The sequence below is a fragment of the Paenibacillus cremeus genome, from assembly GCF_007786445.1.
Taxonomy (GTDB): Bacteria; Bacillota; Bacilli; order Paenibacillales; family NBRC-103111; genus Paenibacillus_G; species Paenibacillus_G cremeus.
On sequence record NZ_VNJI01000021.1, the window covers coordinates 57320 to 114088 of the forward strand.

Consider the following 56769-nt stretch of genomic DNA (forward strand, 5'->3'; position numbering starts at 1 on the left):
TATGAATGGCTAGCCATTAAGTCAGGATACTTCTACCACCATCAATGGAAGCTTTGGCATTCGGCGATCGTCTATCCGTTCTTATTTTTAACCCTTCTGATGATTTTGAGCTTGGTTCGAGGCATGGTTAAAAAGTCAGTGCGTTAAGAGTAAAAAAGGATATACCGCATATATAATTCCCTTTTTTTGGATAAAATAGTTAAACAGAAAATTTGGGAGATGCTACATGGTCATTATCATATTCACGCTCAGCTTTCTAACGGTATTCCTCCTAACAAAATCATACCGGTACTTTCCTATTTACTACTCGACCATTCAGTATGTGTCCATGGTAGCTTTTGTCTATCCCTTAATTTGCCGAGGTTATATGGTATGGTCTTTTCCTGCTTGGGGACTATTTACAGATAAGGCCAATGAGCTGCTTCAAGCGACCGTGCTTTTTCCATCCACAACCGTGCTTTTCTTTCGGTATCTTCCGCACAGACTTTGGACTCGAGCTCTGTATTTCCTTGGATTCGTCGGATTATACGCGGGCATGGAGTGTCTTTTGATTACACGTAAAGAAATTCTTTATCAGCATGGATGGAGATTTGGGTGGTCGGTGTTTATTGATTTTTGCCTGTTCGCTTTGATGTGGATTCATGCGAAAAGCTGGAAGGTGGCCTATCCTATATCCCTGTGCATCTTAATTTTCCTCGTGGTCTTATTCCAAGTACCTATTGATGGTTAAGTGCTAATGAAGCATCATCATTAGATCCATTTAGCAGTACCTACGCAAAAACACCTCCAAGTGTGTCCATATCTTACGACATGGCCGCGTTCACTTGAAGGTGTTTTGTTTTATTTGGATTCAGACGGAGACTGTCGAAAAGGGCTGAGAAACGACTTGGGGATGTCAGATTCAAAACGCATGAGCTGACCCGTTGCAGGGTGTATGAAAGCTAACACTCGAGCGTGAAGACCCAGTCGTTTAATCGCATTTGATTTCGATCCATATTTTTTGTCCCCGACAATGGGATGGCCAATGTCTTGCATGTGGACGCGGATTTGGTTTTTCCGCCCGGTTTCGAGCTGGACCTCCAATAAGGAAAAGCTGCTGGCGGCTTGAATTGTCTTGTAATGCGTCACCGCGTGCTGACCGTCATTAGGACGATGGCTGGAGTACATTTTTAGCGTGCTGCTTTCTTTGAGCCAAGACGAAATCGTACCTTCCGGTTTCTTAATCTTTCCTTCCACCAAGGCCACGTAGATACGCTCCTTGACGGTGTCCTGCCAGGAGTTCTGAAGCAGCTGCTGAACCCTCTCGCTCTTGGCGAACATCATCACACCGGAGGTATCTCGATCCAGACGATGAACGACAAAAATGCGGCTTCCAGGATCCTTGGCCCGAACATGCGCCATGAGCTGCCGATAGGCCGTCATTTCGGTTTCTTGGGGAGAAGCGATGGACAGCAAGCCGGCCTGCTTCTGAATGACGATGATATCCTCGTCTTCATGCAAGATCGTCAGCCCGACGAACTGCGGTTCTTCAACAGCTCTATCCTTTCGAATGGTAACGGTTTGTCCAGGCTCAAGAGGGCGATTATACTCCGTCACGACCCGATCGTTGACCGATACTTGTCCGCGAGCTAGTAAGGCTTTAACGGAATTCCGGCCGAGATTGGATAGTTTATGCAGTAAAAAAAGCAGCAGCTCTGTCGGTTCTTTGACGGTAAATTGGCTGATATTGGGACGGTTCGGTTTCGAGTGGTTTGGATTCGGTTTGTTCTTACGCATGTTTGGATCTCCCGCTTCAATGATTAGTGTCAAAACCATTATACGGTCCACGCCGTAGATGTACAAATCAAGAGAAAAACAACACTTAAACATAAAATAAAAAAACTCCCTGGCAGGCCTTTGGAAGCCTGAGGGAGCTTGTACTTATTTTAAGCCCATTACTTCGGAAAGCGATGGAATCGCATTTTGCGCCCCCAGTCGGGTAACGGTGATGGAAGCCGCCAGCTGGGCGATCTCCACCGCCTCATCCATGCTTTTGCCAGACGTGATCATCGCCGCCAGCGCACCGGAGAACGTATCCCCTGCGGCTGTAGTATCGACGGCCTGGACTTTTCGTCCTTCCTTATACACGTTGTCGGAGCCGTTGTAATAGACGACGCCCTTTTCGCCAAGCGTGATGAGCGGATAGCGAATGCCTTTTGCCCGTAAGGCATTTAGTGCCACGAAAGCATCCTCAATATTCCGCACATCCACACCGGTATATAGACGGCACTCGATTTCATTCGGTGTAAAATAGTCCACGCCCTGCAAAATCGCATCCTCGATCGGTACGGCCGGCGCCGGATTGAGGAAAATAGGCACCTTCCCCTTCACTAGCTCAATAGCCGTATGAACAGATTCCATCGGAATTTCCAGCTGCAGCATGACCGCGGCGGCCGAAAGCAGCTCATCCTTGTACCCGGCGATATATTCGGGGGTAACCTTGTCGTTGGCGCCACTATCTAAAATAATGCTATTATCGCCCTCGCATACCGTGATCGCGGCAACCCCCGTCGTAACGCCAGCTTCAGCCGTCATGTAATCCGTACGAACACCGAAGCCGGAAAGGCTGTCCATCAAAGAGTGACCGAAAAGATCATCCCCGACTTTAGCCATCATCCAGGTCTCCGCGCCCAGCTTAGCGCAAGCTACAGCTTGATTGGCCCCTTTGCCGCCGGGCGATAGGAAAAATCCGCCGCCATGAATCGTCTCGCCGACACTCGGGATCCGATCCGTCTGCATCACCAAATCCATATTGGCGCTGCCAATGACAATAATCCTCATTCAGGCACCTCCCTCGATTCAGCCGATGCTTATTTATCCGAAACCAGCAGGCTGACTACCTTGCCTTTATTCACATCAATCAAGCCGAAATCCGTGATCTTCAGCGCCGGGCTGACCGGCAAGGAATGGGTGCTGATGGACATGATCGGATTATAGTGATTGTAGCCGAGCGAACGCATCGCATCGGTCAGACGCTGCACTTCCTCAGCCGCCTGCTCCAGCGGCGCTTCCGTCAAGATTCCGCCTACCGGAAGCTGGAGATTCGCCAGTACCTGCCCCTGATGTACGACAGCAAAGCCCCCTTGATTCCGGATGACCAGATTGGCAGCCAGCTGCATATCAGCCGGATCATGCCCCACGACAAGCAGGTTATGATTATCGTGCGAGTAGGTCGTAGCGATGGCGCCGCGCTGAATCGTATCGCCGCCGATCAGGCCATAGGCGCGGCTGCCGCCTTTGCCGTAACGCTCGAAGGTGGCGATCAGTCCGAAGCCGCTCTCCTGCCACTGAAGCTGTCCGTCCTTGACCTCCGCTTTCCCGATATGCTCCTCGGTAAACGTCGAGCCGTTCTTTACCAGCATCACACGGCAGCTGTGAGTTCCGTCAACAGCCTCTACAGGAACGTTGAAATCCTTCATCTCCAGCTCGTTCAGCTGCACGCTGCGGTAAAAGTGCGCAGGGAACGTATATGAACAGTCAGTTGCATTGTAGGGCTCGCCCGCCGTATAGACGCCTGTTCCGTTCTTGTATACTTGCTCGATCGTCAGCTGCTCCAAATCCGACAGCAGCACGAAATCCGCAACCTTGCCCGGTGCGATGGCTCCGCGGTCATACATTCGCATCCGGCGAGAAGGAGTGAACGTGGCGGCGTAGATCGCTTTTTCCGGCGTCATCCCCATTCCGATTGCTTTGCGGACAATATGGTTCAAATGCCCCCGGCGCTGGAAGGAATCCGGCATGACGTCGTCGGTCACAAAGCAGAAATGCTCCGCTACATCCTGATGGATCAAATACTGCATGACTTCATCCGTCATCGACTTTTCCTGAATTTCAAGGAACATCCCGGCGGCGATCCGCGCCTCCATGCCTTCGACCGTTTGATGCGTATGGTCCGAATCGACCCCGCTGTAGATCACGCGATGCAGATCAAGGTCCAGAAGCTTCGGAACATGCCCCTCAATGATCAGCTGCGGATAGTGCTCGCGCATGTGGTTCAAGATCCGGTTCGTTTTGCAGTCGGGATCGGTGATAACGTCCACATAGTTCATAATCTCGCCCAAGCAAATAATGCGCTCGGTCCGCAGCAGCTCGTCCATATCCTCGATCTCGATTGCTCCGCCCGTCGTTTCCATGGAGGTCGCCGGGACGGAGCTCGGCAGCGCGTAGAACATGTCGGCCACGCACTCCTTGCTCGCCGCGATCATTTCCTTGATGCCCTCGAGGCCAAAAACGTTCGCCATTTCGTGCGGCTCGGGAACGATGGTGGTCACCCCGTTCTTGATTAAGCCGTTAGAGAATGCATGCGGAGTCACCATGGTGCTCTCGATGTGCAGATGAATATCGACCAGCCCTGGGATCATGTAGCGTCCTTGGCCATCCAGCCGCTCAGCCGCTTCGAAGCTGTCAGCCCCCTTGGGACCGATGTAAAGGAACCGGCCGTCCAGAACCGCCGCATTCCCGGGAACGAATTTTTTAAAATAGCTGTTAAAAATGTTTATATTCTCAATAAGCAAATCCACTTTCATGATGTCGTACCTCCCCGTTGCACTACTCCACCAATACCAGCTTCTCGCTAGGCAGCACCAGACGAACTGGCTGTCCGCTGGCATAAGGGAGCTCCATTTCTTTATTGACGGTAAAATCGCCGAGCGGCGTCTCCACCACATATTGATAGCTGCGTCCAAGGTAGGTGCTGACCTTCACTCGTCCGCTCAGCTGATTGGCTTCCGCCGCAAGCTCCTGCTCGGTGCCCATCAGCACGTCATCGGGGCGAATAGCCCCCTTCATGCCTTTAGACTTGACCTGACCTGGCGCGATCTGCGACGAGAAAGTATAATCCTTCACCCGAAGCAGGATGGCCCCGATGTTGGAGCCTTCCTCCCGGCTTTCGAAAGTGATAAAGTTCGTAAAGCCGATAAAGCGGGCGACAAATTCAGTCCGCGGGTACTTGAAGGCAACGGATGGCTTATCCAATTGCTCGATAATCCCTTTATTCATGATGGCCACCTGGTCCGAGATGGAGAAGCATTCCTCCTGATCATGGGACACGTAGACCGTAGTAATGCCGAGCTCCTGCTGGATGCGCCGAATCTCCACCCGCATGTTCACGCGCAAATTCGCATCCAGATTGCTGAGCGGCTCGTCAAACAGCAGCAGATCGGGCTCGATAACGAGCGCCCGCGCGATGGCCACCCGCTGACGCTGTCCACCGGACAGCTCCTTCGGGAACCGCTTCTCGAAGCCGGACAGGCTAACCGTCTCCAGGATTCGGCTCACTCGCCGCTCCACCTCGGCCCCGCTCACCTTGCGCAGTCGAAGCCCGAAGGCGACGTTATCGAACACGTTCAGGTGCGGAAAGAGCGCATAGCTCTGAAAAACAAAGCCGAAGTTACGTTTGTTCACAGGCACTCGCGTATAATCTTTGCCATTCAGCATAAACTTCCCCTGCTGCGCTTCCAGAAAGCCCGCGATCAGTCGCAGCGTCGTCGTCTTGCCGCAGCCGCTTGGACCGAGAAGCGAAATGAGGCTCCCTTTTTCCACGCTCAGGTTAAAGTCTTTCAATATATATTGTTGATCGTAGGCGACCGACACGTTTTCCAAGGTTAGCAATGCCATGGACGAAAGCCTCCATTATCGTTTGGTAAAATAAGACAGACCCATGAGCCGTTCGATCAAAAACATCACAACAGCCGTAAACACCATAAGCAGCACGGAAATCGCGGCGATGGTCGGATCGAAATGGTTCTCCACGTAGGTTAGCATTTGAATCGGCAGCGTGCTCACACCCGGTCCGGTCATAAATACCGAAATGTCCACATTATTGAACGATTCCAGAAAAGCAATCAGCACCGCGGCGATAATGCCCGATTTGATATTCGGCAGCACCACCTTGAAGAAGGTGGCAAGTCGGCCGGCTCCAAGACTTAAAGCCGCTTCCTCCACGGCGAAATCAAAGTTGGATAAGCTGGAGGCGATCACCCGGATTATAAAAGGAAGCATGATCACCGTATGCCCGAACAGCAGCGCCGAATAGATCGGCAGATGATAGGCCGAGACTAAATATTTCAGCATGGTGAAGCCCAGAACAATGCCCGGGATCAGCACCGGCGAAATAAATACCGCATTCAGCGCTTCCTTGCCCTTGAAGGAGAATCGGCTCAGCGCATAAGCGGCCGGCAGTCCAAGCAGCAATGCGAGCACGTTGCCCGCCAGCGACACCAGTATGGAGGTGTAGAACGTTTTGACAAACATGGTTACTTCCAAAATATTGTGGTACCACTTGAGCGAAAAGCCCGTCGGCGGAAACTTCAGCACGCTGGTCGGTTCAAACGAAGCAACCGCAATAATAAGCAGCGGCCCCAGCAAAAAAATATAGACAAGTAGAGTAAACAGGCCGAGCCCTCGATTGTTCTCTCGCATCCGACTACCCCTTTGGATTCACTTTATTAGCGAGTTTGTTCATTAGCGCGATCACGATAAACGTAATGGCCATCATTATCGTGGCCACGACGGAGGCCAAGTACCAGTCGTTCAAGGTGATGGCGTTCTGGTACAGGAAGGTGGAAATGACGCGCTGCTTGCCCCCGAGCAAGGCCGGAGTCGTATAAGCAGTCAAGCTGCCGACGAACACCAGGATGCTCCCGATGATGAGGCCCGGAACGCTTAACGGAACGATCACCCGGACGAACGCCTTCAGCCGGCTGGCGCCAAGACTCTCCGCCGCCTTGAGCAGATCGGGATCGATATTCTCCATGACGCCGACCAAGGTGATAATGATGAGCGGGAGAAACAGATGCACTAGGCCGATCATCATCGCCGTTGGCGTATAAAGGATATCCAGCGGCTCCTTCACGATGCCTAAGGCCACTAGCGTATTGTTGAGCAGCCCTTTTTTGCCGAGAATGATCATCCAGCTGAACGAACGGACGACGGAGCTGGTCAGCAGGGGAAAAATCGCCAGCCCCAGCAGCACCGCTTTCTGTCTCGGATTTCGGCGGGAAATATAATAGGACACCGGGAAGCCAATTAATACGCATAAGATGGTCGTGACCAAGCTGACCCTTAAGGTGGTCCATAAAATTTTCAAAAAGTACGGGTCTCCAAAAAAGTGCCAATACCCGCCGAACGACAGCTCCCCCTTATCGAAAAAGGTGGAGCCGACGGTCAGCAGAATGGGAATCAGCATAAATGCCGCCAGAAAGACGAAGCCCGGCAGCAGCAGTAGCATGATGTACGATCTCTTCATTGACTGCATTCTCCTATTCCCTTTGGTTCGCTAGGCGTCCAGCACGCGAAGAAACATGTCCAGGAATGCCTCCGCATCCACTTCGGTGCATACTTGAACGTTCGGCTCACGCTGCAGCCGATTCTGAAAGTCGCAAACCGTTTGGCCGTCGCAGAGCTCGCTCCTCGTCTCTACGTCGACATAATACGATTTCATCGTGACCACGGAGCGATCGAGTGCGACTCCGACCGCCAGCGGGTCATGCATGGCGCAGGCCCGGACCCCATTGCGCTCGAAATAGCGGTTCAAATAATCTCGGGTGCTTTCACGAACATATTCCCGGATACTCTCGTTGCTTAGGCCGTTAATGTGCTCTTCCGTCAGCAGCGCCTTGCGCGTCACATCCAGCCCAACGAGAATCAAAGACGGGAATCCGGCCTGGAAGACGAGTCTCGCCGCTTCCGGATCCACATACATGTTGTACTCGGCGGTAGGCGTCACATTGCCGAAGCTCGACACGACGCCGCCCATGACAATGACTTCCTTCACATCGCGCACAAGCTCCGGATACTTGCTGAGCGCGGCGGCCAGATTCGTCAGCGGCGCCGTCATGATCAGCGTCACCTCTCCGGGGAAACGGCGTACTTGGTCGACAATAAAGTCCGCCGCATAGCCATCGGATGGATGCTTATGCAGCGGCATCCCGCGCAGGGCTCCTCCGAGTCCGTCCTTGCCATGCACCCGATGCTCAAAATGCTCGGGGCGAAACAGCGGCTTGCTCGCGCCGCGCACCACCGGAATATGCTCGGCTCCGATGAGCTGCAAGATTTTGCAAGTATTCTCCGTAGCCTGCGCCAGCGATACATTGCCGCTTACGGTGGTGATGCCCAGAAGATCGAACTCCCCGCTTTTGACCGCGAGCAAAATGCCCAGCGCGTCATCCACACCCGTATCTACGTCCAAAATGACCTTTTTGCCCATCATGACGTTCCCTCCTCCCGCAAAAAAACAAGGGTACATGCCCTATTGCCATATACCCTTGTCAATTTTGGCTAATCTTATTGCGTCTTATTGTGCAACCTGCTTGTTAAACCGGTCGATCCACGCCTTCAAGTTCTGATTGACGAGCTTCATATCCAATTTGATCAATTTATTAACGGTGTCCGCACCGTAAGTAATCCCTTGCGTATCCGCACCTGTCAGCTGGAGCTTCGTATTGACCGGCGAATCGACCTTCGCCTTCGCTACCTTCTCCTGCACTTCTTTGCTCAAGTGGTAGTTGATGAAATCTTCAGCGAGCTGCTTGTTCTTGCTGCCCTTCACGATGTTCACCGTGTTCATGATGGCATAGCCGCCTTCTGTCGGAGTAATGAACTTCGTCTCTGGAACGGCTGCCTTCAGATCCTTCACATACATTTCCATGATCGGTCCAGCGGCGATTTCACCTTGAGCGAACATGTTGACGAACTCGGACGTTTGGCCGTAGTACTTCACTACGCTCTTGTTCAGATCCTTCAGCTTCGCAAACGCTTGATCTTCGTTAAATTGCGTGCTGCCTGCTACTCGGGATGCCGCATCCAAAATCATTGGACCGGTCGTGCCCGTAATGTTCGGCATGGTCAGCTTCTTCGCCAGCTCAGGGCTCCACAGATCGCTCCACGACTTCAGCTCTTTGCCGCCGGTCGCTTTCGGATTATAGGCGATCCCCAGCTGAGCGATCGTGTAGGCAGGCCCGTAGTCTTGACCCAACGGCGCCTTCGCCATGTCATAAATGTCATTCAAATTCGGAATCCGGCTGCGGTCGATTTTCTCAAACACGCCTGCATCGATGCCTTGCTGCGCATAATAGTCGGACAAGTAGATCAGGTCTACATTGGAAGTGCCTTGGCGCACCTTATTCAAACGGTCGGCATTGTTGCCCGTATCGAGCACGATCTTCACATTATGTTCCTTTTCGAATGGCGCGTAGATTTCCTTTTTGAAAAAGTCGTCGGAAAATCCCCACGTCGAAATCACGAGCTGGGTAGGCTCTCCCTTTGGTGCCGGTGCTGGCGTCGCCGCGCCCGCTCCGGTATTCGCTTGCTCCTTAGGGGCGTTCGTGCCGCAACCGGCCAAAGCTAATCCGATAAGAGATACAGAAAGCAAACTGCGAACCATTTTTTTCACTTGAATGTTCCTCCCGAGTGTGTGATAAGCGAAGATCGATAAGCATGGCGTATCTAAGTAGTCTTTTCCAATGAAGCTCCCCTGATTCCTGAATCTCCCATTGCTCACAAAAAACAAAAAAAGCGCTCCTGAAAGAAGGTTCTTCTCTCAAGAGCACTTCGCATTGTAAACAATGAAAAGGCGTCTTTCCTGTGTGACGAGTCGCTTCCGGGCTCCCCTTAAGATAAATCAAAAGGAAAGCTCCTCTTACTCGCTCTTCAATATGATGTTGGTGATGGACCATTGGGTGTGCGGGTCGTAATCCCTTAACACAGCGTCGATCTTCAGCCCGAATTCCTGCTCCAGCCGATCGCGGATCCGCTTCTTGTATATCGAGGACATCGTGAAGTCGACCTCGTATTTCAATGTCGGAGCCTCGCCTTCCAAAGCGGTAGAGCGCGGGGATTTGCGGTGCTTGGCGTATAACGTGATGATGTTATCGTCGATCGCCGCTCGAAGTGACGTCGTGCCGAACCCGAACAATTCCTTGGAAATTTCATTGTACAGGTGACAGAGCTTCTTCTTATACTCAATGGAATCTGAGGGGAGCATGAGACCACCTTCTGAGAAAAATCGACCTATCGTCTCAAAATCTACTTTTATAATACATAGATTTTTGTATTTTAGCAAGCAATCGTTCGGTTTTCTTGCGCAAAATAGATGGTTTCGATCATCCGAGAAATGTTGGAAACGCTTTTTCCGAATAAAATCATCTCACTGTACCGCACTAATGTACTTTTGCAGGCTATCCTCAACACATTCGGAAATGAGCCGGTAGAATGGGTTCAACTTATTTTCCATACTGGCGGTCTCTAACGTATATCACAGTCAAAAAGGAATTGGACTTACAGCTGCTTCGCACCTTAAGCATCTTCCGATATTCTCCAGGAGTCACGCCGGAATGCTCCTTAAACAGCTTCCAGCCGCCAGCGAAGGCGCTAACAAAAGCAGCAGCAGCTTCTTTATTTGCCGCCACCGATCTGCTATTATCCCCCACAACGGCAGCGCCACCATCGAAGTGATCGATCCGATCGATACAAGCAGCCCACCTGTGCCACCGTGTATCCCTCATGCTGCAAACCGGTATGCTTCATTGGAGCCAGCATACCTTCCCCCCTCTCCCTTTCTACACCCCAGTGTACTCCCCCGCCCAAGGTGGAACATCTCAAAATTTCGGTGGAAGCACTTTGGTTTCTGGTCATACTAACAATGCTTCATTCTCATTTCTAATGGAAAGGAGGGGCTACCATGTCCAATAAAGCAAAAACGAAGATCACCAAATCTAAGCGCACGACTGAACGGGAGCAGCAATCCCGCCGATCGCCTGACCTGTCCGCGCAGAAAATGCAGCACGATCAGGTGAAGCAATGAAAATAAGCACCGGCCTCTTGGGGGACAGCCCCCTTGGGTCGGTGCTTTTATTCATATTTCTAACAGCTACACTTGAACCCGCAGCTCGTCGACAGACAACCGGCGCTGGCCCGCCTTCACTCTGGGCGCATCGATAATGACCGGAGCGGCTTCCCCCGCTTCCGTCATTCTTGCGATCAGTCGCACCTTGAGCTGATCCGCGACCTCCCGGTACGACTCTACTCCGGCCAAATTATGGAGCTCGTACGGATCGGCGGCCAAGTCGTACAGGAACTCCTCCTGGTACACGTCGGACCCGGCATCCCGATTCCCGTTTTTATCTGGCGCGAATACGCTGTATTTGTAGCGCTCCGTCCGGATCGCCCGCCCTACCTGCGATTCGCTGATTTGAACGAACACCTCTTCCGGCCAATGCTCCCGATCCCCGCTCACCAGCGGCACAATGGACCGTCCCTGCATTTCGACAGGAACCTCGATCCCCGCGGCATCCAGCAATGTCGGCGGCAGGTCGATCAGGCTCACCAGCTCCTTGATTCGCCGGCCCTCCTGAAAGCCAGGACCGCAGATCGCCGTCGGCACCCGGATCGAGCTGTCGTGGCACGAGCGCTTATACTCTGCGTTGCGCGTTTTAAAATGGCACGCATGATCGGAGGTAAACAAGACGATCGTGTCGTCGGATAAACGCATGCTTTTGAGGGCATCGTGCAGGCGGCCCAGCGCGTCGTCGAGCCGCTTGACCATCCCGTAATAGCCGTCGATGTGCTGATGCGCCGTTCCCCCCAATGCCGCCAAGTCCGGTGGAAGCCAGCGGCCTCCGTAGGCGCCTTGATACACATCCGGCGACGGATAGTTATCCAAATGGTTTTGGTGATGCGGCTCAATATAGGAGATAAACAGAAAGAACGGATCATCCTGATTCTGATGAATATAGCGGATCGCGGCATCGGTCAAAGCATCAACCCGGTAGCCGGGCAGCTTCACTTCACGGCAGTCGTTGTCGTACATGACTGTGTCGTAAGCATCCGAGGAAAACTCCAGCACGTTCGAGGCCAGCCAATAATCGTAGCCGCCTCTTCGCGGCTCCGACACCGGCTCTTCCTCAGCGAGGTGCCATTTGCCGATATAAGCGGTCTTGTAGCCGGCATCGCCAAAATGATGCGCCAGCGTCTTGGCATCCTCCGGCAGCGGGATCCCGTTGCGGTAACAGCCCGTGTCGGTCGCATACCTTCCGGTTTGCAGACAGCTTCGGGCCGGGCCGCACACCGGCTGACACGTAAACGAATGGTACACATGCGTGCCTTCGCCTGCCATGCGGTCAAAATTCGGCGTCAAATGCAGCGGATTGCCATGTACCCCTGTCGTATCCCACCGCTGCTGGTCCGTGAAAAACACGACGACGTTCGGACGTCCTTGCCTTTTTGATGGATTGCCGCTTCTACCCATACCCTTTCTCAGCTCCTTTTTAAGCATTAATGTAAACTGCCGCCCATCACTAGCTTGCTCCTGGCTTATCCTTTAAGCATACGTTTTTTTTCGCTCATCGTTAATCAAGAAATGCTTTCCCTTTGGACATTTGCTTCGATACCGTATCGACGATGTAAGCTACGATTTTATGCTTCGTTTTCCATTTCCGAACCTTTTTGGCCGGATCCCAGCCATTGGCCAAAACAATCTCCCTCAGCGTATCTAACTCACACCCGTTTAAGCGCTCCCGCAAAGCATCAGGTCCTTCTTTTGAAAAAATGGCAATCACATCGGGTATCATTGGAGCTGTAACCGGCTCGTTGGACTGGCCTGGCCCAGCTTTACTTTTGCGGGACTTCTCAGCTATCAAGCAGGTTCCTTCAAAAAGCCAGCCAGCGAACTGCTCATCCTGTTCGATCTTCTCCGCCAGCTTTATAAAGATAGAGGCCAGCTGTTTTCGATAGTCAGGATCTTTCATCTTGGACATATGTAATAAGCTCCTCCGCCAGGCTTTGAAATGCTTCATACAAACTGTTGCCGGAATTCCCGTACTTCTGTTTGAGCGTATTTACGCCTTCAGCATACTCCGCCGCATCTGCCGCTTTGGAAGCCAAGGGAACTTTCGTCTCAAACAATCGGGTCAGCTCGCCCTGCTCAGCCTGCATTTTCAAGCTGCGCAGCGTGGTGTTATGCCTGCTCACATTGGATCGGTACATCGAAGCAACTACACCCAGGAGTTGGACTTCCCCGCTCGATTTTTTCCGATTGAAGTTTTTAACGCTAGAAATAATTTGAGGGATGCCGTACGTAGACAAATGATCGGGAATCGCTGGGATCAGATACCAGTCGCTAATATTCAATCCATTTTGAGTCACAATACCCAAATTCGGAGGACAATCGATGAGGACATAATCATAGTCATCCAGGTGGTTCTTTACCGCATTCTTCAACACATCAAAAGGCCGGATCAGGGCGGTTTGCCAAATATAGATCAACCTGTCTTGAATTTTCACAAAATCCAAACTGGACGGCAGCAGATGCAGATTGTCCAAACCTCCGAACAGGTTAGAGGTTCTTCGCACAATACTTTTGTCCATTTCAAAAGTGTATGTATCGTCAATATGATCCTTAAAAAGAGCGTACAGCGTTTGCCCACCCTCGTTCCTTCTCTTCCACTCATCCTCGCCAATTAAAGCAACCGTAGAATTCGTCTGCGGATCCAAATCGATCACCAACACTCGCTTATGGTGCTCCACCGCCAAAAACTCCGCCAAAGCTACCGTAATGGTTGTTTTGCCCACTCCGCCCTTCAGATTAATGATGCTGATTACGGTCGACATTTCGTGGCTTCCCCTCCCGGGATCATGACATGCCCTATATTTATTTCCAGGAAGGTTGTCTTCATGATTAAATTCATTTTAATAAAAAATAGGCCAACCAGATCCTTCTGGCTGACCTATTCCCACTTCCAGCAACTACTTCTGTACCTTCGTACGAATCATAGCTGCTTTAATTTCATCAAAAAACTCACGCACTTGATCATAAGGCGGAGTCGTAAGCTTGGACGGATGCTGCGGGTCCGAACCCGACCAGATCGTCTCCAAAGGAAGATGCCCTCGATAATTGCTGTACCGAATCCGGGTGAACAGGTCATCCAAATCCGTTAACGTCTCCGTATTCAATCCCCCTGGCAGCCGCTTGATTTGAAAATTATACGTATACGGCAGCACCGCCTCGATGTCATCGTACCAAGCATAGCCGTCGCCTGTGGCGGCGCCGAAGGTTTTATAGCAGCCGGTATCGTTTACGACGCCCAAGTTAGGGTGATCGGCCCACTCTAGAATCCGGATGACCTGATCGGCCGTCGCGGTAATATCCGCATGATTTTGCATCCCGATGCGCACCCCCTTGCTTGCGCCGTACTCCGCGCATGCGATCAGGGCAGGAACGATGCGCTCCTTGGCGATCGTTTCCCAACGGGTGGTTAAAATATCATCCGGAATCTCGCCGTTGAACACCCGCATGACAGGTGCCCCCATGGCCGCAGCGACGTCGATCCAGTATTTGGTCCGTTCCACATCAAAAGCCCGCCGCTCGGCATTCGGGTCGGCAAAATCGTTCTTGACCCCCGTACCACTGATTTCAATCCCTAGTTCTTCGCTCAGCCCTCTGATTTTTTCAGCGTAGCCGTAGATTTCTTTATCCGACTTGGATGGCATGGCAAAGGTTTCATAGCCGGGAATGAAGTAGCTGGTGATGTCTACGCTGTCACAGCCGATCTCCTTGCAGAATCGAATGGCCGACAACGTATCCAGCGGGGGAACCGTACCTTTGTCCTGCAGCCAGGAAAATAAATTATGGCTGAAGCTGTACAGATTCACACCCAGCTTGTAGTCGCCGGAGTAATACTCCCCTCTGCTGCTGCGGTCCAGGTAATGCTTCGTCGGAATTTGCTCGTATACCTTGGCGAGTGAAACTTCATTCAATTCGGCGTTTTTCATTGTTGGTGCTCCTCCTCATTATGTATGAATTCGATCCGCTTCCCTGTTTCATAAGACAAGTATGCGGAATAAATCACTTCTATTACGTCTCTTGCCAGCTGCCCATCGGATAGGGGCGACCGATCCTCTGCGATGCATTCCATGAAATCCTGCATTTCCTGAGGGTATCCCCGGACCCAATCCTCATCGGAGGAGGCAAAATTCCAGCCGGCCTTCGTTTCGAGCTTTTCGGCAATATACTCTTGGGCGAAGACGTCCGGACTCGGGGCATACACCATGACTCCGTCATTCGGCGTCATATTGCACTTGATCACGGAGTTGGAGGTATAAATATCCATCACGTTGCGAATGCCGCCAAGCATGGCGAAGGAGGCAACAATGACGGCCTTGGTCCCATCGGTAAATGTAATGATCACGCTCGCCCACGTCTCCACATCGACCCAGTCGGTCACCATCCAATGCTCTTGAACGGACGCGTAGGCGGAGCTTTTCGTCATGGGGGCCATATCGGCGACTACCGATTGAACGCGAATGGGCTTGCCCCCTTTCAGCCGGCCCTCAAAGCTTTTCAGATGAAGAGCCGCTGCGATCGGGTGAGAGCCAAGGATCATTAAGGAGCCTCCGCCGGCCGTTTCCCACCGCTTCGAAGCCTTGGCATGCGAGCCGCTATGGCTCTCCTCCGCTCGGATATCGAGGATGGAGCTTTGGCCGGCCTGCAGCAGACGCCTGGCTTTGGCAACAGATGGTGCGTAGATCCAGTTTTCCGCGTACATAAACTTAACCTGGTTGTTCCGCACCGCTTCCAGGACCTCGTCCGCCGAGCGCATCGCCTCTTCCAAAGCGGTCTTGGCGAATAAGCTGTCACCCGCAGCAGCCCCCGCCCCCGGTGAGCCAAAGTAGCCAGTCATCGGCTTTTCGCAAACAATATGCTTCCCGGCCCGAGCCGCTGCGATCGCAACCTCGGCATGCAGCCGATTCGGTATACACAAGTCGACGACGTCGATCTCCGGGTCGGCAAGCAGCTCCTTGTAATCGCTATACACGATCGGAACGCCATGCTTGGCGGCAAACGCTTCCGCCCGATCCCGGTTTCCACCCGCAATTGCTCGGATGCATACGTTTAAGCCGGTCACCTTGCGGTAAGCCTCCACATGCAGTGCGGCCGAAAACCCGCTGCCGATTATACCTACATTAATGGTTTTCATCCTTTGACGCTCCATTCGTTAATGCTTTGTTGGCTGCCTGCCCCACGGCGTCACGGTGATGTTGTCGATGTGCACATAGGGCTCGTTGGTCAGCAGAAACATAACAATCCGTACAATATCCGAGGGCTCCAGCATCCGCGCCCGCTCTTCATCGCTGACATGCCGGCTCTTATGACTCCAAATGTTCGTATTGACCGGTCCCGGACTAACCGAGCTGATTCGGACTCCCGTGTTCCGATGTTCTTCCATTAGCGCTTCCGTCAAGGCGCGTGCCCCGAATTTGGAGGCGGAATACAGGCTGTTTCCCTTCCCCACGCGATAAGCTGCAGTCGATAAAATATTGATGATGTAGCCCTCATCGCGAGCTTTCATGGATGGAAGGACGCCGCGGCAAAAATAGAAGGTGCCGTTCAGATTCGTCTCCATAATCCGGTTCCATTCCGTCGGATGAATCTCTTCAACGGAAGTCGGCTCTCTCATACTCACTCCGGCACAGTTGAGCAAGAAGTCGATTTTTCCATAAGCAGCCAACGTCTCCGTGATCACCGCTTGGACCTGCTCCTCGTCGCGCACATCGGCAGAAACCAGCTTCACACGCTCCCGATGGGCAAGCGACACTCCCTCCGCCGCTTCGGACAAGCGCTGCGAGTTACGCGCCACTGCAACTACGCTCGCCCCATTTTCCACCATGGCTCTCATTAGTGCCGCGCCAATGCCTTCACTGCCTCCTGTGATGAGCGCTACCTTACCGTTAAACCTCAGCTGACCATCCACTTACCAGCACCCCCTCCTTTTTACCCCTTCACGGAACCGAGCAATGCCCCCTGATTAAAATACTTCTGTAAAAACGGGTACACAACAAGCAGCGGAACCGCAGTGAAAATTACAGCCGCCATCCGTACGGCAGGACTGAATTCAATCCCGCTCTCGGTCACCTCTTGGCTCCCATCCGAAATGTTCATCATCTGGCGCAGGAACACCTGAAGCGGCAGCTTCGAGCCGTCACTCAAATACAAGATGGCATTGAAGTATGTATTCCAATAATCCACCGCGTAGAATAGCGAGAAGGTCGCAATAACCGGCAACGAAAGCGGCAGCACAATCCGCCACAGCAAGCCGAACTCGGAGCACCCGTCAATGCGGGCCGATTCCTCCACCTCGACCGGGAACCCCTGGAAAAAGCTGCGAATTACAATCAGGTTGAACGGAATAATAGCGCCCGTAAGAAACAACGACCAATAGCTGTTTAGCAGGTTAAGACTCATCACGAGCAAATACAAAGGAATGATGCCGCCGCTGAACAGCATGGTGAACAGCACCATAAAATTCAGGACACTACGCCCCCTCAGCCAAGGCTTGGATAAGCCATAGGCCATGAACGTCGTCATCAACATGCTGAAAACCGTACCCACAGATGTAATCGTGACCGAGCTGCGAAAGGCCTGCATAAAATTGGAGCTGTCCACCAAGTAAGCATAGGCATTCAGGCTCCACTGACGGGGAATAAGGAAGAACCCCCGGGTCACGATTTCTTGCTTGCTTGCGAAAGACATCATGATGATGTACAACACAGGGAAAATTTCCGCACATAGAATGAAAATCAGCAGGGCGTACACGATGGTCAGATAGATCGGGGCTTTCCCCCGAAAATTGTAGGTATTCATATTAGTAGACCCCCTCCTCGCCCATTTTTTTGGCCAGTCGGTTAGTCAGAATAATTAGGGCCAACCCAATGACGGATTTAAACAATCCCACAGCTGTCGTAAAGCTAAACTGCCCTTGAAGAATCCCCTCACGATACACGTAGGTATCGAACACATCAGCTACCTGAAGATTCAAAGGGTTTTGCATGAGCAGAATATGTTCAAACCCGGTATTCATTACATAGCCCACCCGGAGAATAAACAGGATAATAATGATCGGCTTGAGCGCCGGCAGCGTAATGTGCCACAATTGCCGCCAGCGGGAGGCTCCGTCTACCACGGACGCTTCATACAAGGTCGGATCGATCGAAGCCAGAGCGGCGAAGAAGATGACGGCGTTCCACCCGGTCTCCTTCCAAATATTTTGAAACAAGTACAGGGGTCGAAAATAGCTCGGCATGGTTAACAGCTCGAATCGAGGGTAGCCCCATTCAACCAACAGCTTGTTGACGCCGCCTTCTTGCGTGGAAAACAAAATAAACGTGACGCTGACCACAATAACCCAAGAAAGAAAATGGGGAATATATACAATTGTCTGAAGCCCTTTTCGAAACCAGGCCAGGCGGATCTCGTTCAACAACACAGCTAAGAAGATCGGGGCCGGGAAAAAGAAAAACAAATTCACCGCACTGAGCGCCAGCGTATTCCACATCAATTGGAGAAAGTCGGCGGACCCGAATAACCGCTCAAAATGCTCGAAGCCTACCCATTTGCTTTGCCAAAAGCCTAGAAACGGGTCATAGTCCTTAAAAGCAAGAACGACACCCAGCATCGGGATGTATTTAAAAATAGCAAAGAACAAAAAGCCGGGCAAAATCATGATATAGAGCGGAATCCCCTTTTTCCAAGAAAGAAGCCCTGCTCTACGCGGTGGTGAAAGTGTGGTGTGCACATCGGTGGTTCGATTCAGCGCCATCTCGCTACTCCCCTTCTTCTTGCTTATGGCAAGAGTATAGCGAAAGGACACGCGGATGTGATGATCAGATCTTCTCATTCCCCCATCAATCTTCCTCAGTTTAGAGCATGCGTATGAATAGGAAGCCGTAGGGAAACGACCGTCCCCCTACCTTCAAAAGAGGTCAACGTAACGCCATACCGATTACCATATTTCAGCACCAGCCGGGCATGCACATTCGAGATCCCCAGCGAATCGCCTTGTCCATAATGCTCATCCACATTGGATGAAATCTGCTCCAATTGCTCTTGAATGCGCCGCAAAACGTCTTCCTCAATCCCCGGCCCGTTATCTGCCACCTCGATAATGAGATCGGGGCCCTCATCATAAGCGCTGACAATGACCACCCCTTCTCCGCCTCTAGGCTCGATCGCATATTTCACCGCATTTTCTACAATCGGCTGCAAAATAAACTTAACCACCCGATGCCGCAAAAACTTTTCATTAAAATAGCACTGGCTCTGAAAATGCTTCGGAAACCGCGTATGAATGATATCCAAATACTTCAGCAGATGGCCAAGCTCCTCCTCAAGCCGGACCTCCATCTCTTTAAAACGGGTCGTATACCGGTACACATCCGCTAAGTTGCGCGCCATCCGTTCGATGACAGGAACCTTTTCCAGATACGCCATCCCCTTAATGATACCCAGCGTATTATAGAGCAGATGGGGATTAATCTGATTTTGCAGCGCTTTGATGAACGCTTCCTTTTGCATGAGCTGGGCTTTCATTTCCTTCAGCTCCAATCCCGTATTGGTAATCATCAGCTGATCCAGCCGCTTAACCATCTGATTGAAGCTGTGGGACAGCTGTTGAATCTCATCCTGCCCGGTAATCGATTCCGTCTGCACCGTCAGATCGCCGTTGCCCACCTGTCTCATCAAGCCCCGCAGGGTCAGAATGGGTTTAATGAAGCGGTTCGTCACCAAGGGCACGACAATGAGGACGAGCAGCGTGATGAGCAGCAGCACCACCAGCATCGAAATTCGGGCTGCGCTAAGGCCCACCGCCACCTGATCAAAAGGCACCATAGACACAATCCTCCACCCGGTTACGGCTGAACGAGAGCTGGCGATAAGGTAGTCGCGGTTCTCATAGCGCTGCTTGGCGGTCGACTGATCGTCCGGGATCCGCAGAGAGGCCAGCGGCGTCTGGGCGAGCGGCAAGCCGTCCCATTCCTCGTTGGGGTGGTACACGATGGAGTTTTGCTCCGACACGATAAAAAACGTACCCGAGCTGCCCAAGCGGGAGCTCTGAAAGGAACGCTCAATCTCTTGCAGCGAAATATCCACGACGAGCCTTCCGATCAGATCCAGCGTGTTTTTATCAAAAATCGGCAAATAAACGGATACCACAGGCCTTCCGTTAGCAATTTCATATTTGGCAATATGCGTAGGGAGAATTTCCAGGTTGCCGGTGAGCGGCGTGTCATACCACGGTTCGTTCGTCAGCCGATCCAGCTTGGCAAACGATTGCGCCATGGATACGACGGGATTGGACCGCGAGATCAGAAACATCCCTTTCGTTTCCGAATAGTTGAGCGCCAAATAGCTCCGCAGCTCCTTCTCCACACTCTGAATATCCTCATTGGTATAGCTCGTGCTGGTCAGCCACTGCTGGATTCGATCGCTGGAAATCAGAGCTTGCGTCGACTGCTGCAGCTGCTGGAAGTAGTAATCCAGATGGTAATTCAGGCGAACGGTCGCCTCGTTGGAAATGCTGTAGAATTCCTGCTCCACCGCTTTACTGTAAATATAGTTTGAGAATCCCCCCAGCATCAGCACCGAGAGGACACTCACCGCCAGGAAGGCGAGCACCATTTTCACCTTGATCGAAATTTTCCAGCGGGAGAAATAGCCTAAGGACGTATTCATAAGCCTAGACGCTTTCTATACTCCACCGGAGTAATCGTGACCACCTGTTTAAAAATCCGATTAAAATAAGGCAGCGAGGTGTAGCCCACCATATCGGCAATTTCGTAAATTTTTAGATCCGGCTCCTTTAGCAGCTCCTTGGCTCTTTGCAGGCGGACTAGGTTGAGGTAGTTTAAAAAGGTTTGTCCGGTTGTTTTCTTGAACAGTAAGCTGAAGTAAGAGACGCTCATATGCGACATGTCCGCCAGGCGGGCCAGCGTAAAATTTTCATAATAATGCGTTTCGATGTAGTCACATACTTGTTTCATGGAATTTTTGAACTGCTGGGATTCAACTTTCGGAGAGGCGATCAACCACGTATCCAGTAAGCCGGCAAAATGCTTGCGGATGCCCTGCTCATCCTCTTCCACCAAAAGAACCGGGTTGTATTGCGGAAGCATCACGTGAAAGAGATCGTTCAGCTTCGTATCAAGGATGTTGAGCAGACTCTTAGCCTTGCTGGGCGCGGAGATCCGTTGCTTCATAATCATGGCCAGGATGGCGTTAAGCTCCTGCTGCATCCCCTTGGTGTTCATCTCCGGCAGCTGCTCGATAAACCGCTGAATGGTCAAATACCCTTCATGCAATTCCGTCATTTGCTCCAGCCGTTTCGTCGACCGGTGCAGCGCGCTATGCAGTTCTTCTTCATCCACCGGCTTGAGCAAATACTCGGATACCCCATACCGCATCGCTTGCTTCGCATATTGAAAGTTATCGTAACCGCTTACAACAATAACGACAACCGGCAGATTTAACTGAAAAATGTGCTCAATCAACCATAGCCCGTTTTTCTTCGGCATCATAATGTCCGTGATTACAATGCTGGGCCAATGCTCGTTGATAAAATTCCACGCCTCCTCGCCGTTGCTCGCTTCCCCCGCCACACTAAACTGCGGATGCAGATTATCGACCATTTCTACGACCGCATCCCGAATCCAGAGCTCGTCCTCTGCTACCAGCACTTGAAACATACCTTTCCTCCTCATCCATATTTAGGTACGGATCAGATACTAATTTCAATTTAACACGAATAGGCACATAGCAAAAGGACCACCTGGCAGCATTCGCTCGGTGATCCTTGGCATCCTTTTATTTCATCAGCTTGTAGGCCGCGTTCATCTCGTCGATAATCTTGTTTCCGCCATTCTTCTTCCAATCGTCGATCGCTTTATCGATGCCGTCCTCTTTGATCTCGCCGACAATGTATTTCACCATTTCGCTCATCAGCTTTTGATCCAGTGAGGTTCCGCTCTTAGCTGCCGTGTCGGAGAAGACGCCGACCCCTTTATTGGGATTAGCATATTTGGCATTTTCATCAAAAATGGCATAGATCCGTTTCGCATACGCGGCATCATCCCATAGACGGTACGTCGTTAATGGATTCACCTTGCGGAAAAACCAGAACCCGATAATAAACGGACGGTCCTTATCGAAGGCATCCAGCTTTTCGTATTTGTTATCTGCCGTCTTTTTATAATGAATGCCCTCGACACCGTTCTTGTTCAAAATATCGCCTTCATCCGTAGCCAAATAATCCAGGATGGCCAGAATGCGCTCTTGCTTGTTCTTATCAATCTTGGCATTAATGACGACCTTGTTGGCCGAGGCTGCCGTACCTACCCCTTGTGCACCTGAAGGACCTTTTGGTGGCGCCCCCGTCGTCCATTGGGCATTCGGCGCCGTTTTCTTGATATTCTGCTCCGAGCCCGAAGAGCCTTCGGCATAAATCGCTGTTGCGACCAGCTGGTGGATCCCCAATTTGTTGGCTTCGGCTTTGACGCTCGGATCATTATTTTTGTTGACGGCAAAATCTTTATCAAGCACGCCCTCGGCATAGGCCTTTCTCAAATAGCCCAAGAAATCCTTCAATTCCTTGTTCTGCGTCTGCCATGGCACCAAGGCTCCGTTCACATCTTTCCAGCCATTCGCCAGTCCAAAGGCAAACTTCAAGAAATCCAAGTTAGCGAAAGAGGTACCGCCGCTGATCGAAGTGGAGAACCCGATCGTATCATCTTTCCCATTCCCGTCCGGATCGTTTTTGGCGAACGCTTTGGCCACATTGTAGAGCTCATCCGTGTTCGTCGGGTATTTCAAGCCCAGCTTATCCAGCCAGTCCTTGCGGATGACGAGCGTATCGCGGGTCTCCGGGGTATACACGGGCACACCGTAGACTTTGCCACTGGGATTGCCTAAGGCGAACGTTTCCGGCTTAATATCCTTCGTGAGATTCGGATAATTAGCCAGCAGCGGCTTCACATCCAGAAACGCGCCTTTATCGCGCCACTTCAGGAAGTTGTTCATATCGATAAAAAACGCATCCGGAAACGTATTCGACGCCGCAATGACGCCAAGCTTTTCCGTATAGCTATCCGATGGCACCCACGTGAATTTCAAATCCACATTGAACTTCTTATTCAAATAATCAATCATGGGATGCTTGTCGGGCCAGCCTCCACCCTCGTAGGTGATGCTCATCAAATTCAGGCTGAGCTTGTCTTTGAATTTATCTGCAGCCCCTGCCGCGGCTTGCGGCGCCGATCCGCCCTTGTCGTTGGGCTGTGCTGTTGGAGCTGTAGAGCTGCTTGGTGTTGAGCATCCGGCCACTAGACTGGCTGTCAGCGCTAGTGCAGCGGTAGATTTCATCCATTTCTTCATACCGTTCCCCCCCAAAGAATAATTATTCGCTCTCTATATAAGGTAACAGAATGGATGCGCCTTCACATGATCAGATCTTCTAAATTGTTATTCAATCGTCTTTAGTTAATTTTTATGTTTCGAAAGGGGTAACAAAATCATTTTTTGTCGAAACGAATAGAAAAATAAGAATATTACTTTCTTCCACTTTGCATATAAGCTAGAATCTGTTAGGATATAAAGAAATACTATAAGTTTAGTGGGGATTAAAAGGAGGCAGCTTGCTATGCAAAAACCGGTGCTTGAATCCATACATGAAATGACGCATCTGGATCAGCTCGAGGCTGAGGCGATTTATATTATACGAGAAGTAGCGGCGGAATGCGAAAATCCCGTTATGCTTTATTCGATAGGTAAGGATAGCTCCGTGATGCTGCATTTGGCGCTGAAGGCGTTTTATCCCGAGAAACCGCCCTTTCCTTTCATGCACATTGATACCACGTGGAAGTTTAAAGAGATGATCGAATTCCGCGATCGCAAAGCGAAAGAATTTGGGATCGAAATGATTGTTCACTCCAATCAAGAAGGGATTGAACAGGGAATTAACCCTTTCGATCATGGTTCCGCGTATACGGACATTATGAAAACCCAAGCTCTGAAGCAGGGATTGGATAAATACGGATTTACGGCTGCGTTCGGTGGCGGAAGACGTGACGAAGAGAAGTCGCGTGCGAAAGAGCGAATTTTCTCGTTCCGGAATAAAAATCATGCCTGGGATCCGAAGAACCAACGGCCGGAAATGTGGAAGCTTTTTAACACAAGAATTAATAAAGGTGAAAGCATCCGCGTCTTCCCAATCTCCAACTGGACGGAAAAAGATATTTGGCAATACATTCGCAGAGAAAACATTGATATTGTCCCTCTCTATTTTGCAAAGGAAAGACCCGTTCTTGAACGCGATGGACATCTCATCATGGTGGATGATGATCGCATGAAGCTCGAGCCTCATGAGAAAATTGAAATGAAAAAGATGCGTTTCCGCACCTTAGGCTGCTATCCTCTTACTGGCGGAGCTGAGTCGGAGGCGGACACGCTAGATACCATTATCGAGGAGACGCTTGGTGCGGTTTCATCCGAACGGACCACTCGGGTTATTGACCAAGAAGCGGCAGGAAGTATGGAAAGACGTAAACGGGAGGGTTATTTCTAATATGAAAAGTCTGCTTAAATTTATTACTTGCGGAAGTGTAGACGACGGAAAATCCACCTTAATTGGACATATGCTTTACGAAGCCAAGCTTTTATTCGCCGATCAGGAAAGAGCGTTAGAGCTGGATAGCAGACTCGGCAGCCGCGGCGGCAAAATTGACTATTCCTTGCTTCTAGATGGGTTACTGGCGGAGCGCGAACAAGGGATTACGATTGATGTGGCTTATCGGTATTTTACGACCGATCATCGTTCCTTCATCGTAGCGGACACGCCGGGACACGTAGAATATACACGTAACATGGCTGTTGGCGCATCCTTTGCGGATCTGGCTATCATTCTTGCGGACGCAACAAAAGGGGTTATCACCCAAACTAAGCGCCATACTCGGATTTGTGCACTCATGGGGATTAAACATCTGGTTTTGGCAGTGAACAAAATGGATTTAGTGAATTTTGATCCTCAGAAATTTGAAGCGATCAAACAAGAGTTCTCTCAATTGACCGCTGAATTTCACTATGAAAGTATTCAGGTCATCCCTGTTTCTGCGACAGAAGGGGATAACATTACGAAAAATTCACTCAATACTCCATGGTACGAAGGCCTTGCTTTGCTTCCGTATTTGGAACAAGTGGATGTTCATCAAACCGATGACACGAAGCAGTTTATGATGCCGATTCAGCGTGTATGCCGACCGGATCATACGTTCCGCGGCTTCCAAGGTCAGATTGAAGCAGGGAGCATCGCCGTTGGCGATGAGCTGACGACGCTGCCTAGTCGTGAGAAAGCGAAAGTCAAACGTATTTTAGTGACAGACCAAGATCGGAATACGGCACATGCTGGACAGCCTGTAACCATTCAGTTGGATCGGGAAGTGGACGTTTCGAGGGGCTGTGTATTTACCAAAGACCATCAAATCCAAGAGGCGAACAGCTTCTCAGCTACGATTCTTTGGATGGACGACTCCGTACTGACACCTGGTAAAAATTATTTAGTCAAAGTAGGTACGAAAATCCTGCCTGGTACCGTGACGGCCATTATTCATAAAATCGATATCAATACTGGAAATACAGTTCCAGCCGATCACATTGTCAAAAATGAATTGGCCAAATGTGAATTTTCTTTATCGGACAACATCGTATTGGATTCCTTCGAGAACAATAAAAGCATTGGCGGATTTATTCTAATCGATCGTGTGAGCAATATGACGTCCGCTTGTGGAGTGATTGAGCAAAGCCTTCAAAGCTCCGACAGCTTGGTGCGGTTAGATACGGAAATCACCAGAGAGGTTCGTGCTCAGCAAAAAGGTCAGAATCCATTAACCCTCTGGTTCACCGGTACGGTTCCGGATCACTCAGCCCTTGCGAAGGAAGTTGAAAAACGCTTGGTCTCGACAGGCCACCATACCATGTTACTCAAGAACGCCCAGGGAGAATCGTTGCAGCGATTAGCAGAAGTGGCCAAATTGATGAACGATGCTGGACTTATTGCATTGGTATCGAGTGATTCCCCAATTGAAAACGACCGAGAAACCGCGCGTGACATCATTGGCAAAGAATATATTGAGGTTTATGTAAACGGATCGTTTGCAGGCAGCTCGAGCACAACTGATACACCTGGGAACCCGGAAATCGAAATCGATGCAAGCAAGCTTTCCATCGAAGAAGCTGCCAATTATGTAGTAAAACGAATTATTAAATATTTAATTAATGAGAGTAGTCATGGAGAGTTTCTTAATTTCTAGTGAATAGTCTTTAAAAAAATATCCCTACATCATCGTGAATAGCGATGTAGGGATATTTTTTTGCTGCCGCAGCACGGTATCCATGCACTTTTACTCAGACTTTACAATTTCAATGCTCTTTATTATTACCGGATTTACAGGGTTACTAGGTTCACCAGTAGAAGAATTTTTCACCACGGGCAGACGGACTGTTATATCCCGGTCCCCCTTATGAAAAAGCCGCCTCCACAATCTTAGGAGACGACCTCAATTAAACTACTATATATTTCCACTACGAATCGAAACGACGATTCAGTATATGATATAATATTCCATGCAATAGAAAAGGCTTATAAGGGCGGTCGGCTAACCTTCCGGAAGGGAGGTGATGCCTGTGGAGGTATTTCAAGCGTTTCAATTGATGTTCCTATTTGGAATGTTCATTCTAGCCTTGCTTACCTACATAAGACGAAAATAGACCGCCCTCCGACTAAGGTTGCGGTCTATTTCGCTGCTTAACCTGTTGTTAAAGCCTACCGCCCTTAAAAGCGGATATTGCGCGGAGGAGTCGGCGGCAACCGGCTCCTCTTTGCATTGTACGCAATTCTTGATTCCAGTATACCACAGGAAGGGCACAAATAAACTGCACAAAATGGGTCCCCAATGACGTTCTAGCTCTTATTTGCTCCTGATCTTCTCCACATGCTGTCTTCGAACCGTCAGATCCTCGATATTTGCTTGACGAATAGTTTCGTAAATACTGGCCACTTTTTCCGTACTCATCTCCGGTGCCGATTCGGCCTTCAGCCGCAATAGCTTCCTGTTAATAAACTCGGAGAGCTCCACATCATACACGATCAGCTCGTCCGACTGAATTTTGCGGAGCTCTGGATCGATACTGAATCGGCAACGCATAGTGAAGGAAACCATCGAAATGAACTTCAGATTCGATTGCGCTGGCAAAAGCGCCTCAAGCGCCTTAATATGGCCATAGTTCTGCATAATCGGGTTGTACATTTTGAATCGGTTGCTCACAGACCATTGATTATCTTTCCGCGTTCCCTTGATCTCCCCGTAATAGTTTTTGGTCTCGATCACAAAAATCCCATACGGAGATACAACCACATGATCAATCTAGGAATACCCTGTTCTCGACTTAGGATTAGGATCGAGCAAATCATTCAGATGCCGGCAGTCCTTGGGCAATTGATCTAACTGGATATTAATCTTGTGCTCGCCTAGTTTGCCAATTCGAGTCGACTCAATCTTAGGTTTGCTTGTCTTCTTTTTGGTCGGTTGTTGGGTGCTTTTTTTCTCCGGTGTAGACTTAAACAACGCTAGCAGTTTTTTGAACATGGTTCTTCCTATCTCCCTGATAACCAATTAATTATTTTTTACTCCCCAACATCAATTCCCAATACCCGCCGCGCCACGTCGACATCGCTATGATCCAGCCGCACCTTAACCTGGCCCTGCTTATCCCGCCTTGCTGATGTAAGACACGCTGCGCTTAGCGAGCTTTCCAATGGAAAGCGGCTAATGATCAATGAGTAATATTCCGTACCAACAAAGCCACCGATTCCACATGTACCGTATGCGGAAACATATCCACCGGCTGCACCTCAACGGTGCGGTACCCGCCGTCCTCGAGGACGCGCAGGTCGCGGGCCAGTGTCGATGCGTTGCACGACACATAGACCACGCGAGCGGGGCGCATCTCGAGGATCGTCTCCAGCAGCGCCGCGTCGCAGCCTTTGCGCGGCGGGTCGACGACGATGACGTCAGGGGCGATGCCCTGACGCTTCCAGGCGGGGATGACGACCTCAGCCCCGCCCACCTCAAACTGAACGTTGTTCACACCGTTCAGCAGCGCATTGCGTCGAGCGTCCTCGATAGCCTCGGGGACGATCTCGACGCCATAGACTTGGCCAGCACGCTGGGCCAAGAACAGCGAAATCGTGCCGATGCCACAGTAGGCATCGATCACGGTCTCTTCGCCGCTCAGGCCGGCGAAGTCCAGGGCTTTCCGGTACAGGACCTCGGTCTGTACCGGGTTCACTTGATAAAACGATCGCGCGGAGATCGCGAATCGAACGTCGCCGATGGTATCGTAGATCACATCAGAGCCCCAGAGCACCTTCGTCGTGTCGCCGAAGATGACGTTCGTCCGCTCGCGGTTCACGTTCTGGCAGATGCTGCGCACGCCAGGGATCGCTTCGCGAATCAGCCCCACCAGCTCGTCCGCCCGCGCAATCTCTTTCCCATTCGTGACGAGCACGACCATGATCTCGCCGGTGTTGAAGCCGTAGCGGGCGATAACGTGGCGCAGCAGGCCTTTGCTGCTCTCCTCGTCGTACGGGCGAATGCCCAGCTCCCGAGCGATCCGCTTCACGGCCGTCACGACGGCGTCGTTGTTTTCATGCTGGATCAGACAGGCCTCCATGTCGATGATGCGGTGACTGCCCTGCGCATAAAAGCCACCAACCAGTCCGCCCTCCATAGCGAGGCCGATCGGCACCTGCGCCTTGTTGCGATACCGCCACGGATCGCTCATGCCGAGCGTCGAGTGCACCACAATGCCCTGCCGCCCTTCATTCGATCCGTCCCCAGCATCCCCCGCATCGCCCGAAGCAACCTGCAGCTTCCCGATCCGCTCCAGGCTGTCCACCACAAGCTGCCGCTTCCAACGAAGCTGCGCTCCATAGCTCAAGTGCTGCAGCTGGCAGCCGCCGCACTGCTTGTAGATCGGACAGGGCGCATCCACGCGGTCGGGACTCGCCTCGAGCACCTGCAGCAGCTTGGCGTAGCCGTACTGCTTTTTCAGCTTCAGCGCCTTGACCCGAACCTTTTCGCCCGGAAGCGCGCCAGGAATAAAAAGGGTAAAGCCGTTCACACGGCCTACCCCTTCTCCGTCATGCCCGATGCCGATCACGTCGGCTATATATTCTTCATTCTTAACGACCGGCAGGTCGGCAAGAATATCTTCTTTCCGTGCTCCCAAAACATTATTCTTCCTCTTCATGTTCGTCCACTCCAGCTCGATTTTTCCATGGCAGCTTCAAGTTGAGATTGGCCAGCGGCGGGTTCTTGTAGGTGGACTGTCCGGTCTCATCGATAAAAATGCGCAGATGCTGCGGCAGGTTGGTGAACACGCACGGCAGCGTGCCGCCGAATTCGCCGTCCAGGTTGATCTGCACGTAGTCCGGGGACGCCACTTGGATGTGAGGGGTTTGCAGGTAGATGACGTTCGGATCGTTCAAGTGCTCGCCGCGCAGCGCCAAAGAGACGACGCGAATGAACTCGGCGAGGTTGCATTTGCGCAGGATCAGCACATCGAACAAGCCGTCGCTCAGCGACGCGTCCGGTGCCAGGCGCTCGAAGCCGCCAACGGAGTTGCTGTTCGAGATGAGGAAGAGCATGACCTCCTCGTGCAGCTCGACCTCGCCGGATTTGATGTACAGCTCGATCGGGCGCAGCCGCGGCAGCTTCTCGAGACCTTTCATATAGTAGGCCATCTGGCCGATCATCGTCTTGAGCTTGCTGGGCACCTCATAGGTCAGCTCCGTCATGGAGCCGCCACCGGCAATGTTGATAAAATACCGCTGATTCACCTTGCCGACGTCGATCACCTGCGAGTACTGCGCCAAAATCACATCCACCGCCGCTTCCCAGTTGCGAGGAATGTTCAATGCCCGGGCAAAATCGTTCGTCGTACCGAGCGGCAAAATGCCGAGCGGCGGACGGTACTCCTTCTCCGCCATGCCGTTGATGACCTCGTACAGCGTACCGTCCCCACCGGCCGCGATGATGATGTCGAAGCCGCGTTCGATCGCATCCGCCGCCGCCAGTGTGGCATCGCCCTCGCCGATGGTCGCGTGCGTGCTCGTCTCCAGCCCTCCGCGTTCAAGGCGCTGCAAAATTTCCGGCAGCCGCCGCTTCGCTTCCTCCCTGCCGGAGGATGGATTATAGATCAGTCGTGCGCGTTTCTTCCCTGCCATTCTCTCTCACCCGTTCGTATCAAGAATTCCAAGTATCTCACACTTGAGCCTTACCTCTATATATGAAGCAAAAAAGGCCGCACTTGACGCTCCATCCACCGGGCAATCCCCGGGTGCGGCAGCAGCGCTTCCCCTGTGTAGCGATAGTCACAGCCTTGCAGTCGCGAAGGGATCACCTGCCTTGTAAAGTACCCCTCGCTCAAAAAAAGCGGCGCCACAAGAACCGCCAGCTCCGGCCGGTGCTCGGCCCAAGAAGCCACCCGCTGCGCCGCCTGATCCGGCAGCAGCATCGCCGTGTCGGCCTCTGCGAAGCCGCCCAGCTCACGAACCCGTGCCGCCAGCGAATCTAACCCGCGCTGCCACAGCGAATGAAACTCCGCCTCCGCGCTTCCGTGGCCGATCACCAGCACCAGCTCGCGAAGGGGATCCTGCGATAACCGCTTAATTTTTTCATAAATAATAGCAGCAATGTCCGGATCGTCGTCGATCGGACTCGTCAGATGCACCCGCGCCCGCACCGAGAATGGTTCCAAGTCCGTCGGCAGCTTCGGCTGCTGGATGACCCCCAGCGCATAAGATATTTCATCGAGATGGGTGCTCCCCGAGGACACAAACAACGGAACCACGATCAGATCCGTCACGCCCTCCGCTTCCAGCGACGTGATGCCGTCCTGAATGAGCCGTCCTTCTACGAGCTCCAGAAACGAGCAGTAAACCGGCACTCCCTCGGGCACCGTCACGGCGGCCACCGCCTCATCGACCAGCCGCACCCAATCCGCGCTGCGCGAGCCGTGGCTTATGACTAATATCCCGTATTTTACCACCGCTTATCCGCTCCCGACCTATCTGCTTTCCTAAATCATACCATAAGTCCCATCATAACATGAAAAATCCCCCCAGCCAAAAAGGCAAGAAGGATTTTGCAACACTGCATCGTTCAGTTCTGTCGGAGCATTCCCTCGGATTAGCGACCGAGCCGTTCCAGCGTCATTTTGTACCCGTCATTGCCGTAGTTCAGACAACGCTTCACCCGGGAAATCGTCGCCGTACTGGCTCCCGTCTCCGCCTCAATCTGGTTGTACGTGTTGCCCTTGCGCAGCATCCGCGCCACCTCGAGCCGTTGGGACAGCGACTGAATCTCGTTGACAGTGCACAGATCGTCGAAGAAAACGTAGCACTCCTCCAGATCCTTCAGCGTCAAAATCGATTCAAACAGCTGATCAATTGCTTTATCGTTAAGTTTTTTCAGTTGCATCGGAATGTTCAACCCCTTGGTCTGGTATTGCATCTATCAATAGTTTATTTCGACGTTTGGGAACGAATTCCTCCCTTTAAGGTGGCGAAACTTTACTATTTTTATGCGGTAATGGATTAAATTCATAGGCAATAATAACGCAAATCGTGACAGGAGTCCAATCCATCGCCCTGCCTATGTCATACAGTATACTAGGTATTTGACTGTAGTTAAAAGCCCACGGGTTAAAATCGCGACAATCTGACGACAAATTTGATAAAAGGTTGTGACCTCATGAGTTATCCAAACCAAGTAATCGGCAATCAAGGCGGGGCCAGGCCCACGCCTGAAGCGCAAGGCCAGCAGTACTACCAGCAAGCGCCTTCGCGCAACTTCATGCATAGCTCCGGCTTCCCCGGGGGCAATTCGTACGGCAATTACCCCGGCCTCATGGACAGCCAGCTGCCCAGCGTGCAAACGAACAACTTCCTGCAGCCTCAGCAGGCAGGCGGCGGCAATCCGCTCGCGAGCTTGTTTGGTGGAGGCGGAAACGGGGGCGGCGGCGGCTTTAGCATCGATAAAATTAAAAATGTGATCGACCGCCTCGGAGGCGTTGAAGGCATCGTCGACACGTTCCAAAAAATGCAGCGCATGGTGCAGGGCATCCAGCAAGTCGCGCCAATGCTGAAGCTGCTGGCTGGCTCCTTCGGTAAGGGCAAAGCCGCATTAGCGGCAGGCGCAGTAGATGAAGCAGGCGGACGCAAAAAGCGCCGCAAACGCAGATCCCCTGCAGGACGCCGCCGCACGACACGCCGCTACTAATACTAAGCATATGTCGAAAGACCGGATTCAGCTTATTAGCTGCCCGGTCTTTTTTTTGCGCTATGGGGCTGTACGCAGCAAGAGTGGACATGCCATTATGGATATACTTAAACCTGGATATCGATTCAGGAAGCACTTCCCTTATTTTTATTTTATTGCTAAAATTAAATAAGCGCAACTGTCTCACCGCTGTGACGCTTCACCAACTTAAACATAAAGGACGTGGAATACTCATGCTGTTTACTCCTTTTACAGTAAAGAACCTAACGCTCAAAAATCGGATTGTCATGTCGCCGATGTGCATGTATTCGTGCGCCGACCAGTCGGGACGCGTCAACGAGTGGCATAAAATTCATTACCCAACCCGTGCGGTTGGCGGCGTCGGCCTGATCATCGTCGAAGCATCTGCCGTTACGGCCCAAGGCCGCATCTCTCCTCAGGACCTCGGGATCTGGAGCGATGAGCATGTGGAAGGGCTCAAGGAGCTGACGAAGCTGGTTCACGGCCAAGGCGCCCATATCGGCATCCAGATCGCCCACGCCGGCCGGAAGGCCGTGCTCGATGGACCGATCATCGCCCCTTCGGCGATTCCGTTCAATGAGAGCTCCAAGAAGCCGGAAGCGATGTCGCTCGTGCAAATCGCTGAAACCGTAGAAGCTTTCACGGCCGCGGCCCGCCGCGCGAAGGAAGCCGGCTTCGATGTGATCGAAATTCACGGTGCGCACGGCTACCTGATCAACGAATTCCTGTCGCCGCTGTCGAACCACCGCGACGACGAATACGGCGGCGACCGCGACCGCCGATACCGCTTCCTGCGCGAGGTCATCGACGGCGTGAAGAGCGCTTGGGATGGACCGTTGTTCGTCCGCGTGTCCGCGCATGATTACCATCCGGAGGGACTAACGCCGGAGGATTACGTATACTATGCCGGCCTGATGAAGGCGCAGGGTGTGGATCTGATCGACGTGAGCTCCGGCGCTGTCTTGGGCGGTCCACCGAAGGTGTATCCCGGCTACCAGGTGCCGTTCTCCGAGGCGATTCGCTCAGGCGCAGGCATAGCGACCGGAGCCGTCGGCCTGATCACCGAGCCGGAGCAGGCCGAGGAGATTCTCCAGAACGGCCGCGCCGATCTGGTGCTGCTCGCCCGCGAGCTGCTCCGCGAGCCGTACTGGCCGCGCATCGCAGCGAAGCAGCTTCGCGTGGAGCTCATCCCGCCGAAGCAGTATCAACGCGGCTGGTAAACAGAAAGGGCTGTAAGACGCCGATGAAGCGTCCTACAGCCCTATTTTTTATTCAAACACTTCGTCGAGGGAAAGCTCAATGCCGGGAAGTACGACGGAGGCATCGACCCGAACATATTTGCCGTTTTGCAGCGAATAAATCTCCAGCGCTTCAACGAAGGGGTTGACGATCCAGTATTCCTGGACACCGTATTCTTCGTAATTGGCGAATTTCTCGACGGTGTCTCGGGTGAGGTTTTTCTTGCCTGGGGAAGTGATTTCAATGACTAAATCAGGCGCACCGTAGATGCCCTTGGTCTGAACGATGTCCAGACGGTCTGTGGAAACAAAGGTGAGGTCGGGCGACCGGAAATTTTTAATAGTGACGTCGCCGTGGAGGTAAACGGCAGTGTTCGAGCCGTACACTCTGCCCAATTTATTACGCCGAACATGATCTCTAACGATCCCACCAAGATTCATCACAATACCTTCATGATCCGTACTGCCAGGCTCCATCACAATATACTTCCCCTGCCAAACTTCAAACCGCTCGTCCGTTTCCAATGGATATAACATTAGTAATCACCTCATGTTTATTGTAGCAAAAAAAGCCCAGATCTTCCACCTATTAGGCGGAATCTCCGGACTTTATTAGCACACAGCTTTTAAGCTTTCGCCTTCGCCTTAATCGGCTCGAGCGGCTTGTGATTGCCATACTTAGGATACTCGCGTGTCGTTGGCGCGGCCCATTGAGCGGCGTTGCGGATGACTCGGCGCACCTGCTCGTTGAAATACGTCGGGTACGTTTCGTGCCCCGGACGGAAGTAGAAAATCTTCCCTGAGCCGCGATGGAACGTGCAGCCGCTGCGGAACACCTCGCCGCCCTCAAACCAGCTGACCATGATCAGCTCATCCGGCGCCGGAATGTCGAAGTGCTCGCCGTACATTTCCTCTTCCGGCAGCTCGATGTACTCGCCGATGCCCTCCACGATCGGGTGGCCTGGGGAAACGACCCAGATGCGCTCCTTCTCGTCGGCTTCGCGCCATTTGAGGTCGCAGCTGGTGCCCATGAGCTTTTTGAACACCTTGGAGAAATGGCCGGAGTGCAGAACGATCAGCCCCATGCCGTGCAGCACCCGGTTATGTACGCGTTCAACAATGGCGTCTTCTACCGCCCCATGCGCTTTATGTCCCCACCAGATGAGCACATCGGTGTTGTTCAGCTTGTCCTCGGTCAGCCCGTGCTCCGGCTCATCCAATGTCGCGTAGGACACCTCAAAGTCCGCGCCCAGCCCTTCGCCAATGGCGGTGTGGATCCCGTTCGGGTACACGGAGCGTACTTTTTCGCTTTCTTTTTCATGACGGAATTCGTTCCAGACGGTCACTCGCAGCTTTTGGCTCATATCGGCAGATTCCTCCATTAAATGGTTGAAGTAAGTTGCAATGGGTACTTTGAGTATAGTGAATCTCCAGCCAAAAAGATATTCTCAATCCTGCTTCATCTTTATGCAAAACTGCTCTCACGGATCTATTCATGCTATACTAGCTACAGTATATCCAAGTAGAAACTAGAAATGCCAGCTATGCAAAAATGATATATCCAAATGATTACAACGCGTTAAAAGGAGGTGCATGTCGCTTGCTGACCACTGCCGATCCACCGGCTGAAGGACAGTCCCCCCATCCGCTGGAGGGCGTTCATGAGGAAGAGGTCGTCTATCAAAATCCGCTGCTGTTTCTAAAAATTTGGGAGATCGCGAGCAGCATTCCCCCCAGGCCGCTGAATGCGTGGCACTGGCATTATCATAAGGAAGTCGAGTTTCTGGCCGTCAAAGAAGGCTCGCTCGGGGTGCAAACGAAGCACGATTACGAGGTGCTCGGACCGGGCGATGTGATGGTGCTGGGCTCGTCCCAGCTTCACCGCACGCATAAGCTGCAGGAGGGCGAGCTGCGCTACGTGGTGTTTCAGTTGGACTTGGCGCGGCACTTCGATCCCAGCACAATGCTGTATTTGCACAGCTTCTCGGAGCTCACGCAGCCGCTGGGGAAGCTGAATTACATTTGGCGGGAGCATGCCGAGGTCCGGCAAGAGGCGTATCGGCTGATCCTGAGCATCCTGGAGGAATCGCAGGTTCAGCATCGCGGCTACGAGCTGGCGATCAGCTCCTCGATCAAGCGGCTGATGCTGCTGCTCATGCGGCACGACTCACGGGGCGTGCTGGGGGAGCCGGAGGAATCCGAGCAGGCCCGGCTGCGTCCGGCGCTGGATTATGTAGACAAGCATTTGGGCGAAAAGATAACGGTCGAGGATGTCTGCGGACTGCTGAATTTGAGCTATCATTATTTTATTAAATTGTTCAAGAAGTCGATGGGCCTCTCGTTCGTGGATTACGTCAATTACCGCCGCATCAAAACCGCCGAACGGCTGCTGCTGACCCGTGACCTCAGCATTATGGATGTCGGCCTCGAGGTGGGCATTCCGAATATGGCGCAGTTTTACAAGCTGTTCAAGCGCCATAACCACTGCTCGCCTAAGGCGTTCAAGCAGCGGATGCGCAGCGAGTCCGGCCCGGCGGCTATCGGAGTGAATCTGCTGTGATGCGTCGTGTGCTGAAAGTGGAGTGAAGGACTTTATTACGTGAACGTGCTTCGTCCAAAGCCGACCTATTTTAGGGACGTGATCCCGATCACAGGCAGCGGTGCCAAGACGCATGACCGGTGAAGTGAGCAAACAAAAAACGCGCCCGGCGCTAGTGAAGTGCCGTCGCGTTTTTTACATTTTCGCTATGGGATGCTGACTGCGACAATTCGGTTGACCGGAATGAAGAACAGCGATCCGCTATCGGTAGTTAATACCGCGTTACCGTGTTGGATGCCTTGGAATTTTCCGGTTCTGTTTGTGGAGTCAAAAAATATTGTAATGCGCGTCCCCAAGCCAACATGGTTTAAGGTCGAAAATACTGCATGGTTAAATCCGTCATGGTGATTAAACATCTCTTTCACCTCCACGTTGCCTGAATTACTATAACTTATTCTAGTTCTAGCAATCTCGTGTATGCTAACGTAATAGGACAAAGATACAAATCTATCAACCTGCGTGAAAAAAAGAAAAAGACAGCCGGAGCTCCCTCTCGGAACGAAAGGAAGGAACTCCAGCTGTCTTCTTTTATGCGCCTGCCGAAGCTTAGAAAATGCGATTCTTCCAGCCCAGCAGCTTCGCGATCGCTTCGACGTAGTAGTAGTCTCCATAGATGAGGGAGACGTTGATGTTTTGCCCGGCCGGCTTGTGCCCCGTGCCTTCCACTAGAATCGCCTCGTGATCGGGACGATCCCACGTGGCGTAGTGCTGGCTCAGCGAGAGCAGCATGCGCTCGGCGGCGCGGCGGTACATCGCGCCTTCGTCGCCTGGCAGCGCATCCGCGAGCTCGAGCAGCCCCGACGCGGCGCAGCTTGCCGCCGACGTGTCTCTAGGCTCGCCGTCCAGCGGATCGGCGGCGCGGAAATCCCAGTGCGCGACGTAGTCGTCCGGCAAGCACGAGAGGAAGTAATGCGCGACGCGCTGCGACGCGCGCAGGTACCGCTTATCGCCGGTGTAGCGATAAGTGTTGGCCATGCCGTGCAGCGCCCATGCCGCGCCACGGCTCCAAGCGGAGTTCGGCCCGTGGCCTTGGCCGCCGAGCGACTCAATCAGCTCGCCCGAACGCGGGTCGAAGCTGAGAATATGGTTCACCGAGCCGTCCTCGCGGATGAACTTGTCTACCACCGTATTGGCGTGCGCCCGGGCAATATGCTCGAACCGCGGGTCACCGATCTGCTCGGCGGCCCAGAACAGGATCGACAGGTTCATCGAGGAATCGACGATCGCCCAGCCGGTTTTGTCCTGGTTCCACGCGCGAAGGAACGAGCCTGCAATGTTGAAGCGGCCAGCCAAGAAGTTGGCAGCCTGCAAGCCCCGACGGAGGCCGTCCTTGTCGCCGGTCAGCTTATATTTAATGACCGACGTGGGCAAAAATTGAAAGCCTACATCGTGGTGGAAGTTGTTGTCTTGGATTGTTTTTTGCTCGAACTTCTCGTCCCAGCCCCATGCCGCTTCCTTATAATGCTCCTTGCCCGTCATCTCGTGCATAATCCACAGAATGCCCGGCCAAAAGCCCGCCGTCCACCAGTCGAGGCGCATGTCATCGTATTTGCCGTCTTCCTTGGCCACGTGCGGCGACTTGGAGCCCAGCTGTCCGATCATCCGGTCTACCTTCACCTGCAGCGCTTCCCAAATCGCAGGCAGCGCTTCCTGCAAGCTGTGGGCTTCCGCAATCGTGCCCGTGCTCGTCGAATTCAAATTGCTCATATAATGGTCTCCTCCTATAAAATGAATGATTACTATTCCTCTACTCCAAAACCATCATCGCCGTCGGCATCCCTTCGCCAGCGGCGGTGACAACCGATACTCGTGCGCGACCGTCTGCGCCCTGACCGCCGCCGAGCGAGGCCAGCGACGAAGCCGGACCGCCCGCCGAGAAGAACTCAGCCACCGGGATCCCCGCCGGCAAGCCGCCGTTCGGGTCCACGTAGATGCCTGCGCGGCCGGTGGCCAGCTGCACCAATCGTGAGCCGCGAATCGTACCGAGGTTGTCCAGCAGCTGGCCGTCGCCCGCGAGTCCGAAGCGTACGAAGCCCGCCGCATCCGGGCAAAACACGCCGTTCGCATCATAAGCGCGCGCTTCGACGTAGACCCGGCCATCGACTTGCTTCTCCGCCGTCAGCCTCAACTCCGAAGGCGTACCCCAAGCCTCTGTCTGGTACTCGAACGTCAGCTCGTCTTCGACCTGCACGCCGTCTTGCTCCGCCACCACCTTCACCTGATTGGCGCCAGGCTTCAGTGGAACATCCCAGCGCAGGCCGGCGGCCGGGAAGTTTTGCGAATCGCGCTGCTTCACGCCTTGGCTGACACCGTTCACGAACAGCTCCGCTTGCGCGCAGTTCGAGTACACCTTGATGCTCTTTCGCTCATCTTCCGCGCCCCAGCGTACCGGCATCGTATGCCCGTAAATCCGCGCCATCGGCTTCGTCGCCCAGTATGATTGGAAGACGTAATACGCGTCTTTGGGCGTAAAATCCCGCTCCACAATGCCCTTCATATTCAAATACGGAATCGGTGAATCCGGACGCACCGGTGTGGCAAAATCCTTAAACGCCCACTGCGCCGCCCCGGTCAGCCAATCCATCTGCTCTTGAGACTTCAAATACCAATCGATCATCTCACAAAAATAAGTCTCCGACCAGTCCCCATCACGGGACACACGCGGCTCGCCGCCGGTCAGCAGGTAGTCGCCGTCCCGCTCGTCCGTTTCGCCTTCACCGCGCGGAATGAATTCGAAGCCGGTAAACGTCTTCTCCACATGGCGGGTCGGCAGGTTGTCAGCACCCCACTCCATATGAAAGAACGAGCGCACATTCTCGAACGCGCTGCGGCTGCTGGACTCGTAATCCGTGTAAATCCCACGGTACCAGCCCGCCCAGATCGACGGCGAATACACATCAATGATGTCCTTGCAAAACTCGCAGCGGCGTATCGCCGTCAGACGGCTTGGGTCCAGGCGATGCGACAGGTCGTGCAGCTCCTTCATGAACCCGCGGATCGCTTCCTGGTCAAAATAGTCGAAGTCGCACTCCCAATCGTTCTCGTTGCCAAGACCCCATAGGATAACCGATGGATGGTTGTAATGCTGCTCGATCATCGCCGTCAGCATGTCGCGGCACTGCTGCCGGTACGACTCGCCCCCAAGACCGCCGCGGCACCATGGGATTTCCTCCCATACCAGGATGCCCAGCTCATCGCACAGCTCCAGTACGATCCGTGACTGCTGGTAATGGCCGAGGCGGATAAAATTCGCGCCCATGTCCTTGATCAGCTGCATCTCTTGCCGGAGCATGTCCTCCGTCATCGCCGGCCCGACACCGGCGTGATCCTCGTGGCGATGCGTTCCGCGCAGCAGAAGGCGCTCGCCGTTCAGCTTGAACGGGCCGTGATCAACGAATTCGAAGTAGCGCACGCCGAACCGCTCCTTTACCGCCGTCTCGCCATGGACGCTGACCAGCACCACCTCGCAGCCGTACAAGTACGGCTTGTCTGTCGACCACAGCTGCGGGCTCGGCAGTTCATACACCGCCAGCTCTTTTTCGCCCGGCCATGGCAGGCAGCTGAGCGTCGATTCCGCCACCACCGCGCCGTCGGCATCCGTCAGTCGGACGACCAGCTTGACGCTGTCACGCAGCACCTGCGGGTTGTACAGCTTCGCCTTGACCGTCACCTTGCAAGTGCCTTCGCCGCTGCCGTTCCCCGCTCCCAGCTTGGCCGTATCCGTGACTACGTGCACTTGCCCCAGCGACACCGCCGGCACGTACACCAGATTCAGGTACCGGTAAATCCCCCCATACAGGTTAAAATCGCTCGCATCCGACGGAATCGTCTCCAGCTCCCGGCTGTTGTCGCAGGCTACCGCTACCGGCACCAGGCCCTTGTACCGCTCGATCTGCGCCGCTTCAGCCGCCGCCTCGGTAATATCGACCGTGAACTCGTCGTAGCCGCCCAAGTGGGAGCCGACTTTATTCGTGTACACGTACACGTCCGTGCGCTGCCCTGCGCCTTCAAAATGCAGCAGAGTACGCCCATTCGGATATGGGTTATTTAGCGCCAGCTTCGTCCGGTACCAGCCCTGTCCTTGATAGTACTTGCCATCCGGGTCCATCACGTCGAGCCCATTGTAGGAGTGCGGCAGCTCCACTGCATGCCATGGCACATTGTAGTGATTGTTCAGCTTGTCCGCCCGCCATACCTCCCAAGGTCCTCCCAGACTGCCTGTATAGTGCTCCCATTTATCGTTTAACCGCTGCTTTAACAAGTTGTCGCGCCCCTTCCAGCCGATTGCGTATGAATTATGCCATGTTTATAGCATAACAAAAAAAACGCCCGGAAAGTTTGGCGCTCTTATGATAAAATGTTGTTACTCTACGGTCCATCCGAAAGGAGACTACCCTCGTGAAGCTGATGAACTATATGAATTTGAACCAGCATCCGGTCCAGCTTTCATTTTATAAAGACCGCACACATGAATTTGTCGAGGTTTTCCATGCCCATCAGGGAATGGAGCTGCTGTATGTCCATGAGGGCAGCGGCACGGCCATTGTAGAGCAACAAATTTTCGATCTCATGCCGGGCACCTTAATCTATTTTAAGCCCTTCCAGCTGCACCGCATTCGGATTAACGTCGGTCCGGAGCAGCCTTACATTCGCACGCTGTTCGTGTTCGAGCCGGCGGTGCTGGATGAGGCATTGGCGCCGTTTCCGTCGCTGCGGACCTTTTTCCAAACGCTGTGGAAGGACCCTCTCGCCCCGCAAATTCTGCACAGCCCCGCTCCCGACCAGACCGATGCGCTCCTGCGAAGCTACCTTCCTCGCCTGACACAAACGCAAACGCAGCCCAGCCTGCTGCTGGAGGAGCAGCTGCTGTTTTTGACCGCCTACCTGCATCATTGGAAGCACATCGGCTTCGCAGATGCGGGCAGTAAACGTCCGGCGGCGGCACGCAAAGCCTCCAGCACGGCGGAGAAGGTCATGGAATGGATCGAGGTGCATTATATGGAGCCGTTCGAGCTGGACCGGCTTGCGCACGAAGTGCATTTGTCGCCGAACCATGTGTCCGCCGTGTTCCGTCAGTCCGTGGGCAGCAGCATCACCGACTACTTGACCGCACGCCGCATCCGCCAAGCCTGCTGGCTGCTCAAAACCACCGATTTGTCCGTACAGGAGATTGGTCTGGCCGTTGGGCTCGGCAACTTCTCGTACTTCTGCCAGCTGTTCAAAAAACATGTCGGCATCACGCCCAACCGCTTTAAGCAGCAGCCTCAGTGAGACCAGTTAACGCGGGCTTCGTTATGCGCCGGTCTCCGTCTCCATTTCCGTCTGCTCCCTGCGCTGTCCCGAATACTTCCGGTATTCGCTGGGCGACAGACTCGTTTGCTTTTTAAACAGCCTGGAGAAGTAGTACAGCTCCATCCCCACCCGCTCCGCAATATCCGTCACCGACAGCGTGGACGAGGTCAACAGCTCCTTCGCTTTATCCATCCGTTTGCGGTTAATATAGGCGATCGGCGACAGGCCGAGCATCGTTTTGAAATACTGCATGAAATAGTTCGGGTGAAAATGCACCAGTCGAGCCAGCTCCTCCACTGTCATCTGCTCCTGCAAATGCTCCTCCATGTACTGCAGCACCGTATTGATTTTGGCCGCTTCCGAAGCTGTCGCCAGCCGTAGCTCTTGCCCCCGTTGATGCTCCTGCTCCAGAGAGGCTTCCATATAGTCCGAAACCATCTCCAGCAGCAGCGACTTGATGCGCAGCGGGGCGGTCAGCGTCGGGTTGTTGTACAGCTCGATGAGCGCTTGAAACTGCTTCTCCAGCGCCGCCTCATTCGCCACGTCGATGCAATGCGGGAGGTCGAACAGCTGGAACAAATTCACTTCCCCCACCGTCGCGGTAAAATGGCACCAATACTTGCCGAACGGATTCTCATTCTGCGGTCCCATGGACAGACGCACGCCTGCAGGGAGCAGCAGCAGCTGGCCGGGGCTCGGCTGATACAGCCGGTTGCGAACCCGGATCCATCCCTCGCCTTCACGGATAAAATAAAGCCGGTTCACATCCGTGACCGGAAAGTTGTATTTCCAGCTGGACGTTACTTTCGTATAGTGCGCCGTTTCGAGCGTAATTTGCGTATTTTCCAAATAACTGCGCATGATCTGCAGCTGCTGTCCTTCCACCGTACGCCCTCCTCATCAGTTAGCCAAAACCACCTTAGGATTGTGCAAATATCTGCTATTATCATACATCCTCAAAAACCCTTTTGCATACTAAAATTAGGTACAAGAAGACAGCAATCCTAATTTCAATTACATGGGGAGCGGCGATCCCGCTAACCTACGGGAGGATGAACGGCGGATGAGCGTTACACGCCAGCAAATTTTGATTCTACACCTGGCTCAGCCGGACCTGGAAACCAGGACGATCGCATGGGCCTTGTACGACGGCAGCAAATCCAAGGACGAGCTGCAAATGCAAACCGGAGATTCGATGGTTCCGCCGTACGACTCTGTCTTAGATGCCATGCGGGACGGCTGGAATGTGATTCAGCTTCCGACGATGCCGGTATTTTTGAGCGGTCATGAGTTTGAGCAGGGACATTTGCCTTACGAATATGTATTGGAAAGAAAGGTGACGGTCGAATGAGCGGTTCCGTAGAAAAGCAGCATCTTCTGACAGCGAAGCAGATGGCCGATTTTGCCGTAAACGGATATTTGGTCTTAAATGAAGTGGTGCCTCAGGAATACAACATCCGTGCCGAAAAAGAAATGCGCGAATTCAGCGGCAACGGCGGAAGCTATTGGAATGAATCCGGCGTGATCCAGGAGATTTTCAATCTGCCGCAGGTCAAAGGCGCGATGCAGAGCTTCGTAGGCACAAGCCCGGTGTACGATCATTCATTCCTGCACGTCGTTCGTGCGCAGCATCATAAGGGTCAGTTCTACCATGCCGATTCCATCATCGATACGCGTCCGTTCGGCTACGATATCCAGGCGTTCTACTTCTCGCACGATGCTCCGGATGAGATGGGCCCGACGCTCGTGCTCCCCGGCTCCCACATGCGCAAGGTGAGCAACGGCAGCATCGCCCGCTACAAAAACATTCTCGGCCAGCGCCGCCTCGTCTCCAAAGCCGGAACGATCGCGTTCCTGCATCATGCCATTTGGCACTGCGCGCAGCCGAACTTCACGGACTTGACGCGCTACGTGTTCAAGCTGCGGATGCGCCCGGGCCAAGAGCAGCGCGCGCTGTTCAACACGGAGGGCTACAATAGTCCGGAAATTCAAAATTACGTGTACAAAGCCGGCCATCACGCCTGGGCAGGCGACGAAGGCCGTGTGAATCAGGTGCAGATTGCAAAGTTCTGGCGCTACTTGACCGGCGATAACCGCGTGGACGCTTCTTTCGAGGGCAGCTTGACGCGCATGGGATTATAATGAAAAAGGCCGCGATCGCAGCAGGTTGAACCTTGCGATCGTGGCCTTTTCTTTTTCATCCTGTTCGTTTCCCGGTTTTTCTCATTTTTTTGGCAAAGAATATAAATAGCGCAATGAGCCCGCCCGTTATAATGGATATCCATCCAAACTGGGCTAAATAATGACTAATAACGTCAATGGACTGACCGAAATACTTCCCTGTCATAAAAAGAGCCAAGCTCCAAACCAATCCAGTGGAATAAGAGAATAAGGCATATTTTGAAAATGACATTTTATTCGATCCTACAATGTAGGGAATGACGTGGCGGACAACCGGTAAAAAGTAACTAAGCATCAACGAGAAAGCCCCATAACGCTCAATAAGAGTATGTGCTCTTTCTATATACTTTCCCATTTTTTTCTTTTTCATCAGATAATTTAGAGCTGGTGAACCTATGGCTCTTCCTATGCAGTACCCGATGGTCAGTCCTGATGCTACACCTAAATAAGTAACTACAAAGGCTGGTAGTGGTTTTAATATTCCTAATGAAGTAACAAAGCCGCCACTCATGACAACCACCTCATCAGGTATTGGCATTCCAACAATACCGAGCCACAAAAAGAAAAACAAAGCCGCATATCCATAGTGCTCAATTCCATTTAGCAGCATTTCCAAATGCACCCTATTGTACCTCCTGCTGTTTTAACATACTCTTCATTTATAGCGAATATTGAGCACCTAATTCAAACAATCGTATCCAACTTACCGCAGTCTACGTTCTTAAACATTTTTTTGGCAAGAAAATTCGAACTAGGGGTTCATGTGAATATCATCGCCTACAAAGATTAAAAATCCCCTAGGAAATTCTGAATCAAACCTTAATTCGTTGTACCAATAAAGAAACCAAAAGAAAAAACCACGGAGGAACCGCTACATATGACGACAGGCAGCCGCTGGTTTCAACAGCACTACGACCGGCTGATGGCCCCTCTGGAGCGCCGGCGCTTCGGGCAAATTCGGGCCGAGCTGCTCTCCCATGCGCACGGTGAGGTGCTGGAGATCGGCGCCGGGACCGGGATCAATTTCCCGCTGTACCGCGACTCGAATGTGGTGCAGGTCACGGCCATCGAGCCGTCGGAGCGGATGCGGGAGCAGGCCCGCCCCCGGGCGCAGCAAGCAAGAGTGCCCGTCACGCTGATCGAGGGATCGGCTGAGCAGCTGCCTTGGGAGGCCGGCACGTTCGACACCATCGTCGGCACCCTGGTGCTGTGCACGATCCCCGACCCGGCGCAGGCGGTGCGCGAAATGCTGCGCGTCGGCCGTCCCGGCGGCACGCTGCTGCTCTTCGAGCATGTTCGGCTCGAGCACCCCTTCTGGGGTCGGCTGCAGGACGTGCTGACGCCCTTGTGGTCTAAGGCGTGCGACGGCTGCCAGCTCAACCGCAACACCGTGCAGCTGCTTCGTGCGGAGGGTGGGTTCGAGCCGCTGCGGATCGAGCGCCATCTTGGCGGCGTTTTTCTCGCCCTCGAAGCCGAGATCCCCCTGCTGAAGCAGTCATGAGAACAACGGCCCGCTCATACACTACCCATGAACCTCACTCTAATATCATGGGAGGCATGTCCGATGTCTTTTTTTGATAAAATGAAGCAAGGCGCGTCCGAGGCCGCCAAAAAAGCGCAGCAAACCGTCGAGATTTCGAAGCTTCGCTTGCAGGTGGCCGCAAAGGAAAAGGATATTGAGAAGGAATACACGTTGATCGGCGAGGCGATCTATAAGGGCTATGCAGCGGGGGATTGGAAAAAGCAAGAGCAGGACGTGAGTGCCCACTGCGGGCAGATCGATCAGCTGAAGGCTGACATTCAGGCGCTGGAGCTGAAGGTGCAGGAAGCGAAGAATGAGAAAATATGCCGCTGCGGCAAAGTGCTCGCCCGCGAGGTGAAATTTTGTCCGGCGTGCGGCAACCGCTTCGCCGACCCTCCCCCCGCCGAGGCGCCGGCAGCCGGGGTTCTTCAGACGATCTGCGCCTTGTGCCAGACCCCGAACGATGTCGGCGCCAAATTTTGTGCGAATTGCGGCACGACGATGCAGCATGACTCCTGACCAAGTGTATTCTTCAATCAAATGAGACCGAGCGGCTGAACCTGATTCCAGCCTGCTCGGTCTTTTTGTTCTCTTCCCTTAACTGGTTCGGACAAGCCATTCCCTGCAAATTTTGTCATAACATAATAAACCTTGGAGAATACTATCCTACGCTGAGCAATTGCACACTTAACGGCAGGGAGAGACTCGCCATGGAAATAAGATCATTCGGCCGAGCGCCCTCCTACTCCAGCGGCCAGTCGGAATCACGGCTCGGCAAGGCGCTGGCGATGGACGGAAGGCGCAGCCGGGTACATATCGCCACCAAGACCCACGACCGGACGCGCGACGGCTCGCTTCGGCTGCTGGAGGAGAGCCTGAAGCGGCTGCAGACCGATCACATAGAAGAGTGGCGGCTGCACAATGTGGCTACGATGGACGAGCTGGACCGCATTTTCGCCAAAGGCGGCGCGATGGAGGCGCTGCTGGAAGCCAAAGAGCAGGGCCTCGTGAAGCACCTGAGCATCAGCGGGCATACGAATCCGCGCGTGCAGCTGGAGGCCATTGAGCGTTACCCGTTCGACAGCGTGCTCGTGGCGTTGTCCGCGCCGGACGCCTTGATTTACAGCTTCGAGCACGAATTTCTGCCCGTGGCCACCCAGAAGGGCATCGCGGTCATCGGCATGAAGGTGCTCGCTTTGGGCAAGCTGGGCCACACCTATGAGCAGGCGCTTCGCTATACCTGGTCCCTGCCCGTATCCACGACGATTATCGGGATGGAGACGATGGAGCAGCTGGAACGGAACCTGGCCGCTTTTGAACGGTTCAAGCCTTTAACGGACATTGAGCGCCTGGGCTTGCTGAAGGAGCTTGCCCCGCTGGTGGAGCCGAACGTGCTGCGCTGGAAAGCGACCGCTTGGGATTCCGGCGTCTGGGTGGAACGAACCGTATAAACGACTTAAGAAGAACTGGAGGATGAAACAAGATGAAAAAGTGGATATCCGTTTGTATGATAGGCCTTCTTGTATTTGCGCTCGCGCTGAGCGGGTGCGGTAAGAAAACGACGCCGAATACCGGCAATCAGGCGGCGGGCGGCGGGACGACGACCGGAGGCGGCACGCAGGCAGGCGCCAAGTTCAATATCGGGATGATCACGGACGTCGGCGGCATCAACGACAACTCCTTTAACCAAAGCGCATGGGCAGGGCTGCAAAAGCTTGAGAAGGACACCGGCGCCAAAGTGAAGTATTTGCAAAGCAAGAGTGATTCGGAATATTTGCCGAACCTGAACCAAATGGTCAAAGGGAACTTCAATCTGACCTGGGGGATCGGTTTTACGATTGGTGATGCCTTGAAAACGGTCGCGTCGCAAAACCCGAACGCGAAGCTCGCGATCATTGATAACGTGGTAGAAGGTGCGAATGTATCCTCGATTACGTTTGCCGAAAATGAGGGCTCTTATCTCGTCGGCGTCGTGGCCGGTCTGATGACGAAAACGAACAAAATCGGCTTCGTCGGCGGGATCGACATCCCCGTCATCAAGCGCTTTGAAGCGGGCTTCAAAGCGGGCATCTCCGCTGTGAATCCGAACGCTAAGCTGACGATCAACTATACCGGTGCGTTCGATAAGCCGGACCTCGGCAAGGCGGCGGCGGCCACTATTTATAACGATGGCGCGGACATCATTTTCCATGCATCGGGCGCCACGGGTAACGGAGTGTTTAATGAAGCGAAAGACCGTGTGAAGAGCGGCAACAAGGTTTGGGTCATCGGCGTTGACCAAGACCAGTCTAAAATGTTCGGCGACGACGTCACGCTGACCTCGATGATGAAGCGTGTTGACCTAGCGGTGTATCGCATTTCGAACGATCTGATCAACGGCAAGTTCGAAGGCGGCAAGACGACTGTGCTCGGCCTCAAGGATGATGGCGTTGGGCTCCCTGATACTTCCTCCAAGAACGTCCCTGCGGATATCCTCAAGAAGGTCGACGAGTATAAACAAAAAATCGTCAAAGGCGAAATTCAGGTTCCAGACAAATGAGCATCAAGGTGGAAATGCGCGGCATTACGAAGCGGTTTCCCGGAATTGTGGCCAACGACGGAATCAGCCTGACGCTGATGCAGGGGGAAATTCTAGCCCTGCTCGGCGAGAATGGCGCTGGGAAATCCACGCTGATGAACATCCTCTTCGGCCTGTATCAGCCGGATGAGGGCGAGATTCATGTGAACGGCAAGCGGGTCGAAATTTCGAATCCGGGCACGGCGATTCAGCTCGGCCTTGGCATGGTGCACCAGCACTTTAAGCTCGTCCAGCCGTTTACGGTGACGGAAAATATTATTTTGGGCATGGAGCCAAGGCAAGGGCTCCGCGTGAATTTTCGCCAAGCAGAGCAGCAGGTGGCGGACATTTCCAACCGCTATGGCCTTAAGGTGGATCCGCGCGCGCGGATTGAGGATATCTCTGTGGGAATGCAGCAGCGCGTTGAAATTTTGAAAACCTTATACCGCGGCGCCGAGATTCTGATCTTCGACGAACCTACAGCGGTGCTGACTCCACAGGAGATCACCGAGCTGATCGAGATTATGCGCAAGCTGGTGGCGGAAGGGAAATCGATTATTTTGATTACCCATAAGCTGAAGGAAATTATGGCGATTGCCAACCGCGTCACCGTCATTCGCCGGGGCAAAGTGATCGATACACTCACGGTCAAAGATACCAACCCGGACGAGCTCGCCGAGAAGATGGTCGGCCGCGAGGTCTCGTTTCGCCTGGACAAGGCACCTGCTAAGCCGGGCAAGCCGGTGCTCACCGTCAGCGATGTGACCGCGCGCGGAGCGAACGGCGTGCCGGTGCTGAGCGACGTCTCCCTCGAGGTGCGCGGCGGCGAGATCCTGGGCCTGGCAGGCGTCGACGGCAACGGCCAGAGCGAGCTGATCGAGGCGCTCACCGGCCTGCGCGGCGTCGACAGCGGACGCATCCTGCTGAACGGGGATGACATCGCCGGAGCCTCGCCTAGGCGCATCGCCGAGAGCGGCCTGGCGCATATTCCCGAGGACCGCCATAAGCGCGGTCTCGTGCTGGACTTCTCGATGAGCGAGAACATGGTGCTCAAATCGTATTACACCTCCGCTTATAATCGCGGGGGCTTTCTTGATTACGAAGCGATCGACAAGCAGGCTCAGCGGCTGATCGCAGAGTTTGACGTGCGGACGCCGGGCACGCACACACCGGCGCGCGCGCTGTCGGGGGGCAATCAGCAGAAGGGGATCATCGCCCGCGAGGTCGATCAAAACCCCGAGCTGCTGATTGCCGCCCAGCCTACGCGGGGACTGGACGTCGGCGCCATCGAATTTATTCATAAGCGGCTGCTCGACCAGCGCGATAAGGGCAAGGCGGTGCTGCTCGTCTCGCTCGAGCTGGATGAAATCCTGCAGCTCTCCGACCGCATCGTCGTCATCTGCGGGGGCCGGATTACCGGCGAGGTAGACCCGGCGCAGACGACGGACCGGGAGCTCGGCCTCTTGATGTCCGGCACCACCGCAGCCGACGGACGAGCCGGGTCTAGCAAGTCAACCACCGGAGGTGAACCGCATGGCTAAAGCCATTCGCATCATGAGCGCCGATTCCGCGCTGGTGCCGCTCGTCGCCATCGTCCTCGGCCTCCTCGTCGGCGCGCTTATTATGCTGGCCGGCGGATATAACCCGCTGACCGCTTATGCCTCGCTGGTCGAGAAGGTCGTCGGCGACTCGTACAATTTCGGCGAAACGATCCGCGAAATCACGCCGCTCGTGCTCACCGGCTTGTCCGTCGCCTTCGCTTTTCGCACCGGCCTGTTCAATATCGGCGGCGAAGGCCAGTTCGTGATGGGCGCGACCGGCGCCAGCATCATCGGCATCAAGCTGAACCTGCCGATGTGGATTCATGCACCGCTGGCCATTATTGTCGGAGCACTGCTCGGCGGCTGCTGGGGCGCAATCGCCGGCTACTTGAAGGCGCGCCGCGGCGTGAATGAGGTCATCACGACCATCATGCTGAACTGGATCGCTTTGTTTCTGGCTAATTACATTGTGGGCCACTTCCTGCTCCAGCCGGGGCAGCAGCGCTCGTATGTCATTCACGACACGGCGTCCATCAGCTTGAGTGCGATCAGCGCGATGTTCGGCAACGCCCGCCTGCATTGGGGCATCCTGTTCGCGCCGTTGGCAGCTATCGTGTTCTACATCCTGCTCTGGAAAACCAGGCAGGGCTTCGAGCTCCGCGCCGTCGGACACAGTCCGTCAGCCGCCGAATATGCCGGTATGAGCGTCGGCAGCAATGTCGTGAAGGCGATGTTTATCGGCGGCGTCTTCTCCGGGCTGGCTGGCGTGACGGAGGTGCTCGGCGTCTTCCATTATCAAGTGATTGCCGCTGAGCCCCCTGGCTACGGCTTCGACGGCATTGCGGTGTCGCTCCTCGGCGGCAACCATCCGTTTGGGGTCGTGCTGGCCGCGATCCTGTTCGGCGCACTCTCGTACGGCTCCGCCGGAATGAGCTTCGGCGCAGATGTGCCGCCGGAGATCGTCCGCGTCATCATCGGCATGGTGATCTTTTTCGTCGCCTCGCACGGCATTATCCGCTGGATTTTAAAGCCGCTGCTGGCAGGACGCAAATCGCGGGAGGTGACTTAAACCGCTATGGATGTTCTCCGGATCTTGGGTGAGCTTATTCATACTACGCTGGTATTTTCAACGGCTTTAATTTTCGCAGCCATGGGCGGCATTTTTTCCGAACGGTCCGGTGTGGTCAATATTGGCCTGGAAGGTCTGATGACATCGGGAGCCTTCGCCTCCGCCGTCGCCGCCCTGTATGCGGAGCAAGCCGATCTGGGGGGCCTGTCGCCTTGGATCGGCCTCATTGCCGCGCTGATCTTCGGTGTGCTCATATCCATCATTCACGCCGTAGCCTCCATCACCTTCAAAGCGGATCAGGTGGTCAGCGGGGTCGTCATCAACTTTTTGGCAGCAGGGCTGACGGTTTACTTGGTTAAAATCCTGTTTACCGGCTCCGGACAAACGGAAACGCTGAATGAAGTGTTTCATAATTTCGCGATCCCTGGCCTGTCGTCTATTCCGCTGCTCGGGTATGCCTTCTTTTCCGCCTATCCGACCACCTACATCGCCCTGCTGCTGGTGCTGCTGTCCTGGTTCGTGCTGTTCAAAACTCCGTTCGGCCTGCGCCTGCGGTCGGTCGGCGAGCATCCAGGCGCAGCCGATACGCTGGGCGTCGGCGTCAAACGTCTTCGTTACACTGCGGTGCTGATCAGCGGAGCGCTGGCAGGACTTGGAGGAGCGACCATTACGCTGACGACGACGAGCAACTTTTCGCATAACACGATTTCCGGTCAAGGGTTTATCGCCCTGGCCGCGATGATTTTCGGCAAATGGAATCCGGCCGGGGCGCTTGGCGCCGCCATCTTCTTCGGCTTCGCGCAAGCGCTCAAAAACTTCATACAGCTGTTCGACTTCTCGAAGAATATTCCGATGGAGTTTCTGTACATGCTGCCGTACATTCTGACCATTCTCGTGCTGGCCGGCGCCGTCGGACGCGCTTATCCGCCTGCCTCGCTCGGCGAGCCATATGATCCAAGCAAGCGGTAGCTGCTGTATGAACAACGAAAAAAGCCGTACACCCGAAGGTGTCGGCTTTTTGTGCTCTTATCGCTTCACAGCCTCAGCCCATGCCGAGCGCTGCTGCTCTCTGGACTTCAGCACCTGCTTCAACCAGGCCAGCAGCGGCTTTTCCACCACCCGGTAAAAGGCCAGCGACAGCGCCACCGAAATGAGATAGCATAGGATGATCGTTCCCGCGGCTCCAAGACCATTCGGCAGATGAATGGCCCGTGCCAGCTTCATCGTAATGGACAGCATCGCCAGGCTTGTCAGCAAAATGGAGTACGACGCATTGCCACAGGCAACCAGCGACTTCAGAATTCGGCTCCCCGCGTTCCTCCAATTGGTGATGCCGATCAAAATGAGCACCGAGCCGATCGTATGGAGCAAATCCACGTGCAGGTTCGTCTCCGTCATCCGCGTAATCCAAAGCATCGGATACACCAAAGCGCCCGCCAAAATCCAGACCAAGCTGCCGCCTGGAATCCTTTTCCTCTGGGCCCAATAAGCCACGAACATGCCCGCAAAGAACTCCAAATGAACTTCGCTAAACAAAAACTGAATGAGTACATTGTCCTTGAGCGCAATTAATCCACACGCATGCAGCACGATAATCGTAAACCAGGAGGAAAAAATCGCGGCCGCTGCCCCTTCCCGCAGCAGGAAAAACAGCGCAAACGCCAAGTAAAAAAAGACCACATAGCTGAGCGACCATGCTACCGGCAGGACCGGAGCATTCGCCTGCGGCCAGAGCAGCAGCGACTCCGTAATGACGGAAAACCGCCGTTCATACCCTACGCCAAACGAAGGGAAAACAAAATACACCGGAACCATGACCGCCATCAGCAGCCAATACAACGGATAAATCCGCATAAACCGCTTCAGCAAAAATGGACCCGCAGCCTCCGGACGCCCGAATCGCTCATGGTACAGTGTGTACATCAAATACCCGGTCAGCACAAAAAAGAACGTATAGGCGCCGGATTTGCCCATTTCACTGACACCTAGAAAGTTGTAATGAAAATATTTATCGCCCATTTGCGACGTGTGAAACAGCATGACCAATAAGACGGCTACGCCTCTAGCCGCCTGAATTGGCGCAAAATTCAACTTCGGGTTCATATCTCCTCCGCGTTGCTCTCTCTCTCTTTGTTTGTATTATGGCAGAGAAAAATGACAATAGCATGAAGCTAACCTGAAAGCCAGCTTAAAAACAGCTTAACTTTACAGCACCACCGGCTTGCCTCCGAACGCCGGCGCTGCCTGTGCCGTCGGCGGCGAGGCCGCTGGGCGCTGGGGCTGCGGCTCCGCAGGCGCTGCAAACACGGGCGCCGCCACCGGCTCCGGCTGCTGCAATGGAGCGGCCGGCTGCGCCTGCTTCGCACCCTGCTGCTGCTCCATCTGGCTCGCGCCTTGGAACACGGCTCCCTCGTCGATCACGAACGAGGCCGCCGCCACATTGCCGAACAGCTGCCCCTTCGAGGTGATGCGAAGCTTTCCTTTGGCCGTTACGTTGCCGTGGACGACTCCGGCAATAACCACATCGCGTCCCGCAATGTGTGACTTTACCTTGCCCTGCTCACCAACAGTTACATCGCCTTCGCACCGGATATCTCCGGTCAGCTGCCCTTCGATGCGCACCCCTGCGGCGGATTGAATTCTCCCTTCAAAAACCGTGCCCTCGCCGATGAGTGTATCCATCGCTTTCGGGTTCACTTTTTTTCCTTTAAACATGATTACATCCCCTTCCCTTGCTGCGTGTTCTGGCTCTGTTATTTTAAGTATCCCCGCGGATCGATGCTCTGCCCCTGCTTCAGCACCTCGTAGTGCAGATGAGGGCCTGTACTTCTGCCGGTCGTGCCGACCAGGCCGATGAAGTCACCTTTTTGTACCTTGTCGCCCTTGGAAACTAAAATTTTGTTCAAATGCATATACCACGTGCGAATGCCGCCGGTATGATCTACCAGGATATTGTTGCCCCGGCTGTCGTCATAGCCCGTCGCTACAACCACACCGTCCGCCGTCACTCTGACCTTGGCATTGAGCTGCTCTGCAATATCCAGCCCCGAATGGAAGCTGAGCAGATTGTTGATCGGATCTCTGCGGTAGCCCCATGGCGAGGTGATGGACCGCGAATCTACCGGCCAAATCGACGGTGTGGCACGCAGCTTTTGCTGCTTCTGCAGCACTTCCTCCCGCGTGGACGTCAGATTCGACTGCAGCTCGCTCATTTGCTGGGTCAATCCGGCGAACTGCGCCGATGTGTCCTCAGACAGCTTGAGAATATCCTCCGCGGTAGCCGGAATCATCACTCCGCCTTGCCCGGTCCCGCTAGAGGTGACCAGCTGCGAGCTTGGCGCGGCCAAGGCCGTTGCTTTTCCCGCCTCTCCGCCGGTCATCGAGCGCAGATCCTCTTCCAGCTTCTGGACCGCTTCCATCTTCGTCTTCACATCCTTGGCCTGCTCCGACAGCCGCATGACCTCGCCTTGCAGCTGTTCAATTGCAGCATCCTTGCCTGCGAGCGTCACATCTTTATCCGCCAGTGCCTGGTCAAGCTGCTTCATCTTGCCGTTCAGGTCGGCTTGCAGCTGCGCATTCGCATGTGCGCGTTGATGCTGCTGCCCGAACCACAACCCGCCCCAGGCCATAAGCCCGACGAGCACGGCCCCTGCCGCATAAAATACAACTGGAGAAAGCCGCACCTGCATGACCGAGCGATGGGCATTATCCGGTACGATGACAAAGGTTAGCTTCTTCATACCCCATTCGAATTTCTTGAATTTCATAGTAACTCCTCAGTCACTGGATTAATTTCCCTCGATTTCATCTGACATTTTATTCTCCGTTCACCCCCAAAAACCTTCCGATTTTGTCGAAGTATATAAAATTGGGCCTATAGTAGGAGAGGAATCGGTCAAAAAAACTCGAATTTAATAGGTAAAACGTGTCATTTTTTGGCGATTGCAAGGAGGATCATGATGATGAGGCTCGCTGGCCTTGATTTAGGAAACGACAGCATCAAGCTGGTATACGAAGGTTCGCAGGAAGCGGTGGTGGTGCCCAACATCGTTACACCGGGGTATGAACGGCATATTTTGCAAGAAGAGGATGCGCCTTCTAAAGCGCTGGACGTGACGGTCTACAGCCCAAGTTTGACGCAGAACAACCGGCGCTGGTTTGTCGGGCAGCTGGCCACGGAATTGGAGGACAATACCGAGCTGGAGGACACGGATAACAAGGCGCTGTCGGATCAATCGCTGATCGTCGCGATTACCGCGCTGGCGTTCACCGGGCTGACAAACCCTGCTTATAGCAGCTCCTCCTCCTATTCTCAGGCGGACGAAGTGGAATTCGTTATCGGTACGGGCTTGCCTGTTCGCACGTTTGCCAAATTCCGCGAGGTGTTCGAGCAGCGGCTGGTCGGCGATCACGAGGTCACCTTCCACTCCACGCCTCAGCTGAAGGGTCGTAAGGTCCGGGTTCGTATTCGTAAGGCTGTCGTCTCCATCGAAGGCGCAGCAGCGATTTTCAACCTAGCGACACATGACAACCTGCAGGTTCGCGACGAAGAAATTTACAGCGGCATCATCGGGGTTTGCGAGATCGGTGCGCTGACAACGGACTTGCCGGTCATTCGGCGCATGGCCATCGACAATCACTTCAGCTACGGCGAGCAAATGGGACTAGCGAACTATTTGGATCCGATTTTGCGCGAGGTGGAGGATCAGTTCGGCTACTCGTTCCCAAGCCGTGCGAAGCTGGCTCAGCGTATTAAGCAACGCGACTTTGTCATTCAGCGGATTGGAGAAGGCCAGGCGAACATCAAGCCTATCGTGGACCTGTACTTCACTCGCGCGGCCCAGCGGGTCGTCGATCTGATCAAGAAGCGGTGGAAAAAGTGCCCGGACATCCAATGCTTCTATGTCATCGGCGGCGGTGCGGCAGCGCTCAAGCCGTATCTGATCGAGGCGGCAGGCCCGATCAAGCTGCGCTTCGTGTCCGATAGCGAGCTGCAGAATGTGCTCGGCTACCTCAAGGTCGCCAAAAGCCGCATGAATCAAGGGGCGTTTGCGGAGATCACGCAATAAACGAACAAAACCGTCAGAAGGATGGCTTGCCATTCCGCTGACGGTTTTTTGATTCATATTTGATTCCTTATCCGTTCTATAAGATCCGTCTCACTTCCACTAGCCGGCGGATCCACCGTTGCTTGCCCGACTCGATCGCAGAAGCTGTGGCAGCATTCTGATGCTCCTTGCTAAGCCGCTGAAGCACGATCAAATTTTTAATGCCAATATAGGTGGCCATAGGCGTCATAATAACCCCAATCAACACCGAGGCTAACAGCTTAATGAGCCTCGAACGCGCGAAGGGATGAATCCCGTCGTACTCATCTGACGGAGCGAGGGAGCGCCACATGTCGATGAGCCGCCAGCCGATGGGCACGCCGCCGGCCATGTAGGCGAGCCACAGCGACAGCCAAACAGTGCTGTCCTGCATTAGCAGCTGGGCGATCACAAACACGCCTGTGGACGAAAACAACGAGATGAAAAAGGTCGTCCGCAGCCGCCTGGCGTAGCTGGTGCTTTGCAATAGAAAGCACTGCTCGCACAGCGAAGCGGAAAACCGCTCTACACAGTCGTCGCAAAGCTTTTTGCCGCAGCAATGGCAGGTGACGGACGATGGTTTATGCAGGTGTACATGACATGTCATAGCGTTCGCGTCCCTCCACTCCGTGGCTTGTTTTCTAAATTTAATTTTATCATAGTTGCCGCAACACAAGAGTTACAAATTGAACGAATTCCCCTACGGAGCCCTAAAAAATTTGAAAAGCACAACCGAATCCGTTTCCGCGGACGATTGTGCTTGGGTTTGGATGGATCTAATAGGATAGGCTAATTCGACTCAGCCACTTACCACTCCGTGACCGTCCCGTCGGCATTACGCCAAACCGGATTGCGCCAGCGGTGGCCGATCGCCGCCATCTCCCGAACCTTTTCCTCGTTGATCTCGATGCCCAGACCCGGTGCCTTCAAGCGTCTCACGTAGCCGTCTTCATAATCGAACAACGCCGGGTCCGCCAAGTAATCGAGCAGGTCGGAGCCTTGATTGTAATGGATGCCGAGGCTCTGCTCCTGGATGAACGCGTTCGGCGTGCAAAAATCGAGCTGCAGCGACGCTGCCAGCGCAATCGGTCCGAGCGGACAATGGGGCGCCACCGCCACATCGAAGGCTTCCGCCATGGCCGCGATTTTGCGCACCTCCCAGATGCCGCCGGCGTGACTGAGGTCCGGCTGGATGATATCCACGCCGCCTTGCGTCAGCAGGCGCTTGAAATCCCAGCGCGTATACATCCGCTCGCCCGTCGCAATCGGCACGCTGCAGCCCTTCGTGATCTCGGGAATGACTTCGTTGTTTTCCGGCAGCACCGGCTCCTCGATAAACATCGGCTTGAACGGCTCCATCTCCTTGATGAGCACCTTGGCCATCGTCTTGTGGACACGCCCGTGAAAATCAACGCCGATACCCTTGTCCCAGCCGATCGCCTCGCGAACCGCTGCCAGCCGTT

At 53.6% G+C, this 56769-nt stretch carries 59 protein-coding genes (2 of these 59 only partly in view); 20 read left to right on the plus strand and 39 right to left on the minus strand.

Annotation, left to right across the window (positions count from 1 at the left end; genetic code table 11):
- Positions 1 to 147, plus strand: the final stretch of a protein-coding gene (locus FPZ49_RS17530; RefSeq protein WP_144849282.1) for a CBO0543 family protein. It extends 312 nt beyond the left edge of the window; only the last 147 of its 459 coding nucleotides appear in the window; its start codon lies beyond the left edge, outside the window; it ends in the stop codon at positions 145 to 147.
- A 79-nt stretch (positions 148 to 226) separates the two neighbouring features.
- Positions 227 to 730 carry a CBO0543 family protein gene (locus FPZ49_RS37480; protein ID WP_391563832.1) on the plus strand — a complete coding sequence of 168 codons (504 nt, stop codon included), beginning with the start codon at positions 227 to 229 and terminating at the stop codon, positions 728 to 730.
- Between the two features lie 110 nt (positions 731 to 840).
- Here FPZ49_RS37480 and FPZ49_RS17535 read toward each other — a convergent pair whose 3' ends face one another.
- The 10 genes from FPZ49_RS17535 to FPZ49_RS17580 form a co-directional block, all read right to left on the minus strand.
- A complete protein-coding gene (locus FPZ49_RS17535; RefSeq protein WP_144849285.1) occupies positions 841 to 1776 on the minus strand; it encodes an RluA family pseudouridine synthase in 936 nt (311 codons plus the stop codon).
- A 144-nt stretch (positions 1777 to 1920) separates the two neighbouring features.
- Complete coding sequence (rbsK, locus tag FPZ49_RS17540) at positions 1921 to 2820, minus strand: ribokinase (protein WP_144849288.1); 900 nt, start codon at positions 2818 to 2820, stop codon at positions 1921 to 1923.
- A gap of 29 nt (positions 2821 to 2849) precedes the next feature.
- Positions 2850 to 4565, minus strand: coding sequence for an adenine deaminase C-terminal domain-containing protein (locus FPZ49_RS17545; RefSeq protein WP_144849291.1), 1716 nt, complete (start codon positions 4563 to 4565; stop codon positions 2850 to 2852).
- Between the two features lie 22 nt (positions 4566 to 4587).
- Positions 4588 to 5655: an ABC transporter ATP-binding protein gene (locus FPZ49_RS17550; protein ID WP_144849294.1), complete on the minus strand. Its 1068-nt coding sequence runs from the start codon at positions 5653 to 5655 to the stop codon at positions 4588 to 4590.
- 15 nt (positions 5656 to 5670) lie between these two features.
- Positions 5671 to 6459 (minus strand): ABC transporter permease, encoded by a 789-nt coding sequence (locus tag FPZ49_RS17555; RefSeq protein ID WP_144849296.1) that lies wholly within the window; start codon positions 6457 to 6459, stop codon positions 5671 to 5673.
- 4 nt (positions 6460 to 6463) lie between these two features.
- On the minus strand, positions 6464 to 7285 hold the full coding sequence (locus tag FPZ49_RS17560) for an ABC transporter permease (protein WP_144849299.1): 822 nt from the start codon (positions 7283 to 7285) through the stop codon (positions 6464 to 6466).
- Positions 7286 to 7315: 30 nt separating this feature from the next.
- The gene (locus FPZ49_RS17565; RefSeq protein ID WP_144849426.1) at positions 7316 to 8245 is read right to left on the minus strand and encodes a nucleoside hydrolase; all 930 of its coding nucleotides are present in this window, start codon (positions 8243 to 8245) and stop codon (positions 7316 to 7318) included.
- A gap of 87 nt (positions 8246 to 8332) precedes the next feature.
- Positions 8333 to 9430 (minus strand): ABC transporter substrate-binding protein, encoded by a 1098-nt coding sequence (locus FPZ49_RS17570; protein ID WP_144849302.1) that lies wholly within the window; start codon positions 9428 to 9430, stop codon positions 8333 to 8335.
- A 246-nt stretch (positions 9431 to 9676) separates the two neighbouring features.
- Positions 9677 to 10021: a DUF2294 domain-containing protein gene (locus tag FPZ49_RS17575; RefSeq protein ID WP_144849305.1), complete on the minus strand. Its 345-nt coding sequence runs from the start codon at positions 10019 to 10021 to the stop codon at positions 9677 to 9679.
- Between the two features lie 238 nt (positions 10022 to 10259).
- On the minus strand, positions 10260 to 10541 hold the full coding sequence (locus FPZ49_RS17580) for a hypothetical protein (protein ID WP_144849308.1): 282 nt from the start codon (positions 10539 to 10541) through the stop codon (positions 10260 to 10262).
- A 176-nt stretch (positions 10542 to 10717) separates the two neighbouring features.
- On the opposite strand from FPZ49_RS17580, the gene FPZ49_RS36820 reads away from it, so the two are divergent.
- Positions 10718 to 10840, plus strand: coding sequence for a hypothetical protein (locus tag FPZ49_RS36820; RefSeq protein ID WP_261381464.1), 123 nt, complete (start codon positions 10718 to 10720; stop codon positions 10838 to 10840).
- A 66-nt stretch (positions 10841 to 10906) separates the two neighbouring features.
- Here FPZ49_RS36820 and FPZ49_RS17585 read toward each other — a convergent pair whose 3' ends face one another.
- From FPZ49_RS17585 to FPZ49_RS17635, 11 genes are all read right to left on the minus strand, one after another.
- Positions 10907 to 12283 carry a sulfatase-like hydrolase/transferase gene (locus FPZ49_RS17585; RefSeq protein ID WP_144849310.1) on the minus strand — a complete coding sequence of 459 codons (1377 nt, stop codon included), beginning with the start codon at positions 12281 to 12283 and terminating at the stop codon, positions 10907 to 10909.
- A 100-nt stretch (positions 12284 to 12383) separates the two neighbouring features.
- Entirely contained in the window at positions 12384 to 12791 is a 408-nt protein-coding gene (locus FPZ49_RS17590) for a hypothetical protein (RefSeq protein WP_144849313.1), read from the minus strand.
- A complete protein-coding gene (locus FPZ49_RS17595; RefSeq protein WP_144849316.1) occupies positions 12769 to 13644 on the minus strand; it encodes a ParA family protein in 876 nt (291 codons plus the stop codon). Before FPZ49_RS17595 ends, FPZ49_RS17590 begins: the two co-directional genes overlap by 23 nt.
- A gap of 135 nt (positions 13645 to 13779) precedes the next feature.
- Positions 13780 to 14805 (minus strand): sugar phosphate isomerase/epimerase family protein, encoded by a 1026-nt coding sequence (locus FPZ49_RS17600; protein WP_144849319.1) that lies wholly within the window; start codon positions 14803 to 14805, stop codon positions 13780 to 13782.
- Positions 14802 to 16010: a Gfo/Idh/MocA family protein gene (locus FPZ49_RS17605; protein WP_144849321.1), complete on the minus strand. Its 1209-nt coding sequence runs from the start codon at positions 16008 to 16010 to the stop codon at positions 14802 to 14804. Before FPZ49_RS17605 ends, FPZ49_RS17600 begins: the two co-directional genes overlap by 4 nt.
- A gap of 18 nt (positions 16011 to 16028) precedes the next feature.
- Entirely contained in the window at positions 16029 to 16784 is a 756-nt protein-coding gene (locus FPZ49_RS17610) for an SDR family oxidoreductase (RefSeq protein ID WP_144849323.1), read from the minus strand.
- A 20-nt stretch (positions 16785 to 16804) separates the two neighbouring features.
- On the minus strand, positions 16805 to 17674 hold the full coding sequence (locus tag FPZ49_RS17615; protein ID WP_144849326.1) for a carbohydrate ABC transporter permease: 870 nt from the start codon (positions 17672 to 17674) through the stop codon (positions 16805 to 16807).
- 1 nt (position 17675) lies between these two features.
- Entirely contained in the window at positions 17676 to 18629 is a 954-nt protein-coding gene (locus tag FPZ49_RS17620) for an ABC transporter permease (protein ID WP_186445886.1), read from the minus strand.
- Positions 18630 to 18724: 95 nt separating this feature from the next.
- Positions 18725 to 20542 (minus strand): sensor histidine kinase, encoded by a 1818-nt coding sequence (locus FPZ49_RS17625; protein WP_144849332.1) that lies wholly within the window; start codon positions 20540 to 20542, stop codon positions 18725 to 18727.
- Positions 20539 to 21552, minus strand: a complete 1014-nt coding sequence (locus FPZ49_RS17630) for a response regulator transcription factor (RefSeq protein WP_186445887.1) — start codon at positions 21550 to 21552, stop codon at positions 20539 to 20541. The genes FPZ49_RS17625 and FPZ49_RS17630 overlap by 4 nt, the downstream gene beginning before the upstream one ends.
- 118 nt (positions 21553 to 21670) lie before the next feature.
- The gene (locus FPZ49_RS17635; protein ID WP_144849338.1) at positions 21671 to 23236 is read right to left on the minus strand and encodes an extracellular solute-binding protein; all 1566 of its coding nucleotides are present in this window, start codon (positions 23234 to 23236) and stop codon (positions 21671 to 21673) included.
- Between the two features lie 265 nt (positions 23237 to 23501).
- On the opposite strand from FPZ49_RS17635, the gene cysD reads away from it, so the two are divergent.
- The 3 genes from cysD (at position 23502) to FPZ49_RS36420 (ending at position 26623) form a co-directional block, all read left to right on the plus strand.
- Positions 23502 to 24425, plus strand: a complete 924-nt coding sequence (gene cysD / locus FPZ49_RS17640) for a sulfate adenylyltransferase subunit CysD (protein WP_144849341.1) — start codon at positions 23502 to 23504, stop codon at positions 24423 to 24425.
- Position 24426: 1 nt separating this feature from the next.
- On the plus strand, positions 24427 to 26166 hold the full coding sequence (locus FPZ49_RS17645; RefSeq protein WP_144849345.1) for a GTP-binding protein: 1740 nt from the start codon (positions 24427 to 24429) through the stop codon (positions 26164 to 26166).
- 400 nt (positions 26167 to 26566) lie between these two features.
- Positions 26567 to 26623: a putative holin-like toxin gene (locus tag FPZ49_RS36420; protein WP_238143005.1), complete on the plus strand. Its 57-nt coding sequence runs from the start codon at positions 26567 to 26569 to the stop codon at positions 26621 to 26623.
- Positions 26624 to 26823: 200 nt separating this feature from the next.
- On the opposite strand, the gene FPZ49_RS17655 is transcribed toward FPZ49_RS36420, so the two are convergent.
- The 6 genes from FPZ49_RS17655 to FPZ49_RS17680 form a co-directional block, all read right to left on the minus strand.
- Complete coding sequence (locus FPZ49_RS17655; RefSeq protein ID WP_261381465.1) at positions 26824 to 27270, minus strand: nuclease-related domain-containing protein; 447 nt, start codon at positions 27268 to 27270, stop codon at positions 26824 to 26826.
- A 9-nt stretch (positions 27271 to 27279) separates the two neighbouring features.
- Positions 27280 to 27501, minus strand: a complete 222-nt coding sequence (locus tag FPZ49_RS36825) for a hypothetical protein (RefSeq protein ID WP_261381466.1) — start codon at positions 27499 to 27501, stop codon at positions 27280 to 27282.
- Positions 27502 to 27688: 187 nt separating this feature from the next.
- Positions 27689 to 29167, minus strand: a complete 1479-nt coding sequence (gene rlmD, locus FPZ49_RS17665; protein WP_144849348.1) for a 23S rRNA (uracil(1939)-C(5))-methyltransferase RlmD — start codon at positions 29165 to 29167, stop codon at positions 27689 to 27691.
- Positions 29151 to 30143 (minus strand): diacylglycerol kinase, encoded by a 993-nt coding sequence (locus FPZ49_RS17670; protein ID WP_144849351.1) that lies wholly within the window; start codon positions 30141 to 30143, stop codon positions 29151 to 29153. The genes rlmD and FPZ49_RS17670 overlap by 17 nt, the downstream gene beginning before the upstream one ends.
- Before the next feature lie 56 nt (positions 30144 to 30199).
- On the minus strand, positions 30200 to 30967 hold the full coding sequence (locus FPZ49_RS17675) for a sirohydrochlorin chelatase (RefSeq protein ID WP_144849354.1): 768 nt from the start codon (positions 30965 to 30967) through the stop codon (positions 30200 to 30202).
- A 140-nt stretch (positions 30968 to 31107) separates the two neighbouring features.
- Positions 31108 to 31398: a YerC/YecD family TrpR-related protein gene (locus FPZ49_RS17680; RefSeq protein WP_144849358.1), complete on the minus strand. Its 291-nt coding sequence runs from the start codon at positions 31396 to 31398 to the stop codon at positions 31108 to 31110.
- 273 nt (positions 31399 to 31671) lie between these two features.
- Here FPZ49_RS17680 and FPZ49_RS17685 point away from each other — a divergent pair, with 273 nt between their 5' ends.
- Together FPZ49_RS17685 and namA are read left to right on the plus strand one after the other, a co-directional pair.
- Positions 31672 to 32199 (plus strand): hypothetical protein, encoded by a 528-nt coding sequence (locus FPZ49_RS17685; protein ID WP_144849361.1) that lies wholly within the window; start codon positions 31672 to 31674, stop codon positions 32197 to 32199.
- A gap of 233 nt (positions 32200 to 32432) precedes the next feature.
- Positions 32433 to 33440: an NADPH dehydrogenase NamA gene (gene namA, locus FPZ49_RS17690; protein WP_144849363.1), complete on the plus strand. Its 1008-nt coding sequence runs from the start codon at positions 32433 to 32435 to the stop codon at positions 33438 to 33440.
- Between the two features lie 48 nt (positions 33441 to 33488).
- On the opposite strand, the gene FPZ49_RS17695 is transcribed toward namA, so the two are convergent.
- Both FPZ49_RS17695 and FPZ49_RS17700 read right to left on the minus strand, forming a co-directional pair.
- Complete coding sequence (locus FPZ49_RS17695) at positions 33489 to 33995, minus strand: Uma2 family endonuclease (protein WP_144849365.1); 507 nt, start codon at positions 33993 to 33995, stop codon at positions 33489 to 33491.
- 89 nt (positions 33996 to 34084) lie between these two features.
- Entirely contained in the window at positions 34085 to 34822 is a 738-nt protein-coding gene (locus tag FPZ49_RS17700; RefSeq protein ID WP_144849367.1) for a ThuA domain-containing protein, read from the minus strand.
- Between the two features lie 239 nt (positions 34823 to 35061).
- Here FPZ49_RS17700 and FPZ49_RS17705 point away from each other — a divergent pair, with 239 nt between their 5' ends.
- Positions 35062 to 36018, plus strand: a complete 957-nt coding sequence (locus FPZ49_RS17705) for an AraC family transcriptional regulator (RefSeq protein ID WP_261381469.1) — start codon at positions 35062 to 35064, stop codon at positions 36016 to 36018.
- 185 nt (positions 36019 to 36203) lie between these two features.
- Here FPZ49_RS17705 and FPZ49_RS17710 read toward each other — a convergent pair whose 3' ends face one another.
- The 3 genes from FPZ49_RS17710 to FPZ49_RS17720 form a co-directional block, all read right to left on the minus strand.
- Positions 36204 to 36413 (minus strand): hypothetical protein, encoded by a 210-nt coding sequence (locus FPZ49_RS17710; protein ID WP_144849372.1) that lies wholly within the window; start codon positions 36411 to 36413, stop codon positions 36204 to 36206.
- Between the two features lie 190 nt (positions 36414 to 36603).
- Positions 36604 to 37764, minus strand: coding sequence for a glycoside hydrolase family 88 protein (locus FPZ49_RS17715; RefSeq protein WP_144849374.1), 1161 nt, complete (start codon positions 37762 to 37764; stop codon positions 36604 to 36606).
- Positions 37765 to 37804: 40 nt separating this feature from the next.
- On the minus strand, positions 37805 to 40318 hold the full coding sequence (locus FPZ49_RS17720; RefSeq protein WP_144849377.1) for a glycoside hydrolase family 2 TIM barrel-domain containing protein: 2514 nt from the start codon (positions 40316 to 40318) through the stop codon (positions 37805 to 37807).
- 146 nt (positions 40319 to 40464) lie between these two features.
- On the opposite strand from FPZ49_RS17720, the gene FPZ49_RS17725 reads away from it, so the two are divergent.
- Positions 40465 to 41328, plus strand: coding sequence for an AraC family transcriptional regulator (locus FPZ49_RS17725; RefSeq protein ID WP_144849430.1), 864 nt, complete (start codon positions 40465 to 40467; stop codon positions 41326 to 41328).
- Between the two features lie 21 nt (positions 41329 to 41349).
- Here FPZ49_RS17725 and FPZ49_RS17730 read toward each other — a convergent pair whose 3' ends face one another.
- Positions 41350 to 42234, minus strand: a complete 885-nt coding sequence (locus FPZ49_RS17730) for a helix-turn-helix domain-containing protein (RefSeq protein WP_144849379.1) — start codon at positions 42232 to 42234, stop codon at positions 41350 to 41352.
- A 178-nt stretch (positions 42235 to 42412) separates the two neighbouring features.
- Here FPZ49_RS17730 and FPZ49_RS17735 point away from each other — a divergent pair, with 178 nt between their 5' ends.
- Together FPZ49_RS17735 and FPZ49_RS17740 are read left to right on the plus strand one after the other, a co-directional pair.
- Positions 42413 to 42700 carry a hypothetical protein gene (locus FPZ49_RS17735; protein WP_144849381.1) on the plus strand — a complete coding sequence of 96 codons (288 nt, stop codon included), beginning with the start codon at positions 42413 to 42415 and terminating at the stop codon, positions 42698 to 42700.
- On the plus strand, positions 42697 to 43491 hold the full coding sequence (locus tag FPZ49_RS17740) for a phytanoyl-CoA dioxygenase family protein (RefSeq protein ID WP_144849383.1): 795 nt from the start codon (positions 42697 to 42699) through the stop codon (positions 43489 to 43491). The genes FPZ49_RS17735 and FPZ49_RS17740 overlap by 4 nt, the downstream gene beginning before the upstream one ends.
- A gap of 55 nt (positions 43492 to 43546) precedes the next feature.
- Here FPZ49_RS17740 and FPZ49_RS17745 read toward each other — a convergent pair whose 3' ends face one another.
- Positions 43547 to 44152 (minus strand): DedA family protein, encoded by a 606-nt coding sequence (locus FPZ49_RS17745; protein ID WP_144849385.1) that lies wholly within the window; start codon positions 44150 to 44152, stop codon positions 43547 to 43549.
- Between the two features lie 255 nt (positions 44153 to 44407).
- Here FPZ49_RS17745 and FPZ49_RS17750 point away from each other — a divergent pair, with 255 nt between their 5' ends.
- The 7 genes from FPZ49_RS17750 to FPZ49_RS17780 all read left to right on the plus strand — a co-directional run bounded on the left by FPZ49_RS17750 (position 44408) and on the right by FPZ49_RS17780 (position 51188).
- Positions 44408 to 45031: a class I SAM-dependent methyltransferase gene (locus FPZ49_RS17750; RefSeq protein ID WP_144849387.1), complete on the plus strand. Its 624-nt coding sequence runs from the start codon at positions 44408 to 44410 to the stop codon at positions 45029 to 45031.
- Between the two features lie 63 nt (positions 45032 to 45094).
- On the plus strand, positions 45095 to 45571 hold the full coding sequence (locus FPZ49_RS17755; protein ID WP_186445888.1) for a zinc ribbon domain-containing protein: 477 nt from the start codon (positions 45095 to 45097) through the stop codon (positions 45569 to 45571).
- A 191-nt stretch (positions 45572 to 45762) separates the two neighbouring features.
- Positions 45763 to 46503 carry an aldo/keto reductase gene (locus tag FPZ49_RS17760; RefSeq protein ID WP_144849391.1) on the plus strand — a complete coding sequence of 247 codons (741 nt, stop codon included), beginning with the start codon at positions 45763 to 45765 and terminating at the stop codon, positions 46501 to 46503.
- A gap of 32 nt (positions 46504 to 46535) precedes the next feature.
- Positions 46536 to 47591: a BMP family lipoprotein gene (locus FPZ49_RS17765; protein WP_144849393.1), complete on the plus strand. Its 1056-nt coding sequence runs from the start codon at positions 46536 to 46538 to the stop codon at positions 47589 to 47591.
- Positions 47588 to 49150: an ABC transporter ATP-binding protein gene (locus FPZ49_RS17770; protein ID WP_144849396.1), complete on the plus strand. Its 1563-nt coding sequence runs from the start codon at positions 47588 to 47590 to the stop codon at positions 49148 to 49150. Before FPZ49_RS17765 ends, FPZ49_RS17770 begins: the two co-directional genes overlap by 4 nt.
- The gene (locus FPZ49_RS17775; protein WP_144849398.1) at positions 49143 to 50219 is read left to right on the plus strand and encodes an ABC transporter permease; all 1077 of its coding nucleotides are present in this window, start codon (positions 49143 to 49145) and stop codon (positions 50217 to 50219) included. Before FPZ49_RS17770 ends, FPZ49_RS17775 begins: the two co-directional genes overlap by 8 nt.
- A 6-nt stretch (positions 50220 to 50225) precedes the next feature.
- The gene (locus FPZ49_RS17780) at positions 50226 to 51188 is read left to right on the plus strand and encodes an ABC transporter permease (RefSeq protein ID WP_144849400.1); all 963 of its coding nucleotides are present in this window, start codon (positions 50226 to 50228) and stop codon (positions 51186 to 51188) included.
- Between the two features lie 57 nt (positions 51189 to 51245).
- Here the strand turns inward: FPZ49_RS17780 and FPZ49_RS17785 are convergent, their stop codons facing one another.
- The 3 genes from FPZ49_RS17785 to FPZ49_RS17795 form a co-directional block, all read right to left on the minus strand.
- Positions 51246 to 52322 carry an acyltransferase family protein gene (locus FPZ49_RS17785; protein ID WP_144849402.1) on the minus strand — a complete coding sequence of 359 codons (1077 nt, stop codon included), beginning with the start codon at positions 52320 to 52322 and terminating at the stop codon, positions 51246 to 51248.
- A gap of 102 nt (positions 52323 to 52424) precedes the next feature.
- Positions 52425 to 52934 carry a bactofilin family protein gene (locus FPZ49_RS17790; RefSeq protein ID WP_222429923.1) on the minus strand — a complete coding sequence of 170 codons (510 nt, stop codon included), beginning with the start codon at positions 52932 to 52934 and terminating at the stop codon, positions 52425 to 52427.
- 38 nt (positions 52935 to 52972) lie between these two features.
- On the minus strand, positions 52973 to 53986 hold the full coding sequence (locus FPZ49_RS17795) for a M23 family metallopeptidase (protein WP_144849404.1): 1014 nt from the start codon (positions 53984 to 53986) through the stop codon (positions 52973 to 52975).
- A 192-nt stretch (positions 53987 to 54178) separates the two neighbouring features.
- Here FPZ49_RS17795 and FPZ49_RS17800 point away from each other — a divergent pair, with 192 nt between their 5' ends.
- Positions 54179 to 55288 (plus strand): ParM/StbA family protein, encoded by a 1110-nt coding sequence (locus FPZ49_RS17800; protein WP_144849432.1) that lies wholly within the window; start codon positions 54179 to 54181, stop codon positions 55286 to 55288.
- A gap of 76 nt (positions 55289 to 55364) precedes the next feature.
- On the opposite strand, the gene FPZ49_RS17805 is transcribed toward FPZ49_RS17800, so the two are convergent.
- Both FPZ49_RS17805 and dgoD read right to left on the minus strand, forming a co-directional pair.
- Positions 55365 to 55913, minus strand: coding sequence for a hypothetical protein (locus FPZ49_RS17805; RefSeq protein WP_144849406.1), 549 nt, complete (start codon positions 55911 to 55913; stop codon positions 55365 to 55367).
- Between the two features lie 200 nt (positions 55914 to 56113).
- Positions 56114 to 56769, minus strand: partial view of a galactonate dehydratase gene (dgoD, locus tag FPZ49_RS17810; RefSeq protein WP_144849408.1) — the 3' portion only. The gene runs 493 nt beyond the window's last position; only the last 656 of its 1149 coding nucleotides appear in the window; its start codon lies beyond the right edge, outside the window; the stop codon is at positions 56114 to 56116.

Bases quoted from the DNA above. Each gene is read 5' to 3' on its own strand.
- FPZ49_RS17740 (WP_144849383.1), top strand. From the start codon at position 42,697: ATGAGCGGTTCCGTAGAAAAGCAGCATCTTCTGACAGCGAAGCAGATG.
- FPZ49_RS17670 (WP_144849351.1), bottom strand. From the start codon at position 30,143: ATGGCAGGGAAGAAACGCGCACGACTGATCTATAATCCATCCTCCGGC.
- FPZ49_RS17555 (WP_144849296.1), bottom strand. From the start codon at position 6,459: ATGCGAGAGAACAATCGAGGGCTCGGCCTGTTTACTCTACTTGTCTAT.
- FPZ49_RS17805 (WP_144849406.1), bottom strand. From the start codon at position 55,913: ATGACATGTCATGTACACCTGCATAAACCATCGTCCGTCACCTGCCAT.
- FPZ49_RS17620 (WP_186445886.1), bottom strand. From the start codon at position 18,629: ATGGCGCTGAATCGAACCACCGATGTGCACACCACACTTTCACCACCG.
- FPZ49_RS17770 (WP_144849396.1), top strand. From the start codon at position 47,588: ATGAGCATCAAGGTGGAAATGCGCGGCATTACGAAGCGGTTTCCCGGA.
- FPZ49_RS17695 (WP_144849365.1), bottom strand. From the start codon at position 33,995: ATGTTATATCCATTGGAAACGGACGAGCGGTTTGAAGTTTGGCAGGGG.
- FPZ49_RS17750 (WP_144849387.1), top strand. From the start codon at position 44,408: ATGACGACAGGCAGCCGCTGGTTTCAACAGCACTACGACCGGCTGATG.
- FPZ49_RS17795 (WP_144849404.1), bottom strand. From the start codon at position 53,986: ATGAAATTCAAGAAATTCGAATGGGGTATGAAGAAGCTAACCTTTGTC.
- FPZ49_RS17765 (WP_144849393.1), top strand. From the start codon at position 46,536: ATGAAAAAGTGGATATCCGTTTGTATGATAGGCCTTCTTGTATTTGCG.
- FPZ49_RS37480 (WP_391563832.1), top strand. From the start codon at position 227: ATGGTCATTATCATATTCACGCTCAGCTTTCTAACGGTATTCCTCCTA.
- FPZ49_RS17790 (WP_222429923.1), bottom strand. From the start codon at position 52,934: ATGTTTAAAGGAAAAAAAGTGAACCCGAAAGCGATGGATACACTCATC.
- FPZ49_RS17565 (WP_144849426.1), bottom strand. From the start codon at position 8,245: ATGGGCAAAAAGGTCATTTTGGACGTAGATACGGGTGTGGATGACGCG.
- FPZ49_RS17710 (WP_144849372.1), bottom strand. From the start codon at position 36,413: ATGTTTAATCACCATGACGGATTTAACCATGCAGTATTTTCGACCTTA.
- FPZ49_RS17585 (WP_144849310.1), bottom strand. From the start codon at position 12,283: ATGGGTAGAAGCGGCAATCCATCAAAAAGGCAAGGACGTCCGAACGTC.
- FPZ49_RS17715 (WP_144849374.1), bottom strand. From the start codon at position 37,764: ATGAGCAATTTGAATTCGACGAGCACGGGCACGATTGCGGAAGCCCAC.
- rbsK (WP_144849288.1), bottom strand. From the start codon at position 2,820: ATGAGGATTATTGTCATTGGCAGCGCCAATATGGATTTGGTGATGCAG.
- FPZ49_RS36825 (WP_261381466.1), bottom strand. From the start codon at position 27,501: ATGTTCAAAAAACTGCTAGCGTTGTTTAAGTCTACACCGGAGAAAAAA.
- FPZ49_RS17780 (WP_144849400.1), top strand. From the start codon at position 50,226: ATGGATGTTCTCCGGATCTTGGGTGAGCTTATTCATACTACGCTGGTA.
- cysD (WP_144849341.1), top strand. From the start codon at position 23,502: ATGCAAAAACCGGTGCTTGAATCCATACATGAAATGACGCATCTGGAT.
- FPZ49_RS17560 (WP_144849299.1), bottom strand. From the start codon at position 7,285: ATGAAGAGATCGTACATCATGCTACTGCTGCTGCCGGGCTTCGTCTTT.
- FPZ49_RS17725 (WP_144849430.1), top strand. From the start codon at position 40,465: ATGAACTATATGAATTTGAACCAGCATCCGGTCCAGCTTTCATTTTAT.
- FPZ49_RS17605 (WP_144849321.1), bottom strand. From the start codon at position 16,010: ATGAAAACCATTAATGTAGGTATAATCGGCAGCGGGTTTTCGGCCGCA.
- FPZ49_RS17630 (WP_186445887.1), bottom strand. From the start codon at position 21,552: ATGTTTCAAGTGCTGGTAGCAGAGGACGAGCTCTGGATTCGGGATGCG.
- FPZ49_RS17735 (WP_144849381.1), top strand. From the start codon at position 42,413: ATGAGCGTTACACGCCAGCAAATTTTGATTCTACACCTGGCTCAGCCG.
- FPZ49_RS17580 (WP_144849308.1), bottom strand. From the start codon at position 10,541: ATGAGGGATACACGGTGGCACAGGTGGGCTGCTTGTATCGATCGGATC.
- FPZ49_RS36820 (WP_261381464.1), top strand. From the start codon at position 10,718: ATGTCCAATAAAGCAAAAACGAAGATCACCAAATCTAAGCGCACGACT.
- FPZ49_RS17575 (WP_144849305.1), bottom strand. From the start codon at position 10,021: ATGCTCCCCTCAGATTCCATTGAGTATAAGAAGAAGCTCTGTCACCTG.
- FPZ49_RS17775 (WP_144849398.1), top strand. From the start codon at position 49,143: ATGGCTAAAGCCATTCGCATCATGAGCGCCGATTCCGCGCTGGTGCCG.
- FPZ49_RS17550 (WP_144849294.1), bottom strand. From the start codon at position 5,655: ATGGCATTGCTAACCTTGGAAAACGTGTCGGTCGCCTACGATCAACAA.
- FPZ49_RS17615 (WP_144849326.1), bottom strand. From the start codon at position 17,674: ATGAATACCTACAATTTTCGGGGGAAAGCCCCGATCTATCTGACCATC.
- FPZ49_RS17545 (WP_144849291.1), bottom strand. From the start codon at position 4,565: ATGAAAGTGGATTTGCTTATTGAGAATATAAACATTTTTAACAGCTAT.
- FPZ49_RS17595 (WP_144849316.1), bottom strand. From the start codon at position 13,644: ATGTCGACCGTAATCAGCATCATTAATCTGAAGGGCGGAGTGGGCAAA.
- FPZ49_RS17680 (WP_144849358.1), bottom strand. From the start codon at position 31,398: ATGCAACTGAAAAAACTTAACGATAAAGCAATTGATCAGCTGTTTGAA.
- FPZ49_RS17760 (WP_144849391.1), top strand. From the start codon at position 45,763: ATGGAAATAAGATCATTCGGCCGAGCGCCCTCCTACTCCAGCGGCCAG.
- namA (WP_144849363.1), top strand. From the start codon at position 32,433: ATGCTGTTTACTCCTTTTACAGTAAAGAACCTAACGCTCAAAAATCGG.
- FPZ49_RS17635 (WP_144849338.1), bottom strand. From the start codon at position 23,236: ATGAAGAAATGGATGAAATCTACCGCTGCACTAGCGCTGACAGCCAGT.
- FPZ49_RS17685 (WP_144849361.1), top strand. From the start codon at position 31,672: ATGAGTTATCCAAACCAAGTAATCGGCAATCAAGGCGGGGCCAGGCCC.
- FPZ49_RS17600 (WP_144849319.1), bottom strand. From the start codon at position 14,805: ATGAAAAACGCCGAATTGAATGAAGTTTCACTCGCCAAGGTATACGAG.
- FPZ49_RS17645 (WP_144849345.1), top strand. From the start codon at position 24,427: ATGAAAAGTCTGCTTAAATTTATTACTTGCGGAAGTGTAGACGACGGA.
- FPZ49_RS17590 (WP_144849313.1), bottom strand. From the start codon at position 12,791: ATGTCCAAGATGAAAGATCCTGACTATCGAAAACAGCTGGCCTCTATC.
- rlmD (WP_144849348.1), bottom strand. From the start codon at position 29,167: ATGAAGAGGAAGAATAATGTTTTGGGAGCACGGAAAGAAGATATTCTT.
- FPZ49_RS17700 (WP_144849367.1), bottom strand. From the start codon at position 34,822: ATGAGCCAAAAGCTGCGAGTGACCGTCTGGAACGAATTCCGTCATGAA.
- FPZ49_RS17785 (WP_144849402.1), bottom strand. From the start codon at position 52,322: ATGAACCCGAAGTTGAATTTTGCGCCAATTCAGGCGGCTAGAGGCGTA.
- FPZ49_RS17755 (WP_186445888.1), top strand. From the start codon at position 45,095: ATGTCTTTTTTTGATAAAATGAAGCAAGGCGCGTCCGAGGCCGCCAAA.
- FPZ49_RS17625 (WP_144849332.1), bottom strand. From the start codon at position 20,542: ATGAATACGTCCTTAGGCTATTTCTCCCGCTGGAAAATTTCGATCAAG.
- FPZ49_RS17535 (WP_144849285.1), bottom strand. From the start codon at position 1,776: ATGCGTAAGAACAAACCGAATCCAAACCACTCGAAACCGAACCGTCCC.
- FPZ49_RS17800 (WP_144849432.1), top strand. From the start codon at position 54,179: ATGATGAGGCTCGCTGGCCTTGATTTAGGAAACGACAGCATCAAGCTG.